Below are 56,522 nucleotides of genomic sequence, written 5' to 3'. Positions count from 1 at the left end.
ACAACCTCCGCGTCAGCTTCCCGACACCCCAGGGGCGGGTAGAGGTGGTCAAGGGGCTGAGCTTCACATTGGGCCGCGAACGCCTCGGTATCGTCGGCGAGAGCGGATCGGGCAAATCCATGACCGGCCGTGCGATCCTGCGGCTGATCCGCCGCCCGGGCCAGATGACGGCGGACCGGCTGGCGCTGGAGGGGCAGGAGCTGCAAACACTCAGCGAACGTCAGATGCGCAATATCCGCGGCGCGCGGATTTCGATGATCATGCAGGATCCGAAATTCTCGCTCAATCCGGTGATGACCATCGGCGCACAGATCGCCGAGGCGCTGGATGTCCACGAACGTCTCAGCCGCCGCGACACCCGCGCCCGCGTGCTGAAGATGCTGGAGGCGGTGCGCATCAACGACCCCGAACTGGTGGCGCAGATGTATCCTCATCAGGTCTCGGGCGGCATGGGGCAGCGGGTGATGATCGCGATGATGCTGATCCCGCGCCCGGATCTGCTGATTGCGGATGAGCCGACTTCGGCGCTGGATGTCTCGGTACAGGCGCAGGTGCTGGATCTGATTGATGATCTGGTGCGGGACAAGGGCATGGGGCTGATCCTGATCAGCCATGATCTCAATCTGGTGGCGCGCTACTGCGACCGGATCATGGTGATGAATGCCGGCCGCGTGGTCGAAAGCTGCGTCGCTGCCGATCTGCACAAGGCCAGCCACCCCTATACCCAAGGTCTGCTGGCAGCGGTGCCCCGGATGAAGGAAACCCGCGACACGCTGCCTGTGCTGGACCGGTCAAGCTGGAGTGGCACATGACAGCGATATCTCTGAAAAACCTCGATATTTCCTACGGCGACAACAGGGTGGTGCAGGGCGTCACCCTGGATGTGGCCGAGGGGGAGAGCTTTGCCCTGGTCGGCGAAAGCGGATCTGGCAAATCCACCGTGCTGAAGGCGATTGCCGGGCTTGCGCCTGACTGGACCGGCGAGATCTCGGTTCTGGGTCAGCCGCGCAGCCACGGGATTGATCGCGCCTTTTCGCGAAGCTGCCAGATGGTGTTTCAGGATCCCTACGGCTCATTGCACCCGCGCAAACCGGTCGACTGGGTGCTGCGGGAGCCCCTGCGGGTGCATGGCATCGGCGCGCGCGACGCCCGCGTGGCAGAGATACTGGCCGCTGTCGGCCTCGACCAGCGGTTCCGCTTTCGCTATCCGCATCAACTGTCCGGTGGGCAGCGCCAGCGGGTCGCGATTGCGCGGGCGCTGATGCTGGAGCCCAAGGTGATGCTCCTGGATGAGCCGACCTCGGCGCTGGATGTTTCGGTGCAGGCGGAGATCCTGAACCTGCTGAAGGCGCTGCGCCATGCGCAGGGGCTGACCTATCTGATGGTCACCCATAACCTGCCGGTTGTCAGCTTCATGTGTGACCGTATGGCGGTGATGAACAAGGGGCGCATTGTCGAGATCGCCCCGGCAGAGGCGCTGCATGACGGCGCCTTTCGCGATCCCTATACTCAGGCGCTCTATGCCGCCAGCGGTGGCGCGGAGCTGACCGTGTGACAGCTGCCGGACTGACCATCAATCACGACAGCAGACCCGACCCCATGCCAAAGGACAGACCCGATGCCCGACGATAACATGCGCAGCCGCCGAACAGACGATGCTCCCGCCGAGGCGCTGCGCCATTTCACCAACGCGCTGGCCGCCGCCACAACGGCCGAGGCGGCCTATGATGCACTCTGCGCGCTGACCAAGGCCACCGTTGGGGCAAAGCTGTTCACCGTGATGACGGTGGATATGGGCGCGATGCTGGCCTGTCGCACCTATACCGACGACAGTGTGAATTACCCGACCTCCGGCACCAAACCGATCGAGATGAACAGCTGGTTCGATATCGTCCACGGTCAGCACCGCAGTTTCGTTGCGAATACGCTGGAAGAGATCGACGCGGTGTTTCCCGACGCCGAGCTGATCGGCGCGCTGGGCTGTGGTGCGGTGATCAACCTGCCGGTTCTGCTGGAGGGGGAATTGGCCGCGACCATCAATATCCTGCACGAGCCGGGGTACTACACGCAGGCGCGGGTTGCGCAGGCGAAAGAGCTGTTGAAGCTGCCCGCCATGGCAACGCTGGCGGTTGCGCGACAGCTCTGATCGCCGCTGAAGGCCGAGGCGGTCCTGCCCGCCGACCCGCAGGCTCTCATGGATAGCCAACAGAGAAAGCCGCGCGGCGGCCGACTCTCTCTTGTAGGCGGTATGATGCGCGCGGCGCCGAGAGGTCCCCGCCCGGATCTGCCTCCCTGCACCGGGCTGGACGTCGGGCTGGACGTCGGGCTGCCCGGGACCGCTGCCGTCAGTCTTCGAGGCTGTCCTCGCGTTTTTCGTCAATCAGGCCGCGTTCCTCTTCCTTGCGCTTCTGGAAACGTGTGCCATAGCCTTCGATCTCCTCATCGGAGATGATCTCCTTGGCCCGGGTAAACACCTCGTTTTCCTCTTCCTCCATGTGGTGTTCGTAGTCGTGCTTCAGCTGCTGGAACTTGCTCATCCACAGGTCGGAGGACATTTTCATCACGTTGAGCTCTTCCATCAGATCGTCGAGCTGCTGGTGCTCATGCACGGAATGGCGGGCCGCATCCTGACCCCAGGTCTGGCTGATCAGCTTTGAGTAGAAGGTTTCTTCCTCGGCGGCGGCGTGGCTTTTCACATCCTCGTAGAAGCGTTTCCAGAGGGCGCCGCGCGCCTCAACCTTGCTGTCCTCGATCGAGGCGAGCAACTCGCGGTGGGCGTCATGGTCCTGTTTGATGGCGTCATAGATGGATGGCATAGCGGCTCTCCGGTTGATTGACCTATCTGGGCTGAGCCTCCCCGCCAGGGCTCTGGCCGCCGGGAGACAGGGAAAGAACGCCGCAGCCGGGCGGAGTGTTCCCGCAGACCGCAATATTATGCGCAGGATCCGGGTCGCGACCCATGGCCGGTGCAATTAGGTCAGGATGAGCATTGCCATGTGAGGCTGATATGACCCTTGAGACGACGCTTGCCCTGCTCGTGTTTCTGTTCCCGCTGGCCTATAGCCCGGGACCGGGCAATCTGTTCTTTGCCGCCAACGGCGCGCGGTTCGGGATGCGCGCCACGATCCCGGCCACGGCCGGCTATCATATCGCCACGGCGCTGGTGACCCTCTTGATCGGATCCAGCGCCCTGCTGGCTCAGGCGGTCTCGCAGGAGGCGTTTCTATGGCTGACGCTGGCCGGGGCGGCCTATGTCCTGTGGCTGGCCTGGGGCATGTGGTGCGCCGACGGGGCGGCCTCAGGGGCACAGGCGCGACCAGCGCGCTTTGGTGATGGTGTGGTGTTGCTGCTGCTGAACCCGAAGGCCTATGTGATCATTGCGGTGATGTTCAGCCAGTTTCTGGCGCCCGCTGATCCTGCGCGCACCGCCGATGATGCAGCGCCCCTTCTTTTTTCGGGACAGCTGGGGCTGGTCATGATCATCACGCTGATCTTCACGCTGAACAATCTGGTGGCGTTTTCGATCTGGACATGGATCGGCGAGGGGCTTGCACGATGGATCTTCCGCGATGATCGGGCGCGCAAGATGAACCGGGGGTTTGCCCTGCTGCTGGCGGCTGTCGGCCTCTGGATGCTGTTGATCTGACTGCTAATCCGACGGGGCCTGTCTTGTCCCGCGGCGGATTTCGACCGATCGCCCCATCAACAAAGCAGCGTAAAAAACGCGAGAGGATCGTGCCCGCGCCCGCAGGGGTGGAACATTTTTGCATCGGTGACGTTGGGTCTGTGAGCGAGCACGGAGCCCATTATGTTGGAAAGTGATCTGAGTACCGAGGCGGGTTTTGCCTCTCCCCTTGACGGCCGGTCGGCGGGACGCGCGGATGCGCAGGACGCTGTCAAATCGCTGCCGCAGATGTCTGGGGCCCGCACCGCCGCCGATGATCGCAAGGTCGGCGTCGAGATCGAGTTCGGTGGCCTCTCCGCCGCCGAGGCGCAGGACATTGTCCAGCGCGAACTTGGCGGCGACATCCATGCGCAGGATGACACCGACGGCCCCAAGCCTCATGTCAAGAACACCCGGCTGGGCGATGTCGAGGTCTATCTGGACAGCCGCTACCGGACCGAAGTCCACGGGCTGGGCAAGGCACTGTTCTCCCTCGCAGAGCCGCTAATCCCTGTTGAAATCGTGACCCCGCCGCTGGCGCAATCGCAGCTGCCGCAGCTGGATCGGCTGTGTTCCGAACTGGCAGAGGCGGGGGCCACGGGCACGCAGGACGGCGTGCTGAACGGCTTTGGCGTACATCTGAATGTCGAAGTAGCGGATATGACGGCGGATCACATCGTCCCGGTGCTTACCGCCTTTGCTCTGCTGGATCCCGTGCTGCGCCGCAGCCCGGGCATCGACGTGTCGCGCCGGGTGCAGCCCTTTATCGCGCCCTATCCGGCGGCGCTGATTGATGCCCTCTGTGAGCACCCGCCAAAGACGATGGAGGCGCTCTGCGACCTCTATCTCCACCATGCGGCGGATAGAAACCACGCGCTGGATCTGCTGCCACTGCTGGCCGATTACGCGCCCGATCGCGTGCGCGCCGCGCTGGGCGAGGATGACAAAACCGCCGCCCGTCCGGCCTATCACTACCGTCTGCCGGATTGCCGTCTGGGCCAGCCGGGGTGGTCCATCAGCCAGGAATGGAACCGCTGGGCAGAGCTGGAACAGATCGCCCGCGACGGTCGGCTCGACCCGCTGATCAAGGCCTGGCGGAGCCGCCCGCGCAGTGAACAGCTGCTGAACCGCGAATGGGCCAAACACGCGGCCGACGTCCTGAACACCGCAGCACGAGGAGATGCCGCATGAAACCGGTTATTGCAGTCACCGTCTCGCGCCGCAGCGGCTGGCGGATCTTTCCCCTGATGGCCCTGAACATCTGGCTGGCCGGTGGCCGCGCCGTGCGCTGGCAAAGCGGCCGCGCCGCCGATCTGGCGCAGGTGGATGGTGTGGTCATCGGTGGCGGAGACGACATCGCCCCAACGCTCTACAAGGGGCAGATCATGCCGGAGGTCCGTCTGGACCCCGAGCGCGACGCGCTTGAGGCTGATATCGTGCGGCAGGCAACCCAACAGGATGTTCCGCTTCTGGGGATCTGTCGCGGGGCGCAGATGCTGAATGTAGCCCGCGGGGGCGCGCTCTATCAGGATGCCTATGCCTTTTACGGGTTGGAAAACTACAAGACAGTGCTCCCCCGCAAGAAGGTCACGATCACCAACAACAGCACACTGCGGCGTATCCTCGGGGTGCCTGAGCTGAAGGTCAACGCGCTGCACAGCCAGTCGGTCAGCAGCCTCGGGCAGGGGCTGCGTGTCACCGGGCGCGATCAGTCCGGCATGGTGCAGGCGATCGAGGATCCGGGCCGTCGGTTTGCAGTCGGGGTGCAGTGGCATCCTGAGCATCTGTTCTACCAGCCCGCCCATCTGAACCTCTTTCGCGCGCTGGTCGAGGCGGCGAGATCCAAACGCGACGACCCGGTCGAAGCGCTGGACATGGCCGGCTGATCGGCCCTGACACTTTCCCCGAGGCTTTGCAGTCTGAACGAAAAAAACGCCCGGATCACTCCGGGCGTTTTCTATGGTCTAGGGGCAGCATGTCGCCCGAACACGCCGATGCGTGATCAGCCGATAATGCCGTTCAGCGTGGCGCTGGGGCGCATGACGGAGGCGGTTTTCACCGGATCGGTGTGGAAATAGCCGCCCAGATCAACCGCCTTGCCCTGAACCTCGGCCAGCTCCGACAGGATCTGCTCTTCCTTGGCCGCCAGCTCTGCGGCGATGGGCGCGAAATGCGCGGCCAGTTCGGCGTCATCCCCCTGCGCGGCCAGCGCTTCGGCCCAGTAGCGGGCAAACCAGTAGTGGCTGGCGCGGTTGTCCGGCTCACCCACCTTGCGCGAGGGCGAGCGGTTGTGATCCAGAATGCCCTGCGTCGCCGCCTCGGCAGCGGCACCCAGTACGCCAGCCTTGGCGTTGCCCTTGCTGTCGGCGAGGAAGTTCAGCGATTCACCCAGAGCACAGAATTCGCCCATCGAGTCCCAGCGCAGGTGGTTTTCTTCAACCAGCTGCTGCACGTGCTTGGGCGCAGAGCCGCCGGCCCCGGTTTCAAACAACCCGCCACCGTTCATCAGCTTCACGATCGACAGCATCTTGGCCGAGGTGCCCAGCTCCAGGATCGGGAACAGGTCGGTCAGATAGTCGCGCAGCACGTTGCCGGTGATGGCGATGCTGTCCTTGCCTGCGGTGATGGTTTCAAGGCTCTGGCGGGTGGCTTCGCGCGGCGCCATGATCTGGAACTTATCGGCCACGCCAGCTGCGTTCAGCACGGGCTGCACGTATTTGATCAGCTCGGCGTCATGGGCGCGGTTGGCGTCCAGCCAGAAAATCGCCTCGGAGCCGGTCAGCCGCTGACGGTCCATCGCCAGCTGGATCCAGTTTTCGATCGGGGCCTTTTTCACGGTGCAGGCGCGCCAGATATCACCGGCCTCGACCTCGTGCGAATGCAGCGTCTCGCCATTTGCCAGCACGATACGGATGGTGCCATCTGCGGCCGCTTCGAAGGTGGTCGGGTGCGAGCCGTATTCCTCTGCCTTCTGCGCCATCAGACCGACGTTGGCGACGGAGCCTGCGGTGGTCACGTCGAGCGCACCATTGGCTTTGAAGAAATTGATGCTCTCGTCATAGACGGTGGAATAGCAGCGGTCGGGGATCACGCAGTTGGTGTCGCCCTTGTTGCCCGCTTCGTCCCAGCCCTTGCCACCGGCACGGATCACCGCAGGCATGGAGGCATCGATGATCACATCGGAGGGCACATGCAGGTTGGTGATGCCCTTGTCGCTGTCCACCATATACATGGACGGACGGTCCAGCACGGCGATCTCTGCCTTGATCGCATCGCCATTGGGCAGGCCGTCGATGGTTGCCAGAACCGCACCAAGGCCCGAGTTCGCCGAGCCGCCAGCCGCTTCGATTTCAGCGCCGTATTTGTCCCAGACCGGGCCCAGCCATGCCTTCACCGCGTGGCCAAAGATGATCGGGTCGGAGACCTTCATCATGGTGGCTTTCATATGCAGCGAGAACATGGTGCCATCGGATTTGGTGTCTTCAATCGCGTCCGTCAGGAAGGAAGACAGCGCCTTGGCCGACATGAAGGTTGCATCGGCAACGGTGCCCTCTTCCAGCGGCCAGCTGTCCTTCAGCACGGTAACGGCGCCGTCCTTGCCGACAAACTCGATCTTCGCGGTCCCGGCCTGCGCGGCGGAGATGGTGGCGGAGACTTCGTTGGCGTAGAAATCATTGCCCGGCATCGAGGAGACTTTGGTCTTGCTGTCAGCGGACCATTTGCCCATCGAATGCGGGTTGTTCTGGGCAAAGTTCTTCACCGCGCGGGCAGCGCGACGGTCCGAGTTGCCTTCGCGCAGCACCGGGTTCACAGCCGAGCCCTTGATGGTGTCATAGCGCGCGCGGATCTCTTTTTGCGCATCGGTCACCGGGTCCGCCGGATAGTCGGGGATGTCGAACCCCTGCGCCTGCAACTCGGCAATCGCGGCGGTCAGCTGCGGCACCGAGGCCGAGATATTCGGCAGCTTGATGACATTGGCTTCGGGGGTCTTCACCAGCTCGCCCAGTTCGGCCAGATCGTTGCTCTGACGCTGGGTGTCGCTCAGCGCTTCGGGGAAGGTCGCAAGGATGCGGCCCGCCAGCGAAATGTCCTTGGTCCCGACGGAGACGCCCGCCGCATTCGCAAAGCTGCGGATGATCGGCAACAGAGAGGCGCTGGCCAGCTCGGGGGCTTCGTCTACGATGGTATACAAAATGTCGGGGGTCGAATTTTCTGCCATATTCCACAACCTTTTTTCAGCGATATCGGAAACTTGGGTGAGCGGTCGGCGCTGCACCTGATGGACGGGGTGCTGCTGCCCGGTGAGGATGCGGCGGGCGGTCATCTTGGGTCAGAACTGGTCTGACAGACCGGCAGCCCGCAAGGACAACAGCCATTCATATGGCCCCCGTGTAAATCAGGTCGCGCGCGGGTGCAATTGCCGGCATGGGCTTTGTGAGGCGCAGATTGCCGCGCTTTTGAGATTATTGGCGCGTTTTGGCGCCATTGGCCTCGATTCTATGCGATTGCGACAGGCAGGGGCGGGTCACATGCGCGACTCGGTCGCGCTCAGCTGCGCCAGCGCAGCAGGTGGCGTTCGATCAGCCCGATCAGGCTGCTGACCAGCACCCCCAGCACCGACAGGATCGCCACACCGGCAAACAGCCGCTCCAGATCATAGAGCGACCCGGCCTCCAGAATATACGCACCAATGCCATGCTCCGCCCCCAGCATTTCAGCGGCCACCAGCAGGATGATGGCAATCGCCAGGCTGATGCGCAGGCCGGACAGGATACCGGGCATCGCCCCCGGCAGCACGATCTTGCGGACAATCGACAGCCATGACAGGTTGAAACTCTGCCCCATGCGGATCAGCGAGCGGTCGACATTGTCCACCGCGCCATAGGTGGCCACGACGGTGGGCGTAAAGGTGCCAAAGGCGATCAGCGCATATTTGGACCCTTCATCAATGCCGAACCAGATCACAAACAGCGGCAAAAGCGCGATCTTCGGGATCGGAAATAGCGCCGCCACCAAGGGCACCAGCCCCGCGCGCACATAGGAAAACAGCCCGATCATCAGCCCGACGCCAATACCGACGCTGGCCCCCAAGGCCGCGCCCACGACCAATCGCGATAGCGAGACGCTGACGTGGGTCCACAGCAGGCCGGTGGCATAGAGTTCCTGCAACGTCGCCAGCACATCGCTGGGGCGCGGCAGTGTGAGGTTGGAAATCCAGCCCTGACGGGTGCCAAGTTCGGCCAGAAGCAACAGCAGCACAAAGACCAGCCCGCCCACCCAGCGCCCGCCGCGGGGGGCAAAGCCGCCGCCGCGAAACTGAACCGGGCGGATCGCCGGTGTTGCGGGGGTGCCCGCCGTCTTACCGGGCTGCGCCCCGGCCAATTGGGTGTCAGACATTCATCAGCTCCGCATCCGCCGCCCGCGCCTCGTCACGCATCAGCTGCCACAGGTATTTCTGTTTCTGTTCAAGCTCAGCATCGCCAAACTCGCGCTCGGCCAGCGGTGTGTCCAGTTCCACGATCTCGCGAATCTGGCCGGGACGGCGGGACAAGACCACGATGGCATGACCCAGCCGCACCGCCTCGGCCAGATTATGGGTCACATAGACGGCGGTGAAGGGCGTGCGCGTCCAAAGCGCGACCAGATCATCCATCAGCAGTTCGCGGGTCTGGCTGTCCAGCGCCGACAGCGGCTCATCCATCAGCATCACTGCCGGGTTCACGGCAAGCGCCCGTGCTATTGCCACCCGCTGTTTCATCCCGCCCGACAGCTGCTTGGGCAGCGCCTCGGCAAAATCACTCAGCTTGGTGCGCGCCAGAACATCGTCAATGATCCGTGCCGCTGCCGCGCCGCGAATGCCGTGATCCTCCAGCACCAGGCTGATATTGCCCCGGACCGTGCGCCATGGCAGCAGGGCAAAATCCTGAAACACATAAGTCAGCGGATTAAGACTGCCCTCGGGCGGCTGCCCCACCTGCAGGACCTCGCCTTGGCTAGGGCGTTCCAACCCGCCGATGAACCGCAGGAGGGTGGATTTGCCACAGCCGGAGGGGCCGACGATACAGACGATCTTGCCGCTGGGGATCTCCAGCGTGATGTCCCGTAGGACCGGGATGTCGTCATAGGCATGGCCCACCCCGGACAGGCGAATATCCATAGTCTTGCTCCGCGCATGAGAGGGCCGGGGCAGGCCGCCCCGGCGCTGGTGCCGGTCTGGGTCACCGGCATAGTCAGTTGTGCGTCACCGGTCCGGTGATCAGCCGATGGTGTCGACGTAGCTGGAGTCGATGATCGTCTCCAGCGTGATATCCGCATCCACCAGCTTTTCGGCCTGGAACCATGCCAGCTGATCCGCCAGCGATCTGGTGTTCATCGCCGCCCCTTCGTTCAGACGCATGGTGCCATTGATGATCGACTTGGCGGCTTTCTCGCGGGGGCGATCTGCGTAGACATATTTGTGGATCAGATCGACCATCTGGTCGACGCCTGCATCACCGCTGGCCCGGTCGATCATGGTGGCGTTGTAATCGGAGACACCGCGGCTGTAGGCGCTCAGGAAATCGCGGGTCATCTGCTGCTCACCGCTGGCATTGCTGGCCGAGGTGAACACCGTCGTCACCTGATAGTCAGGCAGATAGTCCGCCACATCACCGATGATATGCACAGCGCCCGATCCTGCCAGCGGCTTGGCGATATGAGGCACGATGGACCAGGCATCAATCTGCCCTGATTTCAGCGCGCCGATGATCGCACCGACCTTTTGCAGCGGCTTGAAGGACAGCGAGACACCTTCCTTCTGCGCCATCCGCGACCCCATGTAGTGGAACGAGGAACCGGCGGTGGTCATGCCAAAGCTCTTGCCGTCCAGCGCCGCCGGGCTGGTGACCCCGGCCTGATAGGCGGCGTCGGAGACCAGGATCTTCTGCCCGTCGATACCCGGCTCCTCCGACAAGGCGCCACCGATCACCTTGATTGCACCGCGATCGGCCAGCGAGATCAGCCCGCCCGACATCGCGGTGATCGCATAATCCACATCGCCCGAGGCAATCGCCACCGACATCGGCGAGGCCGCCTGGAAAAACCGCAGCTCCACGTCAAGGCCCGCATCAGCGAAATATCCGCGCTCCTGCGCGATGAAGCTGGCTGAATGGCTGGTAAAGCGCAGCGCCCCCAGCACGATCTTGCGATTGCTTGCCAGCGCCGGTGTCGCCAGCCCCGCAGCTGCGGCAGCACCGCCAAGTGCTGCAAGCGTGCGGCGGCGTGTCCAATTGGTCATCTCTCAAATCCTCCCTCTTATGTTGGTGTCCCATCGGGTCGGTCAGGCCCGCTGATATCTAGTCTCGGTTTCCGGCGCGCGTTGACCGCAGCCCGCGGTTAGCCGCCCATATCGCCGGTCACATAGATCTCCAGCGCCGCGATGGCGGCCTCGGTATTGCGGGCCAGCACAGCCTCGACCAGCGCCTGCTGCTGCCGAGCGCGGGTGGCGAAATCGAGCCGCCCCTCGCGCAGTTGCGCCAGTCGGAACCGGCGGGACTGATCGTAGAATTTCAGCTGCATATCCGACAGCCGGGGCGATTGCGCGGCCTCCACCAGCACCGCGGCAAAGTTTCGGCAGGCCATGTCCCAATCCAGCGCCAGCGCGTCATTGGCCTCCTCAACCAGCGCTTCCTCGGTGCGGCGCAGCGCGTGATGCGCCGCCAGAACCCGGCCCTCCCACTGGACGTTGCCGCGCTCCAGCCCCATCCTCAGGCCCAGCCGTTCCACCTCCAGTCGCATGAACAGAATGTCCCGCAGATCATCCTCGGTCGCCGAGGTGACGCGAAAACCGCGCTGGGCGGTGGCCTCCACCAGCCCCTCGGCACTGAGCATCCGCAGGGTCTCGCGCATCGAATGGTTGGAGCCGCCATAGCTCTGGCGCAGCGCTTCGATCTTCAGCTTCTGGTCCGGGCGCAGCACGCCAAAGGAAATATCCCGCCGCAGCGCTGCCGCCAGCACGGCGACAACCGTATCTTCCTCCGAGCGGGGGCGCCGACCAAACATGCTTTGATCCCTATTTTGGAAAATCTCCAATATTTTTGCCGGGTGATTGCGGGTCTGTCAATCCTTCTGCCCGCCGCGTGGCTGCCCGCCGCCAGCCTGCCGACCGCCAGACACCTGCCCTGAGCCCGCCGTGCAGACCCGCGTTGACGCCCCGGCGCAGCTCTGTCACTTCTGCACGTCACTCACCTGTGAAGCCCACCACCAGAGGACCCATTCCGCATGACCAGCCTGCGCCTGCTGCACACCTCCGATCTGCACCTGGGCAAACGCTTTGGCCAGTTCGATGAGGAAACCCGCGCCGCGCTGCAACAGGCCCGGCAGGGGATCCTGCCCCGGCTGGCGCAGACGGCGGCAGAGCAGGGCGCGGAACATGTGCTGATTGCGGGGGATCTCTTTGACACCGAAACCCCCTCGGCGCGGGTGATCCGGCAGGCGCTGGCCGCAATGGCCGCCGCCGAGCCGGTGCAGTGGTGGATCATCCCCGGCAATCACGACAGCGGCGCGGCCGAGCCGCTCTGGGCGGAGATGGCGCGCCATGCGCCGGACAATGTCCATCTGCTGATGCAGCCCGACCCGGTCGAGATGGCTCCCGGTGCCACGCTGTTGCCCGCCCCCTGTCAGCATCGTTTTGCCGGTCAGGATCGCACTATTTGGATGGAGAGCGCCGAGACGCCCGAGGGCTACCTGCGCATCGGGCTGGCCCATGGCGCAGTGCTCGATTTCGACCGCGACCAGAACGGTGCCGAGACCATCGCCACCACCCGCGCCAGCAGCGCGCGGCTGGATTATCTGGCGCTTGGCGACTGGCATGGCGATTTTACCCTCAATGCCCATAGCCGCTATCCCGGCACGCCGGAACGGGACCGCTTCAAACATCCGGGCCGCGGCAGCTGCCTGCTGGTGGATCTGCCGGGGCCGGGTCAGCCACCACAGCTGCGCCAGATCGAGATCGGCCAGTACCACTGGCAGGAGCTGGCGCTGGATCTGGCTCCGGGGCAGGATATCACCGCCCTGATCAGGGCCGCGCTGCCCGCCGATCCGCCGGACTGGCCCGACTGTCTGATCCGCCTGCGCGCGCGGGGCTGGGTCACCGCCGATCAGCATATGCAGCTGCGGCGTTTCGTGGCCGAGCAGGCCCCGGCCTTCTGCCATCTCAGCCTCGACGAGGAGGCGCTGCGGATCGAACACCGGGCCGAGGATCTGGACCAGATCGCCACCGCCGGCGCACTGCGGGTCGCCGCCGAAACCCTGATGGCGGAAAGCCGGAACAGCGCGCTGGCGCAGGACGACCGCGACGTGGCCGCAGCGGCGCTGAACCGGCTTTATGCGGCGGTGCAGGAGGGCGCGGAATGAAGCTGACGGCCGTTCGCCTGACCAATGTGCGCCGCTTTGTCGATCCGGTTGAAATCACCGGCATCGGCCCCGGTCTCAACCTGCTGAGCGCGCCTAATGAGCAGGGTAAATCCACCATCTTCGACGCGCTTCAGGCGCTGTTTTTCAAGGACGCGAAATCCTGGGACAAGGACGTGCGCGCGCTGGCCCCCTATGCCGGCGGCGACCCGGAGGTGGAGGTCGAGCTGACCCATCAGGGCAGCCACTACCGCATCGCCAAGACCTTTACCAAAGCCTCCGGCAAGGGCACCGCGCGGATCTGGCGGGAGGGCGCGCTGCTGCATCAGGCCGATGCCGCCGAGGCCTGGCTGCGCGACCTCATTGCACCGCCAAAGGACGGCCCGGTGGGGATGCTCTGGCTGCGACAGGGGCTGACCGATTTTGCCGATGCCAAGGACACGCTGGAGGCGCGGCGCGATCTGATGTCTTCGCTCAGCGGCGAGGTCGAGGCGGTGACCGGCGGTCAGCAGATGGAGAGCCTGCGCCGCCGCCTGCGCGCCGATCTGGACCGGCTGGTGACCAGTCGCGGTGCCCGCAAGGGCGGCCCGCTGGCCGAGGCCGAGGCCCGCGTGGCGGCGCTGGCTGAACAGCGCGACACTCTGGCAGGGCAGGTCGCCGATCTGCGCCAGCTGCTGGACCAGCGCCAGCTGCTGCGCCGTGAACAGGCCGATCTCTCCGCACCACAGGAAACCGCAGCCCGCCAGTCCCGGCTGAAAGCTGCCGAAGCCGCGCTGGTTGCCGCCAAGCGGCACCGAGAGCAATGCGAACAGGCTCGCCGCGCGCTTGATCTGGCGCTGTCGCGCCGCGACGGGCAGGCGGCGCGGATCGAAACCCAGACGGCGCGCCTCGCGGATCATGCCCGCGCCAGCAAGGCGCTTGCGCAGGCAACGGAGCGGCGGGAGGACGCCGCCCGCACCGCCGAACAGGCCGCCGCACAGTTGAAATCCGCCGAACTCGCCGCCGCCAAGGCGCGCGATGCCGTTGCCGCGATCCGCAAATCCATCGCCGCCGCCCTGCGCGCCGAGGCTGCGCAGCAGGCTCAATTGCGCCGTGCCGAGCTGACCGAGCGTCTGGCCCAGTTCGATGCGCTAGAGGCAGATCTGGTGGGTGATCGCCAGCTGGCCAAGGAGGCTGTCACAGCCGCGGCGATGGCCCGGCTGGAAGATCTGGCACAGTCGGTTGCTCTGGCCCGCCACGCCCGCGCCGCCTCCGCTGCCGCACTCAGCGTTGCCTATCTGCCCGGCGCCGAGGCGCGGCTGAGCCTTGACGGTGAACCGCTGCACGAGGGGGCAGAGGTGGCCCTGCCCGATGGCGGCAGGCTGGAGATCCCGGGCCTTGCCACCGTGACCCTGCATCCCGCGCGCGGCAGCGATAGCGGCGCATTGTCCGAGGCCGAAACCGCCCTGGCGCGGGCTCTGGCCGTTCAGGGTTTTGAAACGCTGGAACAGGCCCGCAGGGCGCATCATGCCCGCAATGCCGCAACGGCCCGCCTGAAAGAGGGCGAGGCCACCCAGCGGGCGCTCGCGCCGGAGGGGCGCGAAGCGTTGGTCGCGGCGATCGCAGCCTTGCCGGTTGGGTCGGATGGGCAGGCCGATGCGGAGGGCGAGGCCGAGCCGGACCGGGCCGACCTGGACGCGGCGCAGGCCGGGGCCGAGGCTGGCGAACTGGCCGCAGATGCCACACTTGCACAGCGCCGCACCGAGGAGGCCGCCGCTCAGAAAGAGGCCCATGGCGCGCTGGCCCATGCCGAGGCTGCCGAGGCCGAGCTGGCCCGCGCCACCGTGGCGCTGGGAGATGCCGAGGCGGCCACGGCAGAGCTGGCAACCCTCCGCTCCGGGCTGCCCGCGCTGGAGCAGGCCGTGGCCGAGGCCCGCGCCGAAGAGGCCCGCCTGACCGCCGAGGCCCCGGATCTGGAACAGGCTCAGGCGGCCTGCCAGCGTGCCCGTTCGGTGGTCGAGACGGCGCAGGCTCGCCTGCAGGCGCTGGCGCGCGATCTGGCGGTTCTGGACGCGCGTGTCAGCGCCCATGCCAGCCACGCGGTGGAGGAAGAACTGGCCGAGGTCACCGATCAGCTGGCGGTTGCCGAAACCACGCTGGCGGCGCTGCATTTCGAAGTGGCCACCCTGCGCCGTCTGGATCAGGCGCTGGAAGCCGCGCAGGCAGGCGCGCAGGCGCAATATCTGGGGCCGTTGATGGCCGAGCTGACGCCGCTGCTGCGTAGGCTCTGGCCGGAGGCACAGGTGCAGGTTGATGCCGACAGCGTGCTGCCCAGCCAGCTGGCGCGCGGCGCCGCAGAGGAGCAGCTGACCCAGCTCTCCGGTGGCACACAGGAACAATTGGCGCTGATGGTGCGGCTGGCCTTTGCCCGGCTCCTGGCGAAATCCGGGCGCGGCATCCCGGTCATTCTGGATGATGCGCTGGCCTATACCGACGATGCCCGCATCGAGGCGCTGTTTGACGCGCTGACACTACAGGCCAATGATCTGCAAATTCTGGTGTTTTCCTGCCGTCAGAAGAGCTTTCGCGAACTGGGCGGCACCAGCCTTGCGATCCGCCCCGCCGCCCGCCGCGACTGACGGGCTGATGGCTCAGTCGCGCAGCTCATCCGGGGCCACCCCCCAGAGCTTTTCCTTGGGCGCCCAGCCGCGATAGCCACCGGCAGAGATTGAACACCAGCTGATGTCGCATTTGCCCAGCCGCGCCACCACACCCAGCTCAAAGGCGGCGGTCACAGGGGCGTTGGGGTCCGGGCGGGCATGGACCGTCAGCATGTCCTCTTCGATCAGCACGGTGCGTGACCCTGACAGCAGCGCATAATGAACCCAGCCGCCGGCCCCGTCGCGATCACGCACGCGGCGCCAGTGCCCGTATTCGGCGGTGATCTCCAGCGGCATCCCGCGCCGCTTGAACACCCAGTCGATCTTATGCGTCAGCGACGGACCCCGGCGCACATTGCCCTCGGCAGCCTTCATCGACACGAACCGGGGCAGGGGCAGGTTGGTCACCGGCCCGCGTTCGTCACGGGCATGGCCGGGGGCAGGGGCCACCGCACCGGTCACGCCAATCAGGATCATGCCGACCACGGCCAGCCGGGACCGCAGATATGATGCCGAAATTTTCACTGCCTGCTCGCTTCTTATTGTCGCTGCCTGTTACCTGCCTGACCAATCCAAAAGCGCTGCGTTTTTTTGCCGACCTGCCCCTGATCTGATGTCCGGGTGCCGATCATCGGGAAAAAGAAAGCCGCGTCAGAGAGGCCGGAGGGCGGGATGGGTTCTTGTGCCTGCCCGCGTCCTGCGCCACGATGCCATGAGGCCAGAGAGATTGCAAAGCCGAGGGAGAGCAGCAGTGGCAAGAGAACGTCTGAGTGTTGTCGTTACGCGACGGTTGCCGGAGCCGGTCGAAACCCGGTTGAGCGAATTGTTCGATGTGCGTCTGCGCGAGGACGACACGCCGATGACCCGCGCCGAGCTGGCCACCGCGATGAAGGACGCCGATGTGCTGGTTCCAACCGTGACCGACACCATAGATGCCGCCTTGCTGGCGCAGGCCGGTGAGCGTCTGAAACTGATCGCTAACTATGGCGCGGGGGTCGATCACATTGATGTGGCCACTGCGCGCCAGCGGGGAGTACTGGTGTCCAACACGCCCGGCGTGCTGACCGATGATACCGCCGATATGGCAATGGCGCTGATCATGGCGGTGACCCGCCGAATCCCCGAAGGGCTTGCGATCATGCAGAAAGGCGACTGGCAGGGCTGGTCGCCCACCGCCCTGCTCGGCGGGCGGCTGGCCGGGCGGCGTCTGGGCATTCTGGGCATGGGCAGCATCGGGCAGGCGGTGGCCAAACGGGCCGCGGCCTTTGGTATGCAGGTCCATTACCACAACCGCCGACGCCTGCGCCCGGAGATCGAAGAGCGCTTTGAAGCCACCTATTGGGAGAGCCTCGATCAGATGGTGGCCCGCATGGACGTGCTGTCGATCAACTGCCCCTCGACGCCCTCGACCTTTCATCTGATGAACGCACGGCGGCTGAAACTGATGAAGCCCGATGCGGTGATCGTGAACACCTCGCGCGGGGAAGTGATCGACGAACACGCGCTGACCCGTATGTTGCGCTCCGGTGAAATCGCCGGCGCCGGTCTCGACGTCTATGAACATGGCACTGACATCAACCCGCGATTGCGCGAGTTGGAAAACGTCGTGCTGCTGCCGCATATGGGCTCCGCCACGCTTGAGGGACGTCTGGAGATGGGCGAGAAAGTTCTGCTGAATATCAAGACATTCGAGGACGGCCACCGACCACCAGATCAGGTTGTCCCCTCCATGCTGTAGGGGTCTTATGAAGGAAATATGCCCACCTTTAACGATCTGGGTGGATTAACTTCCTTAATGAGGTTCAATTATTAGAATAGTGTTCCGGTTTGTATTTTAGATTCGGAATATTATCCCTATGTCAATATGTCGCGGACGCACAGGCATCTGTGCGCCGATGGCGGTATCTCAGCATTGCCGGGTTGCTCTGTGAAATGCCAGCATGCGCAGAAGATCACCACAGACGAGAGGAGAGGGACGATGAAACGAACACTGATTGCAGGGGTTTGGATCACGACGTTGGGCGCTGCCCTGCCGCTTATGGCGCTGGAAGCGGCGGATGCCGTGGCGCCAGAGGGCGCGGCAGAAACCGCCGATGCCGGCTTTGCGGCCATCAGCGCCGATGTCGCCGCCGCCCTTGAGGCCAAATCCGCAGGCACCCCGGTCGAGTCCGAGAACTGGATGATTGCCGCTGCCAACCCCCATGCGGTGGCTGCCGGTGCCGAGGTGCTGCGCGCAGGCGGCACCGCTGCCGATGCCATGGTTGCGGTGCAGACCGTGCTGGGGCTGGTTGAGCCGCAATCCTCCGGTCTGGGCGGTGGCGCGTTCCTGGTCTGGTATGATGCGGCCAGCGGCGAGGTCACGACATTGGACGGGCGCGAAACCGCGCCACTGGCAGCGACGCCGACCCTGTTTCAGGACGACGCGGGCGAGCCGCTGAAATTCTACGATGCCGTGGTCGGGGGCCGGTCCGTGGGCACACCGGGCACGCCTGCCTTGCTGGAGGCGGCGCATCGTCGCTGGGGCCGTGCCGCCTGGCCGGGCCTGTTCACCGCCGCGATTGATCTGGCCGAAGAGGGCTTTGCCGTCTCCCCCCGGTTGGCCGGCCTGATCGAAAATGACGCCGACCGGCTGTCGCGCTGGTCGGATACCGCCGATTACTTCCTGCCCGGCGGCACGCCGCTGGCGGTGGGCAGCACGCTGAAGAACCCGGCCTATGCCGATACCCTGCGCCGCCTCGCGGATGAGGGCGCGCGCGGTTTCTACACCGGCCCGGTGGCCGAGGCGATCACCAATGCGGTGCGCAACGCCGAGGGCAACCCCGGCGTGCTGTCGGCGATGGATCTGGCACTCTATCAGGTAAAGGAGCGCCCCGCCGTCTGCGTCACCTACCGCGCGTTCGAAGCCTGCGGCATGGGGCCGCCGTCATCCGGGGCGCTGACCGTCGGGCAGATCCTCGGCATGTTGGGCAACTATGATCTGGCGGAACTGGGCGCCGATAACCCGCAGTCCTGGCGCCTGATCGGCGATGCCTCGCGCCTCGCCTTTGCCGACCGCGGCCGCTACATGGCCGACAGCGATTACGTGCCAGTGCCCACGCAGGGTCTGGTGGCGCCGGATTACCTCGCGACCCGCGCAACCCTGCTTGAGGGCGATGCCGCCCTGCCGGCGGTGAACGCAGGCGCGCCGGAGTTCGATCACGCGCTGCTGCTGGCCGATGATGAGTCGATTGAGCTGCCCTCGACCTCCCATATCTCCATCGTCGACCAGTATGGCAATGTTCTGTCGATGACCACGACCATTGAAAACGGCTTTGGCTCGCGGCTGATGGCGGCTGGGTTCCTGCTGAATAACGAGCTCACCGATTTCTCCTTCCGCACCCACAGCGACGGCGTGCCGATTGCCAACCGGCTGGAACCGGGCAAGCGCCCACGCTCCTCGATGGCGCCCACCATCGTGCTGAAGGACGGCAAGCCCGCTCTGGCCATCGGCTCCCCCGGCGGCAGCCGCATCATCGGCTATGTCGCCAAGACCATCGTCGCCTGGGCGGATTGGGGCATGGATGTGCAGCAGGCCGTGGCACTGCCCCATGCGGTGAACCGCTTTGGCACCTATGATGTCGAGGCCGGCACCAGCGCCGAGGAGATGGCCCAGCCGCTGATGGATATGGGGTTTGAGGTCAACGCCCGCGATCTGACCTCCGGCCTGCATGCCATCGAGATCGGTGACGGGCTGAAAGGCGGCGCAGATCCGCGCCGCGAAGGCATCGCGCTGGGGGGCTGATCGGCTCTCCGGGCCTCAGCTCAGGGCCGCACACTGCGCGCCCGCTCCGGACACCGGGGCGGGCGTTGTCTTTTGCGGATAATCCCGCACCTACCCTGTTCTGGGTATTGTCCGGGCCCGCGCGCCGACCTTAGGTTGACAGGTGACAGGTCCGGGCGTCAGCCCCGGCCGCTGAACGGGGGGAGACTGAACCATGGTGCAAGCGACAAGACTGCCGCGCAACGACGCCGGGATTGCCGCCGTCATTGACGCGTTGAAGGCGCGCTTTGGCACACAGCTACAGACCGGGCAGGCGATCCGCGAACAGCACGGCCACACCACCACCTGGATCAGCAATCAGGCGCCGGATGCGGTCGTCTTTCCCACCTCCACCGCCGAGGTGGCCGAGATCGTAAAGATCTGCGCGGACCACGGCGTGCCGGTCATCCCCTATGGCACCGGCACCTCGCTTGAGGGGCACGTAAACGCCCCCGCCGGGGGCATCTGCATCGACATGATGCGGATGGATCAGATCCTTGCCGTCCATGCCGAGGATCTGGATGTGGTGGTGCAGCCCGGCGTCACCCGCGAACAGCTCAACACCTATCTGCGCGATCAGGGCCTGTTCTTCCCCATTGATCCCGGCGCCAATGCCTCGCTCGGCGGTATGGCCGCAACGCGCGCCTCGGGCACCAACGCAGTGCGCTATGGCACCATGAAGGACAATGTGCTGGCGCTTGAGGCGGTGATGGCCGACGGCGGGGTGATCCGCACCGCTCAGCGCGCCAGGAAATCCTCGGCCGGCTATGACATGACACGGCTTCTGGTTGGCTCCGAAGGCACTTTGGGTCTGATCACCGAACTCACCCTGCGTCTGCAGGGCATCCCGGAGGTGATCCGCTCGGCCCGCTGCGCCTTTCGCAGCGTCGATGATGCCTGTCGTGCGGTGATGATGACCATCCAATACGGCATTCCCGTCGCCCGCATCGAACTGCTGGATGCGCTCAGCGTGCAGGCGGCCAATGCCTATTCCGGTCTCGACCTGCCGGAAATGCCGCTGCTGTTGCTGGAATTCCACGGCTCCGAGGCCGGTGTGGTTGAGCAGAGCGACATGTTTGCCACCATCGCCGAGGAGTACGGCGGCTTTGACATCGCGGCCACCTCAACGGCGGAGGACCGCAGCAAGCTCTGGCAGGCGCGCCACGATATGTACTGGGCCTGCCTGCAGCTGCGCCCCGGTGCCAAGGGGATCTCCACCGATGTCTGCGTGCCAATCTCGAAACTGGCGGAATGTGTCAGCGCCGCGCGCTCAAAGGCCGAGGAGATGGGGCTTCTGGCACCGATGGTGGGCCATGTCGGCGACGGCAATTTCCACGCGCTGTTGCTGATCGACATGGACAGCGCAGAAGAACGCGAAAAAGCCGATGCCTATGTGGGCTGGCTCAATGAGCTGGCGATCTCGATGGAGGGCACCTGCACCGGCGAACATGGCATCGGACAGGGCAAACGCCCCTATCTGACGCAGGAACTGGGCGAGACCACCCGCTATATGGCTGCGATCAAGGCGGCGCTGGACCCGGAAAATATCCTCAATCCCGGCAAGATACTGGAGATCTGAGGACCGCCCGCCGCCGCCACCGCGCCGGGCTGGCGGCGGAATTTGAGTATTTGGAGAAAGGTGACGGGATGGACCTCGCTCTGTCACCTTTGCTGAAATACTCACGGCGCTGCCCTCGCAGGGGCAGAAGTTGGCCCGTTGCGAAGCCGCCGCACGGTCGGCTTACCTTTGCTCAATGGCGCAATGGCAGGATCTGAGCTGATCGCGATCACCGCCGGGCCTGACACCCCCGGCACCATGGAACAGGGCCCATTGGCATGGGCACGCACAGACGATTTTTTGCGTGCGGGGCAGAGCGCTCCGTCCCGCCTCCGCTTCTGGCGGCGCCGCCACTTGTTATTGCTCTTTGTTCTGGCCGGATATCACCACCGACCAAACAGCCGCAGCAGAGAACAAGAAAAGGACACTCCGGCAGGGCAATGCCCCGACCGGACCATATCCATGCGCATCGCGGCCTGTGCAAACCCAAAGAGGCAAATCGCGGCCATGACCGCGAAAACCGACAGGGGGTGGGCAGAAACCTGCATTCAGGGCGATGCTAGGTCGGTTTTGTTATGTTTTGGGTCGGATGGATTTGGCGCGGAATTTGCAGGCGGGGCATAACTCCCTGCAAACGAGTCATCATTTTCCGGAGAGCGGGCCCATGAAAACCCAAGTCAAAGCATTGGTCGTCGGCGGTGGTGCCGTCGGGACATCCATTGCCTATCACCTCGCCAAGGCAGGCTGGGACGATGTCATGCTGATCGAGCGGGATGAGCTGACCTCCGGCTCGACCTGGCACGCAGCCGGCCTGCTGCCGCTGTTCAACATGTCCTATGCGACCACCCACATCCACAAGTACTCGGTCGATTTCTACAAGACCCTGGAAGAGGAAACCGGCCTGAACGCAGGTTTCGCCGTGGTGGGCAACCTGCGCATGGCGCAGACCCAGGAGCGCATGGACGAATACATGCTCTATGCCTCCACCGCAGAGACCTGTGACGTGGCCTATGAGTGGCTGACCCCGGATCAGATCAAGGAGCGCTGGCCGCTGATCGAGACCGGCGACCTGAAAGGCGCGATCTACCACACCGAAGACGGCTACATTAACCCGGCAGACGTGACCCAGGCGATGGCCAAGGGCGCCCGTCAGCGCGGCGTCGAGATCCACCGCAAGCTGCAGGCCGATGCCTTCCACTGGACCGGCACCCACTGGGAAGTCACCTGCACCAAGATGATCGAAAAAGGCGGCAACCTGGTGGAGAGCGACGAGCAGGTCGTGATCACCGCCGAGCATGTCGTGACTGCCTCCGGCAACCACGCACAGCGCACCGCCAAGATGCTGGGCATCAAGATGCCTGCGATCCCGGTCGAGCACACCTTCATCGTCATGGACAAGGACCCCGAGCTGGTCAAATGGCGCGAAGCCGGCAACCCCGAGCACCCGGTGATCCGCGACGCCGACAATGAATCCTACGCCCGCGAAGAGCGCGGCGGCTGGATCCTTGGCATCTATGAGCACGGCGCGCCCGCGCGCTTTGAGCATGGCGTGCCCGACAGCTTCCGCGCCGACCTGTTCCCGCTGGATCTAGACCGGATTGCCGACCAGTATATGGCGATGGCGGAACGCGTGCCCTCCTGCGCCGAAAGCGGCCTGAAGGATGATTTCAACGGCCCGATCTGCTACACCCCCGATGGCAACCCGCTGGTTGGCCCGGCACCGGGCCTGCGCAACATGTGGCTGGCTGAGGGCTTCTCCTTCGGCATCACCGCCGCCGGCGGCACCGGCTACTACCTGGCGCAGATGATGGTGGACGGCGAGGCCGAGATCGACATGGCGTCGCTTGACCCGAAACGCTACTCCTCCAACTGGATGACCACCGAGTTCGCCGCGCGCAAGAACGAAGAGTGCTATGAGCACGTCTACATCCTGCATCACCCGGATGAAGAGCGCCCGGCAGCCCGCCCGCTGCGCACCGCGCCCGCATATGAGCGCCAGAAAGCGCGCGGCGCACAGTTCGGCTGGGTCAACGGCTGGGAACGCCCGAACTACTTCGGCCCGCTGGATGCACCCGACAATTTTGACGAGGAAAGCCGCTCTTTCCGTCGTGGCAAATGGTGGCAGCACGCTGTGGACGAAGCCAAGGCCATCCGCGAAGGCGTTGGTCTGGTGGATGCAACCGCCTTTACCCAGCATGTCGTAAAGGGGCCCGGTGCGACCCAGTTCCTCGACTGGTTCACCTGCAACAAGCTGCCGAAGATCGGCCGCATCAACTTGACCTATGCGCTGACAGCTTTCGGCACCACCCGCACCGAATACACCATCGTGCGCAACGGCGAGAACAACTACTATCTGGTCTCCGCCGGTGCCTGGTCCGAATATGACGCCGACTTCCTGCGCAAGGCGGCCGAGGACAAGATGGAGGAGTTCGGCTACATCGAGATCCAGGACGTGACCACCCAGTGGGGCGTCTTCGCCATCGCAGGCCCGAAATCCCGCGATGTGCTGAAAGAGGTGATCGTCGACGCCGATCCGGAAACCGCACTGTCCAACAAGCGCTTCCCCTGGCTGTCGGCCCGTCAGATCGAACTGGGCATGTGCCCGGTCAATGCGATCCGCGTGGCCTACACCGGTGAGCTGGGCTGGGAGCTGCATCACCCGATCGAGATGCAGAACTACCTGTTCGACCTCTTGGAGAAGGCGGGCGAGAAGCATGGCATGAAGCTGGTCGGCGCGCGCGCCCAGAACTGGCTGCGGCAGGAGAAATCCTACCGCGCCTTCGGCAACGAACTGGGCCGCGACGCGACCCCGCTGGAAGCCGACCTGCCGCGCTTTGTCGATCTGGAGAAGGACTTCCACGGCAAGGACAAGCTGGTTGAGACCGGCGTCCGCGTGAAATGCTGCACCCTGCTGATCGACGGCCCCGCCGATGCCGATCCCTGGGGCCGCGAGGCGCTTTATGCCGAGGACGGCACCCGTGTAGGCCGCCTGACCTCCGGCGGCTATTCGGTGGCCTTCGAGAAATCCATCGGCATGGGCTACGTAAAGCCTGAGCACGCGGTGGAAGGCACCAAGCTGAAGGTGAAGATCCAGGACAAGCTGTGGGATGCGGTTGTCACCTGCGACAGCCCCTATGATCCAAAGAACGAAACCATCCGCATGAATGGCTAAGGTCTGACGGAAGAGATGAGAAAGCCCCGGCCATTGTGCCGGGGCTTTTTTTCATGTGTACCGGACCCAACAGCGCGATCCTGACAGGGCTGACAACCCCCGTCAGATACATCCCTCCATGATCGCCTTGACCACAGTTGGATCGGTGATCCCTTCGGAGCCGATGATCACAACACGTGACGCAGCATCCAGCTTCAGCTCATCACGCAGGTCGTGGTCCAGCGCTCCGCACATCAACCCGATAAGACCGGCAACCGCGCTTTCGCCGGCGTTGATGCCGGGATCGCCACATGCTCCACCTGCGAGCAATCGGACGGCTGGGGCGACCAGGCTTTCGGGAATGGTCATGAAACTATCGACGGACTCGCCCAGAACCTCCCAGGCAATCTGCGAAGGCTCGCCGCAGGACAATCCTGCCATCAGCGTTTCCGAGGTGATCGAAACAGCGGTCGCCGCATTGGCCTTGCCGCTGGCAAACAGACAGGGCGCCAGTTCCGGCTCGACAATGATGCTGCGTGGAGCGGCATTGCCCCATTCCTGATGGAAAACCGCAATCACCGATGCAGCCAGCCCGCCAACGCCGCCCTGAAGGAACACATGGGTTGGCGGTTCAGGCAGGTCTCTCACGATTTCCCGCGCCATCACACCGTAGCCGGCCATGACATCTAGCGGTGGCTGCCTATAACCGGGCCAGGAGGTGTCCGACACAATTTTCCAGCCGTGTTTCTCGGCATCAATACGGGTCTGCGCAACCGTTGCATCATAGTCGCCATCGACGCGAATAACCTCGGCTCCCAGCGCCTGCATCGCTTCGGCGCGAAAGCGGCTCACTTCGGCATGGATGTAAATTCGGCACGCCGCCCCAAACCGCTGCGCGCCCCAGGCCACCGACCGGCCGTGATTGCCATCGGTTGCCGAAATCACGGTGATCTCCGAAATCTGATCTGCGAAACTGCCGCTGTGCAGGTCTTCGACGGTGATGGCCCGGCCCGTGGTCTCTGACAGCTCGCGCTGAAGCACGCGCAGAACAGCATAGGCCCCACCCAAGGCTTTGAAGCTGCCCAGACCGAACCTCGGTCCTTCGTTTTTGTAGTGGATCGCCTGAATGCCCAGCCTGTCCGCAAGGCTGGTCAAATTTGGCATCGGGGTCGGCTGGTAGCCGTCCCAGGTGCTGATTTCGCGGGCAGCCTCGTCAAATCCGCGACGGGGCAGAGCGTCCTGAACCTTCGGCCCCAACCTTGGTTGGGTGGTAAAGACATCTGGTTTGGTGGTTCTGAATATGTCTAGCATCGTACGATCCTTTTTTGCGCCTGCGCAAAAATACGTCGCTTTACATGGGCTATGGCTTCGGAATCATGGACCGCCGTGCAAAAATTTCGCACAGATATGGCATGGGAAAAGAAAATTTATCACAGGGGCTGGATTCCTATGATCTGGCGATCCTGCGGATCCTGCAACAGGACTGCACCAAGCCACAGCGTCAGATCGGCGAGATGGTCAATCTGTCGACGGCATCGGTCCAGCGGCGTATCCGGCGCATGGAGGCGGATGGCGTGATTTCGACCCAAGCCGCCCAGATCGAGCCGAAGACGGTCGGCCTGCCGCTGACCATTCTTGTGGAGGTCGAACTGAGGGCCGAGACAGCGGGCCGGATCGACGATATCAAGCGCAGCTTCCAAGACACTCCGGAAATCCAGCAATGCTACTATGTCACCGGCGAAGTGGATTTCATCCTTGTGGTGATCGTTGGGGACATGTCGGAATATGAAGCGCTGACGCAACGGCTGTTTTTTCCGAATGACAATATTCGGAAGTTCCGCACCTTTGTCACTATGGACCGCACCAAGTCGACGATGCAGCTGAATATCTGACCGGTGCCTGACGTGGCGCAGGGCCGACGCGGTCACCTATGTGCCAGCTCTCACCTCGATTGACGTATCGCCACCAGCGCCAGATTGTTGGCGGGCATCTCGATCACCTGGCGCATCTCCAGCCCGCTGTCTTGCAGCCAGTCCATCACGTCGAAATCATCCTTGTAACCGACCTCCGGGTCATGGGCGGTCAGCTTGGCGTGAAAGCTGCGGTCGCCCTCGCTGGTCAGCTCACCGCCGCGCATGAACGGGCCGTAGATCAGGAAGTGCCCGCCCGCCGCCAGATGGCGCGCGGCCTCGCGGATCAGGGTCTGGGCCTCGGGCGTGCTGATCAGATGCAGCAGATTGCACAGCACGATCAGATCAAAGCGGCCCAGCCCGTCGGGCCAGGGGGCTTCGGTGGCATCGAGCTGGATCGCCGTCGCGATATTGCGACAGCCGCTGTCACCGGTATAGGCATTGATGCTGGTCAGGCGTGCCGGGTTCACATCGCTGGGCTGCCAGTCCAGATGCGCGCAGCGGCCGGCAAAGCCGACCACATGCTGCCCGGTGCCGCTGGCAATTTCCAGCGCGCGGGGGCGAGGGCCATCCGCACCGTCGGGTTGCGGGGCAATCCGGGCCAGAAGATCCGCGATCGGCTCCAGATTGCGCGCCGCCGACGGGGCAAAGAGTTTTGCCCCTGCATCCGGCAGCGTGACGGAGGCCTCTCCGGGCACCGTGCGCACAACCATCAGCGCAGCCTTTCCGGGCTGAGCGCGGCCACGTTCGTGGCGTCGATGTCCGGTGTCTGCCCGGTGACCAGATCGGCAATCAGCCGCCCGGCGGCGGGGGAGCTCTGCACGCCATAGCCGCCCTGACCTGCACACCAGACAAAACTGGCCACCGCCGGATCCGGCCCCAGCACCGGCACGCCATCGGCTACAAAACTGCGCAGGCCAGCCCAGTTGTGCTCAACTCGGGTGACCGGGGTTGTCACCATCTCCTCATAGCGGGCCAGCCCCTCGGCAAGCACCATGTCATCGGCATAGGCATCCTGCGGCGGCACCGGATCGGCGTCAGCGGGCGAGACCAGCAGCTTGCCGGCATCGGGTTTGGCATACCAGCTCTCACCGACGCCCATGATCATTGGCCAGGTGGTGACATCGTGGCCACCGGGCGCGGGCAGCCGCGCCATGGAGCGGCGCTTGGGTTGCAATCCGATGGGCGCGATCCCGGCCATCTGCGCCAGCTCATCCGCCCAGGCCCCGGCCGAATTGATAATCGTTGTGGCGGTGATCACATCGTCACCGCAGCTCACCTGCCAGCCCGCGGTGCTGCGGTCCAGACCGGTGACAGCGGCGCGGGTGCGGATGTCACCCCCATGGGCGCGCAGCTCTCTGGCAAAGCCCTGCAACAACAGGTCCGCATCCAGATCCTGCGCCGCATCATGGCTGGCCGCAAATTTGACCTGCTCGGGATCAAGCACCGGCACCATCTGGCAGGCCGCCGCAACCGAAATCGGCGTCAGATCCAGCTCGGCGCAATCGGTCTCGAAACGCGCGGCCTGATCGGCGCGCCCGACCAGCAGCAGCCCGCGCGGGCTGAGACAGCCATGGGTGCGGTGGTGGGCCTCACTGGCCCGGCTCAGCGCCTGTACCGGCGCGGGGCCGTAATTGGCCTCAAACATCGCCGCAGAGCGCCCGGAGGAGTGATAGCCAAGCGCCTCTTCCCGCTCCAGCACCAGAACACGCCCCCGTGGCGCAAGGGCGGCGGCGGCGCTCAGACCGGCAAGCCCGCCGCCGATGATCAGATAGTCGACCGCTGTCATTGCTGTTCCTCCAGCCGGTCTGTTGCGGGCGCCGGACGCGGTGACAGCGCCGACATGCGGGCGTAGAGGTCCGGCGTCATCTCGATCTCCAGCGCCGCCAGCGACGGGCGCAGCTGTGCGAGTGACCGGGCCGAGATTATGGGGGTCACATTGCGCCCATAGGCGGCGGCCCAGGCCACGGCGAGGCTGGCCGGATCAACCTCCAGTTCGGCGGCAAGATCGGCCAGGGCACGGGCGCTGTCCTGCATCCAGGGCTGACCATAGCGTTCGGCGTAACGCGGATCCTCGTCCAGCCGCCCCCGGCTGTGGCCCGCCTGCTGGGCACGGCTGTATTTGCCCGTCAGCATCCCGCCGCCCAGTGGCGAATAGGGGGCCACATGCAGGCCCTGATCAGCGCACATCGGCAGGATCTCCACCTCGACCTGACGCTTCAGCAGCGAATACATCGGTTGCAGGATGGCGGGCCTCAGGTCGAATTCCTGCCCGATCATGATCGCCTTCATCACCTGCCAGGCGGCAAAGTTCGACAGCCCCAGATAGCGGATCTGCCCGGCGTCGCGCAGCTCGGCGAGACAGGCAAGGGTCTCGCGCAGGTCCGTCTCTTCGTCGTAGCGGTGCAGGTAGAGGATATCGACCATGTCCTGCCCCAGACGCGCGCGCGACTGATCGAGCTGGCGCCGGATATTGTCAGGGCCTGCGCCGCCGGTATAGGCGACCTTGGTGGCGATCAGCAGGCTGTCACGGTCTTCCCGGATCAGCTGGCCCAGCAGCGCCTCGCTACGGCCCTCGGTATAGACCCAGGCGGTGTCGAAATGGGTCACCCCCGCAGCGCGGCAGGCCTGGTACATTTCGGCCGACTGGGCAGCATCGGCGCGGCCGCCAAATTGCATGGTGCCAAAGGCAAGGGGGCTTGCGGGGGTGCCGTCGAGGCTGATCAGTTCGGTGCTCATGCGGCGGAGGGTGGCACGCATCTGCGGCAATCAAAAGCGCAAAATATCGGCGCGGGGCATAAAGAGATCTGCGCGAGACACCGGCTCTGCCCTATCATAATCGTGAGTGGCAAAGCCCCGGTGCGCAGGGTAGGGGAGAGTATGTTCGATTCAAAAATTCGCCCGCTGATCGACCCGATGCTGAATGCCCAGGGGCAGGTCATCGCGCGCGCGGGCATCAGTGCCAATCAGGTGACGCTCCTTGGGCTGGCGCTGGGGCTGCTGGCGGCCGGGATGATCGCCTGTTCGCTCTTTGCGCTGGCGCTGCTGCCGCTGCTTCTGTCGCGGCTGGCCGATGGTCTGGACGGCGCGGTGGCACGCGCCAGCGAGCCAAGCGATTTTGGCGGCTATCTCGATATCACCTGCGATTTCCTGTTCTACGGTGCGGTCCCCCTTGCTTTTGTGCTGGCGGATCCTGTGCAGAATGGCGTGGCCGGGGCGTTCTTGCTGATGACCTTCTATGTGAATGGCACCAGTTTCCTCGGCTATGCGGTGCTGGCGGAGAAACACAAGATGACAAGCACGGCGCGCGGGGTCAAAACGCTTTATTTCACCGGCGGTCTGCTGGAGGGGGCGGAGACGATCGGATTTTTCGTGCTCTTGTGCCTGCTGCCTGCGTGGTTTGCACCGATGGCCTGGGTGTTTGGCGCGCTCTGTCTGGTGACCGCCACCTCCCGCGTGCTCCTGGCGCTGCGGGTGTTCCGCCGCGACTGATGGGCAGCACCGCTGCCGGCGCGGTTTGAGTATTTATGGAAAGATGACGGGCAGGGCCGCGCGCGCTTTGAGGTTCGGCCCATGAACGGACACGGGAGCGGACCCGAGATCTGCGGCCGGCATCTGCGCGGGGTTATCGGAGGGTGCGCAGCACCACGTTCGAGTTCGAACCGGCAATCCAGTCGCTGGCCCCGATCCTGTCATTGAGCGCCGTCAGCGCGGCGACATCCGGCACGGCACATCTGACGATGGCGTCGATCTCACCGGACAGAGACAGCACCTCCTGCACGCCCTCGAGCGAGGCCATCCAGGTCAGCGCATCGGTGCATGGGCGGACCGCAATTCTGACGAAGAGGACCGCCCGGATCAGGTCGTCCTGAGGCTCCGATAGCTGAACCCGATATCCGCTGATCACGCCACGTGTCTCAAGCTTCGACAGCCGGTCCTGAACCGCGGTCCGGGACAGGCCGATCTGGCGCCCGATTTCGGCAGCGCTGGTGCGGGCGTTCCGTTCCAGAACCGCCAATATCCGTTTGTCCGTCCGATCCACGTTGAATTCCCCGATTGGCAGGCTGATCACGTCGGAACGCAAGTATCCGATCCGTTGCCGCAGCCGTAACATCGCAGTTGAAATGAACCACATCAACCACAGCAGCCGGGGGTAGGGCATGAAGAAGATCACCGCAACGGCGTTTACGGGCGAAAAGGCCTGGGACGCGCTGGATATCGAACGCATAAGCGATGCAACCGTGCGGCTGCATTGGACCGACGCGCCGTATAAATGGCATGTCAACGATGGCCCTGAGGTCTTTGTCGTGCTGGACGGTGAGGTCGACATGCATGTTCGCATCGACGGGGCCGAGCGTATCCTGCGCCTGCTGCCGGGTGACATCTTTCATGCCGAGAGCGGCGATGAACATGTGGCGCATCCCGATGGGCCGGTGCGGGCGCTTGTCATTGAAACGGCGGGCAGCATCTAGACGGCGGCATTTGCCCTGCGGTCGCGCGAGAGGAACAGCGACGGCCGCTATGAAAAAGGCCCGCCGGACTGGCGGGCCTTTCTGCTGCGGGTCATCTGAAGGCGGTGGCCGCTTATTGCGGAATGTCGCCTTCCAGGCCTTCGACGTAGAAGTTCATGCCGGCCAGGGTGCCGTCATCGGCGGTCTCGCCTTCGGCCAGCCAGTCGGAGCCGTCCTGCTTTTTGATCGGGCCGGTGAAGGCGTGGTAGGAGCCATCGGCCAGCGCGGCTTTCAGCTCCAGTGCGGAGGCTTTCACATCAGCGGGAACCGCATCGGAGATTTCACCGATGCCAACCATGCCGGCGCCAATGCCGTCCCAGGTGTCGCTGCTTGTCCAGGTGCCGTCGATCACGGCCTTGGTGCGGGCGATGTAATAGGGCGCCCAATTGTCGATGATCGAGGAGACGCGCGGCTTGGGCCCGTATTCGGCCATATCAGACGCCTGACCAAAGGTGATCACATTGCCTGCGGCCTGTGCGGCGGCCTGCGGTGCGGTGGAATCGGTGTGCTGCAGGATCACGTCAGCCCCCTGTTCGATCAGCACCTTGGCGGCATCAGCCTCTTTTGCGGGATCAAACCAGGTGAAGGCCCAGACGATCTTGAACTGGACGTCGGGGTTCACCTTCTTGGCGTGCAGATAGGCCGAGTTGATGCCGCGGATCACTTCGGGGATCGGGTAGGAGCCGATGTAGCCGACGATATTGCTCTCGGTCATATGGCCGGCAATGTGGCCCTGAACCGCGCGGCCCTCGTAGAAGCGGGCGGAGTAGGTCGAGACGTTGTCGGCGCGCTTGTAGCCGGTGGCGTGCTCGAACTTCACGTTCGGGAATTTCTTGGCGACGTTGATGGTGGGATCCATGTAGCCAAAGGAGGTGGTGAAGATGAGATCCGCACCTTCCAGCGCCATCTGGGTCATCACGCGCTCGGCATCGGGGCCTTCTGCGACGTTCTCGACATAGACGGTTTCGACCTTGTCGCCGAATTCCGCAACCACGGCCTTGCGGCCCTGATCGTGTTCATAGGTCCAGCCACCGTCACCGACAGGGCCGACATAGACAAAGCCCACTTTGGTCTTGTCCTCGGCCAAGGCCGCACCGGTGGCCAGGCCAAGCGCCACGGCGGCGCTGGTCAGAAGGTTGGTCAGTTTCATCAGGTTCTCCCCAGTTGCATCTATTGGCCCCGACAGCGGGGCAGTGAAAAGCCCCCCGTCAGCGGGAGGCGTGGAAGTTGCGGCCAAGGGCGGCAGGTGCGCTGCTTTTGTCCGCCGAAAGAATGACAAGCACGATAATTGTGATCACGTAGGGCGACATTGCCAGATACTCCACCGGGATGGCAACGCCTGCCGCTTGCAGATTGAGCTGCACCACGGTGACGCCGCCAAAAAGATAGGCACCAAGGAGTGCGCGCCAGGGTTTCCAGCTGGCAAAGACCACCAGCGCCAGCGCAATCCAGCCCACGCCCGCGGTCATGCCTTCGGTCCATTGCGGCACCCGGATAAGGCTGATGTAGGCCCCGCCGATACCGGCACAGGCGCCACCGAACATGATCGCCATCAGGCGAATGCGGATCACCTTATACCCCAGCGCATGGGCAGCATCGTGGTTTTCACCCACCGCGCGCAGCACCAGTCCGGCGCGAGAGAATTTCAGCAGCGCCCAGACTGCGGCGGTCAGCGCGATGCCGAAATAGAGGATGATGTCATGGCCAAAGAGGATCGGGCCAATCACCGGCAGGTCGCTCAGGACGGGGATGTGGATGTCGCTCATCTGTGGCGGTTTCACACCGACGTAGGATTGCCCCATCAGCGCCGACAGGCCGAGGCCGAACAGCGTCAGCGCCAGACCGGAGGCCACCTGATTGGCCTGCGCCACAAGGGTCAGAAAGCCAAACAGAACCGACAGCGCTGCCCCGGCAACAGCGGCGGCAAGGAACCCGATCAGGGGCGAGCCGGTCTCCACCGCGGTGGCAAAGCCTGCGATGGCGCCGGTGATCATCATGCCTTCGACGCCAAGGTTCAGAACGCCTGATTTCTCCACCACCAATTCGCCAATGGCAGCGATCAGGATCGGTGTGGCCGCCACCATCAGCGAGGCGATGAGCAGGACCGGGTTGATTGCAGAAAGATCCATGTCACACCACCTCGGGTTTGCTGAGCGCAATGCGGAAATTGGTCAGGAGATCCAGCGCCAGCAGGAAGAACAAAAGCATCCCCTGAAACACCTGGATTGCCGCCGAAGGCAGGCCCATGTTGGACTGCGCGATATCGCCGCCGATATATGTCAGCGCCATCAGACCACCCGCCAGCAGGATGCCGACAGGATGCAACCGACCCAGGAAGGCAACGATAATGGCGGTAAACCCGTAGCCGACGTTGAAATCGATGGAGATCTGGCCAGAGGGGCCGGAGACCTCAAACAGACCCGCAAGACCCGCCAGCGCGCCGGAGGTGCCAAGGCAGAACAGCACCAGCCGGGTGGGGTTCACGCCCGCAAAACGCGCGGCACGTGGCGCCTCGCCAGTCAGGCGGATGTGATAGCCCAGCATGTGACGGTTGAGCAGCACATAGGCAAAGATCACCGCGATCAGCGCCGCCACAACACCCCAGTGCATGCCGGTGCCCGTGATCAGCTCGGCGTTATGGGCGCTGTCCCAGGATTGCAGGTTGCGCGAGCCGGGAAAGCCAAAGCCCTCGGGGTTTTTCAGCAATCCCAGCGAGACCGAGGCGAGAAACTGCTCGGCCACATAGACCAGCATCAGCGAGACCAGGATTTCATTGGTGCCAAAGCGGGTTTTCAGCACTGCGGGGATCATCGCCCAGGCCCAGCCCCCCAGCGCGCCTGCCACCACCATCAAGGGAAAGATCAGTGCCGAGTCTGTAGGGTAAAAGGCAAGGCCAGCCCCGGCGCCACAGATGGCGCCCATGATATACTGGCCCTCGGCGCCGATGTTCCAGATACCCGCGCGAAAGCCCAGCGACAGGCCGATGGCGATCAGTACCAGTGGTGCGCCCTTCACCAAGAGCTGCGGGCGGTAGTAAAAAGCAAATTCGCCAAACAGCGGATCCCAGAAAATGGTGCGGATCGCCTCAACCGGGTTCTTGCCAAGGGCCGCAAACAAAAGCCCGCCCGCGATCATGGTCGCCAGCACCGCCACCAGCGGCGTCGCCATCGACCAGACCCGCGAGGGCTGTGGTCTCTTTTCTAGCCGGATCATTGTTGTTGTCCCCCCCGGTCGCAGATCTGTGCCTGCGTGCCTGTCATCTTTCCAAAAATACTCACACTCCCGACCCGGCAGCCCGCGCTGCGGCCGGGATGGGCACGCCCGGCTGCGAGGCTAGACATGCGCGACCTCCATCCCATGTGCTCCCCCCATCATCAGGCCGATTTCATCGACGCTCAGCCCGGTTGTGGGGCGCGGCGCGCTCAGGCGGCCTTCGTTCAGGGCGGCAAAACTGTCGGCAATCTCCATCAGCTCATCCAGATCCTGGCTGATGCAGATTACCGCAGTGCCCCCGGCGGCCAGATCCAGCAGCGACTGGCGGATCGCGGCGGCGGCGGCGGCATCCACACCCCAGGTCGGCTGGTTCACCACCAGAACCTCCGGGTTTTGCAGCACCTCGCGGCCAATGACGAATTTCTGCAGATTGCCCCCCGACAGCGAACGCGCCGCGTTTTCAGGTCCGGGGGTGCGCACGTCGAAATTCTTGATGACCTTCTCGGCAAATTCCTTGGCCAGCCCCCATTTCAGAAAGCCGTTGCTGGACAGGCCTTCGCGGGTGGCGGCGGTCAGCATGGCATTTTCCGTCAGGCTCATATCCGGTGCGGCGGCATGGCCGAGACGCTCCTCCGGCGCGGCCAGAATACCCAGGCGACGACGCGCAACAGGGCCAAGGTGGCCGACCGGCGCGCCATGCATCTTGACCGCATCGGCAGCGGTGGTGGTTTCGCCGGACAGCACGCCCAGAAGCTCGTCCTGGCCATTGCCCGCCACCCCGCCAATGCCGAGGATTTCGCCCTTGCGGACGGTCATATGCACATTCTTCAGCGCCGTGCCAAAGGCCGAGGGCGCAGGCACCGACAGGCCGGTGATATCCAGCGCCACATCGCCCAGATCGCGGCCCGCACGCTCCGGTGTCTGAAGAGCGGTACCCACCATCAGCTCGGCCATATCGCGGGCCGAGGTTTCAGAGGGGACACATTCGCCGACATTCTTGCCCAGCCGCAGGATGGTGGCGTGATCACAGAGCGTGCGGATCTCTTCCAGCTTGTGCGAAATATACAGGATCGAGGTGCCCTCGGAGCGCAGCTTCTGCAAGGTCTGGAACAGGATATCCACCTCCTGCGGGGTGAGAACCGAGGTCGGCTCATCCATGATCAGCAGCTTGGGGTCCTGCAACAGGCAGCGGATGATCTCCACCCGCTGGCGTTCGCCGGCAGAGAGATCGCCCACCGTGCGATAGGGATCCAGCGGCAGGCCATAGGTTTCCGATACCTCGCGGATGCGGCTGGCCAGATCGCGCAGGGCGGGCGGCTGTTCCATGCCAAGGGCGATGTTCTCCGCCACGTTCAGCGCGTCAAACAGCGAAAAATGCTGAAACACCATCGCGATGCCATCCGCCCGTGCCTGTCGCGGCTCGGCCGGGGCATAGGGGGCGCCGCGCAACAGCATGGTGCCGCTGTCCGGTTTCACCAGCCCGTAGATCATCTTGACCAGCGTCGATTTCCCGGCGCCGTTTTCGCCGAGCAGGGCATGAACCTCTCCCGCGCCGATATCAAAGGAGACCGTATCGTTGGCAACAACACCAGGATAGGCCTTTGTCAAACCTTGCAGGCTCAGGAGAGGTTGGGTCACGCGCGTCTGTCCTTCTTCAACTCGTCTGTTGCGCCCATCCGCAAGAGCTCTGCCGCGACCCCGACCGCAATCATCTGCGGATGTTTGCCAAGGCCGGGATCCCCGATCGGGCAGGTGAGCCGGGCGATCTGCTCGGGCCGGTGGCCAAGATCCGCCAGCCGCGACCGGAACCGTGCCCATTTGGTGGCAGATCCGATCACCCCGGCAAAGGCAAAGCCGCGCAGCAATAAGGCGTGGCATAGCGCCAGATCCAGCGCATGGGAATAGGTAAGCACCAAATGCCGTGCATTTTCAGGGGCATGCGGCACCAGTGCCGCAGGTTCCGCCGCCGGAACCATGGTGACTGAGGGCGGGATCCGGGCGGGAAAACGGTCAGGGCCGGTATCGACCCAGGTGATGTCGAGATCCGGCAGCGGCGCCAGCACATCAACCAGAGCGCGGCCGACATGGCCCGCCCCCCAGATCCACAGCGGGGTTTCGGCACGATGGACCGGTTCCAGCAGCCAGCCGTCGGCCAGCTGCGCGTCGGGCCGCTGCCCCTGGCTGCGGGCCAGCGCCAGCTTGCGGCGCAGGCCCAGGGGTGGCTCGCCCGGCTCGCCCAGCTCGGTGGACAGGGCGCGCAGGATCACATCGCCATCCAGCCGGTCCAGATCGGCAGCGCGGTAGATCTCGCTCCACAGGGTGACGGAGCCGCCGCAGCATTGCCCCAGATCCGGGCCAAGCGCGCGGATGGTCTGCAAACGGGTCTTGCCATCCTGCAACTGGCGGCGGGCAGCCTCGGCGGCCTCATGCTCCAGCGCGCCCCCGCCGATGGTGCCGGACTGGCCGTCGTCCCAGACCAGCATGGCGGCGCCCACCTCACGCGGGGAAGAGCCGCGGATGGCGGCAATCACCACCCGCACCACCGTGCCATGGGCGCCGATCCTGCGGCGCAGATCCTGAAGATCGAACCCCATGGCTCAGGCCCCCGGCGCGATGCGACGCACCGCGCGCCAGATCTCCTCCGCCGTGGCGGGGGCATTGAGCGCAGGATAGGCGGGCGCGAAGTGCCCGACCGCATCACCAAGCGCCAGCCAGGCGGAAATCCCCAGCATAAAGGGCGGCTCTCCCACCGCTTTGGAGCGATAGATGCTGTCCTCGCGGTTCTGCCCATCCCAGAGGGCGACGTTGAACACATCGGGGCGATCCGAACAGGCGGGGATCTTGTAGGTGGAGGGCGCATGGGTGCGCAGATTGCCGGTCTGATCCCAGACCAGTTCCTCTGTGGTGAGCCAGCCTGCACCCTGCACATAGGCGCCTTCGACCTGGCCGATATCCAGCGCCGGGTTCAGCGAGGCGCCGGCATCATGCAGCACGTCGGCGCGCAGAATGCGGTTTTCGCCGGTCAGGCGGTCGACGACAACTTCGGTGATCGCAGCGCCATAGGCAAAGTAGAAAAACGGCCGCCCCTTGCCCTGAATGCGGTCCCATTCCAGTTTCGGCGTCTTGTAGAACCCGGTGGCCGACAGGCTGATACGCCCCTCATAGCAGATCTGTGCTGCACGGGCGAAGGGCAGGGCCTCGGCGCCGATCCGCACCTCATCATCGGCAAACACCACCTCCGCTGCGGTGACCTGATAGCGCTCGGCCAGATGATCGGCCATACGGTCGCGAATGCTGTCGCAGGCGGCCTTTACCGCCATCCCGTTCAGATCGGTGCCGGAGGAGGCGGCGGTGGCCGAGGTATTGGGTACTTTGGCCGTGTCGGTGGCGGTGATCTTCACCTTTTCCAGCCCGATGCCAAAACGGCTGGCGGCCACTTGTGCCACCTTCTGGAACAGGCCTTGCCCCATCTCGGTGCCACCATGGTTCAGATGGACCGAGCCGTCCTGATAGACATGCACCAGCGCACCCGCCTGATTGAGATGGGTGAGGGTGAAGGAAATGCCGAATTTGACCGGAGAAAATGCAATCCCGCGCTTGAGCCGCTCATTCCCGGCGTTCCATTTGGCGATCTCGGCCTTGCGCGCGGCATAATCCGCGCTCTCCAGCAGCTGCCGGGTCATCCCGTGCAGCTCGAAATCGGTGACCTCCATCCCGTAGGGCGTGGTATTGTCCGTCTTCTGGCCGGATATCTTCTGGCCGGAAATATCCCGGGGGGAGGCCGCAGGCCGGGGGGCAGCGCCCCCGTCGCCCGCCGTTTGGGGGGCATCGTAATAGTTCTTCATGCGCAGATCGACCGGATCCAGCCCCAGCTTATGGGCCGCGTGATCCATCACCCGCTCGATCCCGACCATCCCCTGCGGACCGCCAAAGCCGCGATAGGCGGTGGCGCTCTGCCGGTTGGTCTTCAGCCGGTGGCTTTCGATGCGGATCGCGGGGATCGCATAGGCGTTGTCGCTGTGCAGCATGGCGCGGTCGGCCACCGGCAGCGACAGATCCTGCGCCCAGCCGCAATCGACCAGATGGGTGAACTCAACCCCCAGAATGCGCCCCTCGGCGTCAAAGCCCGCGCGGTAGGAAATGCGAAACGCGTGACGCTTGCCGGTGATGGTCATGTCGTCGTCGCGGTCATAGCGCATCTTGCAGGTCCGACCGGTGGCGCGTGCGGCGATGGCGCAGGCGACGGCCAGCGCGTTGCCCTGACTTTCCTTGCCACCAAAGCCGCCACCCATGCGCCGGGTCTCAACCCGCACGCTGTGCATCGGCAGGCCGATGGCCTCGGCCACCTTGTGCTGGATCTCGGTCGGGTGCTGGGTCGAGGAGTTGACCAGCATGCCGCCATCTTCCTGCGGCTGGGCGAGGGCGGCCTGACCTTCGAGGTAGAAATGCTCCTGCCCGCCAATGTCGAACGTATCTTCGACCACATGGGCGGCGGCGGAGATGGCGCTGCCTGCGTCGCCTTTGCTGTAGATGCGTGGGCCGTCTTCAAACCGGCTGTCGGCGGCCAGCGCATCCTCCAGCGTCAGGAGGGCCGGGCGTTCGGCGTAGCTGACCTGACCTTTGCGCGCGGCCACCCGCGCAGCACGATGGGAGGTTGCCACCACCAGAAACACCGGCTGGCCGATATAGTGGACAGACCCCTTGGCCAGCAGCGGCTCGTCATGGGCAGACGGCGAGACGTCATTGTCAAACGGCAGATCTTTTGCCGTCAGCACGGCAACCACGCCATTGCTCTGGCGCACGGCGTCCAGCTCCAGTGCGGTGATGTCACCATGGGCCACGGTCGAAAGGCCAAAGGCCAGATGCAGGGTGTCGCGCGGGGTCGGGATGTCATCGACATAGCGCGCCTGACCGGTCACATGCAGCCGTGCCGCATCATGGGGGAGGGGTTTTGCAACAGCCATCACTTCACCTCCAGCACATGTGTGGGTGCGCTTGTCTGGCCCAGATCGTCAAAGTAGCGTGCGAGCATATTTGCCGCAGCCTCCAGCCGGTAGTCGGCAGAGGCGCGCATATCGTTCATCGGGGTGAAGTCGCGGGCAAATTCGCCCCGCGCGGTGGCGAGTGTTGCGGCCGACAGGTCTTGGCCAATCAGGGCGGCCTCCACGTGGCTGGCGCGTTTGGGCACGCCCGCCATGCCGCCAAAGGCGATGCGCGCGGCGGTGATCCGGCCGGCGTCGACCGTCAGGTTAAAGGCCCCCAGAACGGCGGAGATATCCTGATCGAACCGTTTGGAGAGCTTGTAGACGCGCAAGCCATCGGTCTGCCCCTTCGGGCATGCGGGCAGGGTGATCGCCTCGACAAATTCACCGGGCTGGCGGTCCTGCTTGCCATAGTCGATGAAGAAATCCTCAAGCGGCAGGCTGCGGCGGCTGTCGCCCTTGCGCAGCTCCAGCGTTGCACCAAGTGCGATCAGCGCAGGCGGATTGTCCCCGATGGGGGAGCCATTGGCGATATTGCCGCCGATGGTGGCGGCGGCGCGCACCTGCTGGCTGGCAAAGCGGCGCAGCATTTCGCCATAAGACGGATGCCGCGCGGTGAGGGCGCTGCGCAGCTGGTTCATATCCACCATCGCACCGATACGCAGGCTGCCGTCGGGCTGTTCGGAGATACCTTTCAGGTCATCGCAGCCATCGAGGAAAATCACATCCGACAGATCGCGCAGCTGTTTGGTCACCCAGAGACCGACATCCGTGGCGCCTGCAATCAGCGTCGCGTCCGGGCGGGCAGCATAGGCGGCGGCCAGCTGGTCGGCGGAGGTGGGGCGCAGAGACGTGGCATCGCCGCCTGTGTCAGGCAGGCTGATGGCATCTTCGCCGTGGATCCAGTCGGGGACGGGTTCGGCGCTGGCGGCTTCGGCGGCGCGGATGATCGGCGCATAGCCGGTGCAGCGGCAGAGATTGCCTGCCAGCTGGTCGTCGTGATCCGAGGCGCCATTTTTGTGGGCGGTCACCATCGACATGATGAACCCCGGCGTGCAGAAACCGCATTGGCTGCCGTGGTGGGTGATCATCGCCTCCTGCACCGGATGCAGCTGGCCATCGGGGCCGGCCGCGCCTTCGACGGTGCGGATGGATTTGCCGTGCAGCTGCGGCAGGAACAGGATGCAGGCATTGAGCGGTTTGGCGCCTTTGGCGTCGGTCACCATCACGGTGCAGGCGCCGCAGTCGCCCTCGTTGCAGCCTTCTTTGGTGCCGGTCAGCCCGCGTTCTTCGCGCAGCCAGTCCAGCAGCGTCGCCGTCGGAGAAACCTCCGTCAGCGCGACCTCTTCACCGTTCAGCCGAAAGGTGATTGTCATGTCAGAAACCCGTCGCGTTACTCTGGTTTTCCCTTGGTGCCATCCCTTCGATGCGACGTAGAAGACATGGCGGGCCTTGGTGGTTCCGTTGCCGATAGCCTAGAAAGCAGGCTGTTGTTCTGGCAAGGAAAAGTGACTCTGCCATGGAGTCGATACGGGGCGCAAGATCCTTGCTGAATACCGGCGTATGCTGTTCTTTTTGAACGACTTTAGGTCAGATTGTCGCGGCGTTGATGGTTGGGTTCGATAAGACTTTCAAAGAAAGCAGAATAATAATCGCTGAATATTACGGCATCGGGTGAAACCTGCGCGGCGGAACGGGGGACGGGCAGGGTCGCGGCTTCTCCGGTGCGGAACCGCTTTAACCTTGGCGGCGCTGACGCTAGCTTGGCGGGATGACAAGCTCTCCCCGATTCATTCACCTGCGCACCCATACCGAATATTCGCTTCTGGAAGGCGCATTGCGGCTGAAGAAGCTGCCGGACCTGTGCAAGAAGCACGAGATGCCCGCGATTGCGGTGACCGACAGCAACAACCTGTTCTCGGCGCTGGAGTTTTCGGTGTCGGCCAGTGGCGCGGGGGTGCAGCCGATCATCGGCTGCCAGGTCGATCTGCGGTCTGCCGAGCCTGCCCCGGGCGAGCGGCCCAAACCGCCAGCGCCGCTGGTGCTGCTGGCGCAGAGCGAGACCGGCTATGAGCATCTGATGAAGCTCAATTCCTGCCTCTATCTGCGGCAGGGCAGCGAGCTGCCGCATGTGACGCTGGAGGAGCTGGCGCAATATGCAGGCGATGTGATCTGTCTGAGCGGCGGGCCGGATGGGCCGGTGGGGCGGCTGTTGCAGCAGGGGCAGCGCCCGGCGGCAGAGGCCCTGATGCAGCGGCTGAAAGCGATCTTTCCAGATCGGCTTTATGTGGAGTTGCAGCGCCATCCGGGCGAACACGGCCAGCCTGAAGCTGAACAGCTGACCGAGCGGGGCCATATCGAGATGGCCTATGCGATGGACCTGCCGCTGGTTGCCACCAATGATGTCTATTTCCCCAACACGGAAATGTATGAGGCCCATGATGCGATGATCTGTATCGCGGAAGGCGCCTATGTCGATCAGGTGGAGCCGCGCCGCAGGCTGACCGCGCAGCATTACTTCAAGAGCCAGGAGGAAATGGTCGCGCTGTTTGCCGACCTGCCCGAGGCGCTGGAAAACACCGTGGAGATCGCCAAACGCTGCGCTTTCATGGCCTATCGGCGCGATCCGATCCTGCCGAAGTTTGCCGATGACGAGGTGGCCGAATTGCGCCGCATCGCCAATGAGGGGCTGCAAAAACGTCTCGCCGTGATCCCCCATGCCGTCAGCGTCGAGGAGTATCAGGAGCGGCTGGATTTTGAGCTGGGCATCATCGAGGGGATGGGGTTCCCCGGCTACTTCCTGATCGTTGCGGACTTTATCCAATGGGCCAAGGATCACGACATTCCGGTGGGGCCGGGGCGGGGTTCCGGTGCGGGCTCGCTCGTGGCCTATGCGCTGACGATTACCGACCTTGACCCGCTGCGCTACAGCTTGCTGTTCGAACGCTTTCTCAACCCCGAACGGGTGTCGATGCCCGACTTCGACATCGACTTCTGCATGGATCGCCGCGAAGAGGTGATCAAATACGTGCAGGAGAAATATGGCCGCGACAAGGTGGGGCAGATCATCACCTTTGGCGCGCTGCTGTCGAAGGCGGCGGTGCGCGATATGGGGCGGGTTCTGCAGATGCCCTATGGCCAGGTGGATCGGCTGTCGAAGCTGATCCCGGTCGAAGGCGTGAAACCGATGTCGATTGTGGACAGTCTGCGCGAAGAGCCGCGGCTGCGCGAGGAGGCGGAGAACGAAGAGGTTGTCGACCGGCTGTTGAAATACGGCATGCAGGTTGAGGGGCTGTTGCGATCAGCGGGCACCCACGCGGCGGGCGTGGTGATCGGTGACCGGCCACTGGATGCGCTGGTGCCGCTTTACCGCGATCCGCGCTCCGACATGCCCGCCACCCAGTTCAACATGAAATGGGTGGAACAGGCCGGTCTGGTGAAGTTCGACTTCCTCGGCCTGAAGACGCTCACCGTCATTCAGAACGCGATGGACCTGATTTTCCAGTCGGGCCGCGATCTGCATGTCGCCGCCGATGGCACCCAGCTTTATGATCCGCCGGAGGGGGCGGAGAACCAGATCAACGCCATCCCGCTGGACGATGCCGTTACCTATGACCTTTATTCGCGGGCCAAGACGGTGGCGGTGTTCCAGGTGGAATCCACCGGCATGATGGATGCGCTAAAGCGCATGAAACCCACCTGTATCGAGGATATCGTGGCGCTGGTGGCGCTCTATCGTCCGGGTCCGATGGAGAACATCCCGGTCTATTGCGAGGTCAAGAATGGTCTGCGCAAGATCCAGTCGGTGCATCCGCTGATCGACCATATCCTTGAGGAAACCCAAGGCATTATCGTCTATCAGGAACAGGTGATGCAGATCGCCCAGGTGATGGCGAATTATACCCTTGGCGGTGCGGACCTATTGCGCCGCGCCATGGGTAAGAAGATCAAAGAGGCGATGGATGCCGAACGCCCCAAATTTGAAAAGGGGGCGGCAGAAAACGGCGTGCCTGCCAAGAAGGCGTCGGAGGTGTTCGACCTTCTGGAGAAATTCGCCAACTACGGCTTCAACAAATCGCACGCGGCGGCCTATGCGGTGGTCAGCTACCAGACCGGCTGGCTGAAGGCGAACCACCCGGTGGAGTTCATGGCTGGCGTCATGAACTGTGATATCCATCTGACGGATAAGCTGGCGATCTATTTCGAAGAGGTCAAAAAAGGCCTGAGCCTGCCCTATGTGCCGCCCTGTGTGAACCGCTCCGAGGCGACATTCAATGTGGTCAAGGGCGAGCTGGTCTATGCGCTGGGCGCGCTGAAAAACGTCGGTGTCGAGGCGATGCGGCTGGTGACAACGGCGCGGCGCGAGAGCGGGCAGGACAAACCCTTTGCCACGCTGTTTGATTTTGCCCGCCGGGTGGATCTGAAAAAGGTCGGCAAGCGTCCGCTGGAAATGCTGGCGCGGGCGGGCGGCTTTGACCAGCTGGACAGCAACCGGCGCCGGGTGTTTGAGAGCCTCGGCGCGCTGGTGGATTATTCCGCCGCGGTGCATGATCAGCGCAATTCCAGCCAGGTCTCGCTGTTTGGCGAGGCGGGCGAGGACCTGCCCGAACCGCGCCTGCCCAACGTGCCCGACTGGCTGCCCGCCGAACGGCTGTCGGAGGAGTTCAAGGCGATTGGTTTCTACCTCTCGGGCCATCCGCTGGACGACTACATGCCTGCGCTCAAACGCAAGGATGTGATGACGCTGGACGAGGTCACGGCCAAGGCCGAGCGCGGTCCCTTCATGGCGAAGATGGCCGGGGTTGTGGCCGGGCGGCAGGAACGCAAATCGGCGCGCGGCAACCGCTTTGCCTTTGCCCAGCTGTCGGACACCAGCGGCGGCTATGAGGTCACGCTGTTTTCCGAAGTGCTGGAGAAATCACGCGAATACCTGGAAACCGGCGCCAAGGTGGTGATCACCGCCGAGGCCACGATGGAAAGCGATCAGCTGAAACTGCTGGTGCGATCTGTCGGGCCGGTGGATGCGGCGATTGCTGACGCCGGGCGCAGTTCGCTGCGGGTCTATATCTCGCAGGCAAGCGCAGTGGCGACGGTGGCGCAGGTGCTGGAAGACGCCAAATCCGCCGCCCGCAACGCCTCGCGCGGTGAGGTCTATATGTACCTGCAGGATCCCGGCCTGCCCGGCGACGTTGAGATGGATCTGGGCCAGCCCTTCCCCATCAACCCCCAGATCAAAGGCGCGCTGAAGTCGCTGGACGGGGTGATGGATGTGGAGGAGATATAGGATTCTATGAAACTTGAGAAAATACTCGCATTATTGAGTTTTCTTGTTCCGGGCCGGTTATTGTCCACGAGGTATCTATTCAAGCGGCTCGAAATTTTGGGACAGGATCTGGAAACTTGCGAGCACAAGTGGCTGGTTATTGCAGCAATTCGAAACTCGGTAGAGCTGCAAGTTCAATGTGTGCGATGCTTCGCTTACAGCGAGGTTTCCGATCCGTCCCAACAAGAATGGAACGACGCATTTGGAGCGATGGAAAATCCCTACCCGTGGGATGATGACAGCCGAGTCAACCCCGTGCGCAACGGCTAGATACTGAAGCGAAGCAAGTGAATGTGGACACATAGACTCCGTGGGGCGGTGGGCTTTGCGTCTAACTCCGGCTTTATTGACAGTACGAGTAGTATGTTCACCTAATTACATCGCCACACGTAAGTGACTGCCAGCTAAGGACCCATTCACATGACTGACCATCCAGACCTCACTCTGCGGGTTGCAGATGTGGCGGATGCCTCCAGCCTGGCGGCGCTGTCGATGGAGGTCTGGGTTGGCACTTATCTGCGTGAAGGGGTGAGCGGGTTCTTTGCCGATTATGCACTGGCAGAGCTGACGGCGGCGCGGTTTGAGGCGCATCTGGCCAACCCGCAGGAGCACTTTATCGTCTCGCAGAACCGGGTCGGCATTGATGGCTATATCCGCATCAGTCGGGGCAGTCCGGGGCCTGTGCCAGGCTGTTCGGACGTGGAGATCACAACGCTCTATGTGCAGCCGCGCCACCACGGGCGGGGCATTGGTGCAGCGCTGCTGCGGGCGGGGCTGGAATATTGCGCGGCGGCGGGCGTGCAATCCGTCTGGCTGGCCAGCAATGCCGAGAACGCGCCCGCCAAGGGGTTTTACCTGTCGCAAGGTTTTGACCGGATTGGCGAGACACGGTTTTTGATCGCGGATCAAGCCTATCTCAATGATGTCTTTGCGCGGGCCTGTTGCGGCTGATGGCGATCACAGGGCGGCGTTGAAGACCGAGTTGGTGTCGAGCAGATACTGCGAGATGATCGGGCCGCTGGCAGCGCCGATGGCGCGGGCGTTGGGGCCGATGGCACCGGGGTCGATGCGCGGCAGGATCAGGCCACGGGCATCCAGAGAGGTGAGGGCGGCGCGGGTACGCTCGACCAGGGCGCTGCGCACGCTGTCGGGCAGGGCGCCGTCGATCAGCACCGCCTCGAAGTCGATGACCGCGCAGGTGGCGAGGCTGGCGCGGGCGATGGCGTCGGCGGCCTGATCGAGCCAGGGGGTCAGCTCCGCCTCGAACCCGGACCAGTGCATCGGCAGCTGCCAGAGCTGGCCGGGATCCTTGCCCGCATCGCGCAGCCGCTGTTCGAGCAGATGGATGGAGGCGAGATCCAGCAGCTTGGTTTCCTGCCCGTCCGGACCCAGCATCGACAGGGACCCAAGCGCGCCGGCATTGCCCTGATTGCCCTCAAGCACCCGGTGGTTCAGCACCACGCCACCGCCGATAAAGGCGCCGACAAAGAAATAGGCATAATCGCGATAGGCCTTGCCCCGGCCATACATATGCTCGGCCCGGCAGGCGGCGGTGGCGTCATTCACGACATGTACGGGCAGGGTGCTGAAACGCGCTATTTCAGACGCGAAATCAACCGTTTGCCAAGCCGCAAGCGCCTCTGCCGGGGCATTGATCTGGGCGTGCCAGGTCCAAAGCTGAAAGGGGGCTGCCACGCCAATGCCGCAGATGCGGGGCAGCAGGTCTGCGGGCAGCGCGGCCTCCATCTGGGCGATGCTGTCGCGCAGGAAATCAAAGACCACGGCGGGGGTGGGATAGGGGTAGCGCAGGCGCAGCTGCTGGCGCACCGCACCGCAGACATCCATCAAGAGCACTTCGACACTGCGGCGGCCGATCTTCAGCCCGTAGGAAAACAGGCCATCGGGGTTGAGGCCCATCGGGACCGAAGGTTTGCCGACCCGGCCGCGCTGCGTTTCGCCACGCTGCAACAGCCCGTCGGTTTCCAGTTTGCGCAGGATGACAGAGACAGTCTGCGGCGACAGGCCGGTGCCACGGGCCAGCGCGCTGCCGGGCATCGGGCCGTGGCGTTGCAGCAGGGACAGGATCAGCCGTTCGTTGAAGACGCGCACGCCGGTCTGATTGACGCCGCCGCTCAGGGATCTGACTTGCTCATGTTCCATGGGGCGGACCCTAATCACGCTTTGAGACCTAAGAAAAGTGCGAAGATCGACTTAATAAGTCAAGTTGATTTATATATTGACAGGGAGGCCAGAATCACGGCCCACTATGGGCGACACGACGGTTTGCCCGTCCTGTTTTGTTGCGTTGTGATGCTGAGGGAGGACATCATGAAGAAGATCCTACTGGGAACAGCCGTTGGAATTGCTGCCATGACCGGCAGCGCCTTTGCCGCAGAGGGTGTGACGGCCTGCCTGATCACCAAGACCGATACCAATCCGTTTTTCGTCAAGATGAAAGAGGGCGCCGAGGCCAAGGCGGCGGAGCTGGGCATGACGCTCAAGAGCTTTGCCGGGAAGGTGGATGGCGACCATGAAACCCAGGTTGCCGCGATTGAGACCTGCATTGCCGATGGCGCCAAGGGCATCCTGCTGACCGCCTCCGATACCTCGTCGATTGTACCGGCGGTGCAGCAGGCGCGCGATGCGGGGCTGGTGGTGATTGCGCTGGACACGCCGCTGGAGCCAATCGACTCGGCCGATGCGACATTTGCCACCGACAATTTCCTGGCTGGTGAGCTGATTGGCAAATGGGCGGCGGCGAGCCTTGGCGATGAGGCGGCCAATGCCAAGATCGCGATGCTGGACCTTGCTGTCAGCCAGCCCACCGTGGGCGTGCTGCGCGATCAGGGCTTCCTGCAGGGGTTCGGCATTGATCTTGGCGATCCCAACAAATGGGGCGATGAGACCGATCCGCGCATTGTCGGCAATGACATCACCGCAGGCAATGAAGAGGGCGGTCGCCGCGCGATGGAGAACCTGCTGGCGAAGGACCCGATGATCAATGTGGTCTATACCATCAATGAACCCGCCGCTGCCGGTGCCTATGAGGCGCTGAAGGCAATCGGGCGTGAAAACGACGTGCTGATTGTCTCGGTCGATGGCGGCTGTCCCGGCGTGCAGAACATTAAGGACGGCGTCATCGGTGCGACCTCGCAGCAGTATCCGCTGCTGATGGCGTCCAAGGGGATCGAGGCGATCAGCGCCTGGGCCACCACGGGCGAGAAGCCTGCGCCGACACCGGGCAAGGCGTTCTTTGACACCGGCGTGGCGCTGGTGACCGATCAGCCTGCCGAGGGCGTCGAGAGCATCGACACCGAAGAGGGCATGAACCTCTGCTGGGGGTGATCAGGTGACACACCCCTTAGAGGCAGGCCAGACAAGGGGCTGTTAGCCAAGGCGAGCCATGGGGGCGGTGGAAACATCGCCCCTTCTGCACCGCTGCGATCCCTGTCGCAGCCGCATCCCCGGCTGTGGGTGTCAGGCCCATCGGACGCCGGATCTTACGGAGACAGATATGACCACGCCCCACAGCTATGAAGCGGCGGCCAGCGGCAGCCCCGAGGCCGTTGCGGATTTTGACCAGGGAGAGGCCTCCTTTATCAGCCGGTTGCAGCATCTGCTGCATGTGACGCCATCGCTGGTGCCGCTGATCGTGCTGGTGCTGTCGGTGATCGTCTTTGGGCTGCTGCTGGGCTCGAAGTTCTTTTCGCCCTTTGCGCTGACGCTGATCCTGCAACAGGTGGGCATTGTCGGCATCGTGGCCTGCGCGCAGTCGCTGGTGATCCTGACGGCAGGTATCGACCTGTCGGTGGGGGCGATCATGGTGCTGAGCTCGGTGGTGATGGGTCAGTTCACCTTTCGCTACGGGGTGCCGCCGGAAATCGCGGTGGTCTGCGGACTGATCTGCGGCACCCTCTGCGGCTTTATCAACGGCTGGCTGGTGGCGCGGATGAAGCTGCCGCCGTTTATCGTGACGCTGGGCATGTGGCAGATCGTGCTGGCGACGAATTTCCTCTATTCTGCAAATGAGACCATTCGCAGCCAGGTGATCGCCACCGACGCGCCGCTGTTGCAGCTGTTTGGCGAGAAGATCAAGATTGGTGGTGCGGTCTTCACCTATGGTGTGATTTTCCTGGTCATTCTGGTGGTTCTGCTGGCCTATGTGCTGCGGCATACGGCCTGGGGGCGGCATGTCTATGCGGTTGGCGATGACCCGGAGGCGGCGGAGCTGTCGGGGGTCAAGGTGAACCGTGTGTTGATCTCGGTCTATATGCTGTCGGGGCTGATCTGCGCTTTTGCAGGCTGGGCGATGATCGGGCGGATCGGGTCGGTCTCGCCGACCTCGGGACAGCTCGCCAATATCGAGAGCATCACGGCGGTGGTGATCGGGGGCATTTCGCTGTTTGGCGGTCGCGGCTCGATCCTGGGGGCATTCTTCGGCGCGCTGATCGTGGGCGTCTTTACCCTGGGGCTGCGCCTGCTGGGGGCGGATGCGCAGTGGACCTATCTGCTGATCGGCCTGCTTATCATTGCCGCGGTGGCGGTAGACCAGTGGATCAGAAAGGTATCGGTCTGATGGAACCCATTTTGAAAGCCCGAGGTCTGGTAAAGCGCTATGGGCGTGTCACGGCGCTGGACCATTGCGATTTCGATCTGATGCCGGGGGAGATTCTGGCGGTGATCGGTGACAATGGCGCCGGGAAATCCTCGCTGATCAAGGCGATTTCCGGCGCGGTGGTCCCCGACGCGGGCGAGGTCTGGCTGGAGGGGCGAAAGGTGGCGTTCCAGTCGCCGATTGATGCCCGCGAAGAGGGGATCGAGACGGTCTATCAGACGCTGGCGATGTCGCCTGCGCTGTCGATTGCCGACAATATGTTCATGGGGCGGGAGCTGCGCAAACCCGGCTGGCGGGGCAATCTGCTGCGGCAGCTGGATCGCGCGCGGATGGAGCAGATTGCCCGCGACAAGCTGAATGAGCTGGGGCTGATGACCATTCAGAACATCAATCAGGCAGTGGAGACGCTGTCGGGTGGTCAGCGTCAGGGCGTGGCCGTGGCGCGGGCGGCGGCCTTTGGGTCCAAGGTGATTATTCTGGACGAGCCGACGGCGGCGCTGGGCGTGAAGGAAAGCCGCCGGGTTCTGGAGCTGATCCAGGACGTGCGGTCGCGCGGCATCCCGATCATCCTGATCAGCCACAACATGCCGCATGTGTTCGAGGTTGCCGATCGCATTCACGTGCATCGGCTGGGCAAGCGGCTTTGCGTGATCGACCCCAAACAGCACAGCATGTCCGATGCGGTGGCCTATATGACTGGCGCGCAGGACCCATCCGGGGATCTGACAGCAGCATGACACGGGACATGACATATCTGGCGGATCTGGTGACCGCCGTGCAGGCGCTGCCCGTTGCCGATGGGCGCGCGCGCCGTCTGGTGGCGCTGGCGGGCGCGCCGGGCAGCGGCAAATCCACTCTGGCGGAGCTGTTGGTGCGGGCGCTCTGCGCCAATGGCACACCGGCGTCGGTGGTGCCGATGGATGGGTTTCATCTGGACAACGGGCTGCTGTCCGAAATGGATCTGCTGGCGCGGAAAGGCGCGCCCGAGAGCTTTGATGCGGCGGGGTTTCAGCGGCTGATGGCGGCGATGGCGACAGAGGAGGAGGTGGTCTATCCGCTGTTCGACCGGGCGCAGGATATCGCCATTGCAGGCGCAGCGCGGGTTGATGCCGGGGTCGAGGTTGCCGTGGTCGAGGGCAATTACCTGCTGTTCGACGCGCCCGTCTGGCGGGATCTGGCGGCAATCTGGGATCTGTCGGTCCGGGTCGATGTGCCGCGCGAGGTGCTGCGGGAGCGGCTTGTGGCGCGCTGGCAGGCCCATGGGCTGAGCGACGCCGAGGCCGAGGCACGGGCCGAGCGCAACGATATGGCCAACGCCGATCGTATCGCCGCTGCGGCCCTGCCTGCGGATGTGATCTGGAAAGGTGAGACAGAATGATCCTGTGTTGTGGCGAGGCGCTGATCGACATGATCCCGGCGCCGGTCGCGGGAGCCGTGCCAATGGTGGACGGCGCGGACGCGCAGACCGGTTTTGTGCCCCATTGCGGCGGCGCGGTGTTCAACACCGCAATCGCTCTGGGGCGGCTGGGGCAGGCAACCGGCCTGTTCACCGGCCTGTCGCGGGATCTCTTCGGGCAGCAGCTGATGTCGGCGCTCGACGCGTCGCATGTGGATCACGCGCTGGCGGAGGTCTCTGATCAGCCGACCACGCTGGCATTTGTGCATCTGAAGGATGGCCATGCGGCCTATCATTTCTTTGACGAGAATTCGGCCGGGGCCAGCCTGCGATCGGACCGGCTGCCCGAGTTGCCGGAACAGGTCAAGACGCTGTTCTTCGGGGGGATATCCTTGTGCAACGGCGCGGCGGCTGAGACCTACGCGCGTCTGGCCGCGCGGGAAACCGGACAGCGCATCATCATGATCGACCCCAATGTGCGGGCCGGGTTTGCCAGCGACGAGGCGGCCTATCGCAGGCGGCTCACGGCGATGGTGGCAGGGGCCGGGATCGTCAAGGTATCGGATGAGGATCTGCACTGGATCTATCCGGGCGACGCTCCGATTGAGGACAAGATCCGGCAGGTTCTGGCCGCAGAGGCAGGACAGGGCCCCGGCTTGGTGATCCTCACCTTGGGCAGCAAGGGCGCCAAGGGCTATCTGCGCTCCGGCCCGACGGTGGAGGTGCCCGCACAGGCGGCGGAGGTGGCCGATACGGTGGGCGCGGGCGACACGTTCAACGCAGGCTTTCTGGCGGCAGCGAGCGAGGCAGGCGTGCTGGCGGATGCCGCCAGCGGCGCGATGGATTTGGAGCAGCTGCGGGCCTGTCTGGGCTATGGCGCACGGGCCGCCGCCGTCACCGTTTCCCGCCCCGGTGCCAATCCGCCCTGGCGCGACGAGCTGGCGGGCTAGGGCCGCGATCCAACATTTGATCTGCTGAGGCGCCAGCCGGTCACAACTGCCGGTGTGGCGCTTTGCGTTGGGGATTGTCAGGGATCATATGTTCACGTAATGTTCTCACGAATTGTCTAGTGAAGGATTATCAGATGATTGAGGGGAGCTGTTGCTGTGGAACGGTCAAATTCCGACTGAAGGCGGAACCATCCATGATGGGGACCTGCCATTGTTCGCGTTGCCGAAAGGCAGGGGCGAGCACCATCGTTTTTGTCAAGCGGGAGGATCTGAGCTGGGTTGAGGGCAAAGATCAGGTGGCCCTGTACCAACCAGCCCCGCCTTACAAATACGGCAGATGTTTCTGCAGGGTCTGCGGCAGCTCGCTTGGGGAGATCCTGTCAGAGGAGGACAGTTTCCCGATTGCCGCAAATGCGCTGGACAGCGAGATTGCAACGAGAAACCGGTTTCATGAATTCGTGTCGGAGAAGCCTGGCTGGTACGAGATTTGCGACGATGCGCCAAAATCCAGCGGCCATCCGGCCTGATCGATCTGGTTCGAGACCCATAGGGGCGTGACTGCCCCGCAGCGCCGTATTGCACGGGGCTGCGGGGGAAGGAGGGCCATCAGATCTGCGCGGTCAGCGTGCCAGCTGGCTTGCGGCGCGGGCGAGGTCGCGGATGGCGTCCCAATCGCCTGCCTCAACCAGTTTGGTCGGGGCGACCCAGCTGCCGCCGGCGCAGACCACGTTGGACAGCGACAGGTAGCTGTCTGCATTGTCCGGGCTGACGCCGCCGGTTGGGCAGAAACTGATCTGCGGCAGGGGGGCGCCGATGGCCTTGAGCGCGGGAGCGCCGCCGGAGGCCTCAGCCGGGAAGAATTTCAGCATGTCATAGCCGCGGTCCAGAAGGCGCATCGCCTCGGAGGCGGTGGCGGCACCGGGCAGCATCGGCAGACCGGCGGCCTCGGCCGCGTCCAGCAGCGTGTCGGTGGCGCCGGGGGAGACGCCGAATTGCGCACCGGCCGCGACGGCGCGGGTCACATCCTCCGGCGTGATCAGCGTGCCGGCACCAACAACGCCGCCCTCGACCTTGGCCATTTCGGCAATCACATCCAGCGCGGCGGGGGTGCGCAGGGTGACCTCCAGTGCGGGCAGGCCACCGGCGACCAGGGCCTCGGCCAGCGGGCGGGCGTGGGCGACGTCATGGACAACCAGCACCGGCACGATCGGGGCCAGCTGGCAGATCTCGCGGGCGCGGGCGCTGGCATCTTTTGGGGTGATGGGCATGAGTCAGTCTCCGATCAGGGTCGAGAATACGGTGGCGCCGGTGTCGGCCGAGGTGACGGAATTGCGGAACAGTGCGAACATCTCGCGGCCGGTGCCGTGCTGATAGGCGGAGAGGTCGGCCACCACGGGGGCGCGGTCGTCAAAGCCCTCGGCCTTGACCTCCAGCGTCCCGGTGAGGGCATCAACCCGCACCATGTCACCGTCGCGCAGTTTGGAAATCGGACCACCATCCAGCGCCTCTGGCACCACATGGATGGCGGAGGGGATCTTGCCCGAGGCGCCGGACATGCGGCCATCGGTGACCAGCGCCACCTTCTGGCCGCGCCCCTGCATGATGCCGAGGAAGGGCGTCATCGAGTGGAGTTCCGGCATTCCGTTGGCCTTTGGCCCCTGGAAGCGGACAACAATCACCACATCGCCCTTGTCCAGTTCACCCGCCTTGAAGGCGGCCTTGGCCTCCTCCTGATCATGAAAGACGCGGGCGGGGGCCTCGACGATGCGGTGCTCTTCGGCCACCGCGGAGATCTTCATCACGCCGGTGCCGAGGTTGCCGGAGAGTCGGGAGAGCCCGCCGGTGGGCTGGAAGGGGTCGCTGGCGGGGCGAATGATCTTGTCGTTGAGGGTCTCGCCGGAGCCGGGTTTCCAGACCAGACCTTCGCCGGTGAGGAAGGGTTCGCTGGTGTAGCGGTCCAGCCCGGTGCCCGCCACGGTTTTGGTGTCGGGATGCAGATGGCCGGAGTTCAGCAGCTGGCCGATCACATAGCCAAGCCCGCCAGCCGCGTGGAAGTGGTTCACATCGGCCAGACCGTTGGGATAGACCCGCGCCAGCAGCGGCACCACGTCAGAGAGTTCGGAGAAATCCTGCCAGTCCAGAATGATGCCGCCGGCGCGGGCCATGGCGATCAGGTGGATCAGCAGATTGGTGGAGCCGCCGGTGGTCATCAGCCCGACGATGCCGTTCACATAGGCGCGTTCATCAAGGATGTCGCAGACCGGTGTGTAATCATTGCCAAGCGCGCTGAGCGCGAGGGCGCGGCGGGCGCCTTCCTCGGTCAGGGCGGCGCGCATGTCAGTGCCGGGATTGACGAAGGAGGAGCCGGGCAGGTGCAGGCCCATGAACTCCATCAGCATCTGGTTGGTATTTGCGGTGCCGTAGAAGGTGCAGGTGCCGGGGCCGTGATAGGCGGCCATCTCGGATTTCAGCAGCTCGTCGCGCCCGATTTCACCGGCGGCGAACTTCTGGCGGACCTTGGCCTTGTCATCGTTGGAGATGCCGGAGGTCATCGGGCCTGCGGGCAGGAACACGGCGGGCAGATGGCCAAAGACCTGCGCGCCAATGACCAGACCCGGCACGATCTTGTCACAGACGCCGAGATAGACAGTGGCATCGAACACGTTGTGGCTGAGGGCGATGCCGGTGGCCATGGCGATGGTATCGCGGGAGAACAGGCTCAGCTCCATTCCCGCCTCGCCCTGGGTGACGCCATCGCACATGGCAGGGACGCCACCGGCCACCTGCGCAGTGCCGCCGACGCGGCGCACGGCGTCGCGGATCCGCTGCGGATAGGTTTCAAACGGCTGATGCGCCGAGAGCATGTCGTTATAGGCGGTGACAATGCCGAGGTGTCCGGCGGTGCCTTCGGCGAGGGGCATCTGATCCTCGCCCGTGGCGGCATAGGCATGGGCCTGACCGCTGCACGACAGATGGGCGCGGGCGGGGCCTTTGCCCTTGGCAGCGCGCATCCGGTCGAGATAGGCGGCGCGAGGTTTGGCGCTGCGGGCGATAATTCGGTCTGTGACGTCGCGGAGTGTCTGGTTCAAACGCATCGGGTGCCTCTTTCAGTCGTCAGGTGCCGGTTGGTCGTGGGTCTCAGTGGCGGGGTGGGCGGGCAGGCTCAGGAGCCGATGCCGCGCCAGCGGCGATTGTCGCGGTGCATCAGCAGCAGCGCGTCCTCTGGCCCGGAGCTGCCGGGATCATAGGGCTGCGGCGTGTCATTGCTGTTGTCAGCCCAACCCGCGATGATGGGATCGGCCCAGGCCCATGCGGCTTCGACCTCATCGCCGCGCATGAACAGCGTCTGGTTGCCGCGGATCACATCCATGATCAGCCGTTCATAGGCGTCCTGCGGCCGGCCAGCCTCTGGCAGGCTGTCGGCAAAGGTCATGTCCAGATTGGCGCCGGTCAGACGCATGCCGCCGGGACCGGGATCCTTGATCGTGGTGCGCAGGGTGATGCCTTCGTCCGGTTGCAGGCGGATCACCAGCACATTGCCCTTGATACCGCCGGTGCCGGTGTCCTCGGCAAAGATGTTATGCGGCGGATCGCGAAAGAAGACGGCGATTTCCGACTCGCGGGCGCGCAGGCATTTGCCGGTGCGCAGATAAAACGGCGTGCCGGCCCATCGCCAGTTGGCGACCTCCACCTTCATCGCGATAAAGCTTTCGGTGGTGCTGGAAGGGTTGCCTGCGTGCTCGCGGTAGGATTCTCCCTCCGGGCCGCGGTATTGGCCACGGGCGATCTGATCCGGGGCGACGGGGTTCAGCGCCTCGATCACCTTCACCTTTTCGTCGCGCACGGCGTTGGGGGTGAAACGGGCGGGGGGCTCCATCGCGGTAAGGCACAGAAGCTGCATCAGGTGGTTCTGGACCATATCGCGCATGGCGCCGGATTTGTCGTAATATTCGCCGCGCCCTTTGACGCCGATGCTTTCGGCGACGGTGATCTGCACATGGTCGATGTGGGAGGAATTCCACAGGGGTTCAAACAGCGAATTGGCAAAGCGCAGGGCCATCAGGTTCTGGACGGTCTCTTTGCCCAGATAATGGTCGATCCGGTAGATCTGATGTTCTTCGAAATTGGCGCGCAAGGCGGCGTTCAGCGCCTGGGCCGAGGCCAGATCATGGCCGAAGGGTTTTTCCAACACGATGCGGCTGTCGGGGGTGGCGATCCCGGTGGAGCGCAGACGGCCGGCGATATCGGGGAACAGGCTGGGCCCGACCGAGAGGTAGAAGGCGCGGATGGCATCGTCGCGCAGCAGATCGCCAAGCGCCTGCCAGCCATTGTCGCCGCGCGCATCGACGGCGGTGTAATGCAGCAGAGTGACGAAGGCCGCGATTTCGTCGTCGCTGGTTTCGCCCGGCTGGCCAAAGGTGCGGATGGCATCGGCGACCATCTGCTGGAAGCCTTTGCGGTCCATGTCGCTGCGGGAGGTGCCGATAATGCGGCAATCGTCGGAGAACTGGCCGATCTGGAAGCGGTGGAACAGGCTGGGCAGGATCTTGCGGCGGGCAAGATCCCCGGTCGCGCCAAACAGCACGAGATCAAAGGACTGGACGGGAATGACGCGGGAAACCATGGCTCTCTCTCTGACAGCTCGAAGGGGAAATTGGCGGTCTTTTTGGTGGCTAGGGTTGCGGTTGGGTGAGTTTCGACAGCAGGCCACGGGTGGAGCCGTCTTTGGCCTCATAAGCCTCGGCCGGAGCGCTGCCATCAACCAGCGGCAATAGGCTGACGGCCAGTTCCTTGCCCAGTTCGACGCCCCATTGATCAAAGGAGTTGAGCCCCCAGACCACACCTTCGACAAACACACGGTGTTCATATAGCGCGATCAGCTGGCCCAGCACGAAGGGCGTCAGCTTCGGATAGGCCAGGGTCACCGAGGGGCGGTTGCCTGCAAAGGCGAGATGACCTGCCATCTGCTCCAGCGCGTCGCCGGTAAAGCCGCGTTTGGCAGCGATGGCGCGGGCCTCCTCGCGGGAGCGGCCCAGCATCAGGGCTTCGGACTGGGCGAGGCAGTTGGAGACCAGCAGCTGGTGGTGATCGGTCAGATCGCCCTCATGCGCCTCGGCGGCGATCAGGAATTCGGCAGGCACCACGCGGGTGCCCTGATGTAGCAGCTGGTAGAAGGCGTGCTGGCCATTGGTGCCGGGTTCGCCCCAGACGATGGGACCGGAGTTGCGTGGCAGCGGGCTGCCATCCAGTGCGACGCTCTTGCCGTTGCTCTCCATGTCCAGCTGCTGAAGATAGGCCGGGAAGCGGGACAGGCGCTGGTCGTAGGGCAGAATGGCGCGGCTGTTGTAACCGCAGATATTGTGGTGCCAGATCCCTGTGGCGGCCAGCATCACCGGCAGGTTTTCGCGAAACGGTGCTGTG

At 64.1% G+C, this 56,522-nt stretch carries 48 protein-coding genes (2 of these 48 only partly in view); 24 read left to right on the top strand and 24 right to left on the bottom strand.

What is annotated here, in order from left to right; all coding sequences use genetic code 11:
- The 3 genes from VWZ81_RS09055 to VWZ81_RS09045 all read left to right on the top strand — a co-directional run.
- Positions 1-812, top strand: partial view of an ABC transporter ATP-binding protein gene (locus tag VWZ81_RS09055; protein ID WP_416543011.1) — the 3' portion only. Its footprint begins 37 nt before the window's first position; only the last 812 of its 849 coding nucleotides appear in the window; the start codon falls outside the window, past its left edge; it ends in the stop codon at positions 810-812.
- A complete protein-coding gene (locus VWZ81_RS09050) occupies positions 809-1,555 on the top strand; it encodes an ABC transporter ATP-binding protein (RefSeq protein WP_416543010.1) in 747 nt (248 codons plus the stop codon). The genes VWZ81_RS09055 and VWZ81_RS09050 overlap by 4 nt, the downstream gene beginning before the upstream one ends.
- 63 nt (positions 1,556-1,618) lie before the next feature.
- On the top strand, positions 1,619-2,146 hold the full coding sequence (locus VWZ81_RS09045; protein WP_416543009.1) for a GAF domain-containing protein: 528 nt from the start codon (positions 1,619-1,621) through the stop codon (positions 2,144-2,146).
- Between the two features lie 199 nt (positions 2,147-2,345).
- On the opposite strand, the gene VWZ81_RS09040 is transcribed toward VWZ81_RS09045, so the two are convergent.
- Complete coding sequence (locus tag VWZ81_RS09040) at positions 2,346-2,816, bottom strand: hemerythrin domain-containing protein (protein WP_340547486.1); 471 nt, start codon at positions 2,814-2,816, stop codon at positions 2,346-2,348.
- A 191-nt stretch (positions 2,817-3,007) separates the two neighbouring features.
- Between VWZ81_RS09040 and VWZ81_RS09035 the strand changes: the two genes are divergently transcribed.
- The 3 genes from VWZ81_RS09035 to VWZ81_RS09025 all read left to right on the top strand — a co-directional run bounded on the left by VWZ81_RS09035 (position 3,008) and on the right by VWZ81_RS09025 (position 5,550).
- Positions 3,008-3,646 (top strand): LysE family translocator, encoded by a 639-nt coding sequence (locus VWZ81_RS09035; RefSeq protein WP_416543008.1) that lies wholly within the window; start codon positions 3,008-3,010, stop codon positions 3,644-3,646.
- Between the two features lie 162 nt (positions 3,647-3,808).
- Positions 3,809-4,855, top strand: a complete 1,047-nt coding sequence (locus VWZ81_RS09030) for an amidoligase family protein (RefSeq protein WP_416543007.1) — start codon at positions 3,809-3,811, stop codon at positions 4,853-4,855.
- Positions 4,852-5,550 carry a gamma-glutamyl-gamma-aminobutyrate hydrolase family protein gene (locus VWZ81_RS09025; RefSeq protein ID WP_416543006.1) on the top strand — a complete coding sequence of 233 codons (699 nt, stop codon included), beginning with the start codon at positions 4,852-4,854 and terminating at the stop codon, positions 5,548-5,550. The genes VWZ81_RS09030 and VWZ81_RS09025 overlap by 4 nt, the downstream gene beginning before the upstream one ends.
- A 116-nt stretch (positions 5,551-5,666) precedes the next feature.
- On the opposite strand, the gene VWZ81_RS09020 is transcribed toward VWZ81_RS09025, so the two are convergent.
- From VWZ81_RS09020 to VWZ81_RS09000, 5 genes are all read right to left on the bottom strand, one after another.
- Positions 5,667-7,883 (bottom strand): NADP-dependent isocitrate dehydrogenase, encoded by a 2,217-nt coding sequence (locus VWZ81_RS09020; RefSeq protein ID WP_416543005.1) that lies wholly within the window; start codon positions 7,881-7,883, stop codon positions 5,667-5,669.
- 329 nt (positions 7,884-8,212) lie between these two features.
- Positions 8,213-9,061: an ABC transporter permease gene (locus tag VWZ81_RS09015; RefSeq protein ID WP_416537557.1), complete on the bottom strand. Its 849-nt coding sequence runs from the start codon at positions 9,059-9,061 to the stop codon at positions 8,213-8,215.
- Positions 9,054-9,821 carry an ABC transporter ATP-binding protein gene (locus VWZ81_RS09010; RefSeq protein WP_416540917.1) on the bottom strand — a complete coding sequence of 256 codons (768 nt, stop codon included), beginning with the start codon at positions 9,819-9,821 and terminating at the stop codon, positions 9,054-9,056. The genes VWZ81_RS09015 and VWZ81_RS09010 overlap by 8 nt, the downstream gene beginning before the upstream one ends.
- 99 nt (positions 9,822-9,920) lie before the next feature.
- Positions 9,921-10,940: an ABC transporter substrate-binding protein gene (locus VWZ81_RS09005; protein WP_416540916.1), complete on the bottom strand. Its 1,020-nt coding sequence runs from the start codon at positions 10,938-10,940 to the stop codon at positions 9,921-9,923.
- A 98-nt stretch (positions 10,941-11,038) separates the two neighbouring features.
- Positions 11,039-11,704, bottom strand: coding sequence for a GntR family transcriptional regulator (locus VWZ81_RS09000; RefSeq protein ID WP_416540915.1), 666 nt, complete (start codon positions 11,702-11,704; stop codon positions 11,039-11,041).
- A 219-nt stretch (positions 11,705-11,923) separates the two neighbouring features.
- Between VWZ81_RS09000 and VWZ81_RS08995 the strand changes: the two genes are divergently transcribed.
- Entirely contained in the window at positions 11,924-13,057 is a 1,134-nt protein-coding gene (locus tag VWZ81_RS08995) for a metallophosphoesterase family protein (protein WP_416543004.1), read from the top strand.
- Entirely contained in the window at positions 13,054-15,672 is a 2,619-nt protein-coding gene (locus VWZ81_RS08990) for an AAA family ATPase (RefSeq protein WP_416543003.1), read from the top strand. Before VWZ81_RS08995 ends, VWZ81_RS08990 begins: the two co-directional genes overlap by 4 nt.
- Positions 15,673-15,684: 12 nt before the next feature.
- On the opposite strand, the gene VWZ81_RS08985 is transcribed toward VWZ81_RS08990, so the two are convergent.
- A complete protein-coding gene (locus VWZ81_RS08985; protein ID WP_340547537.1) occupies positions 15,685-16,170 on the bottom strand; it encodes an SH3 domain-containing protein in 486 nt (161 codons plus the stop codon).
- Between the two features lie 274 nt (positions 16,171-16,444).
- Between VWZ81_RS08985 and VWZ81_RS08980 the strand changes: the two genes are divergently transcribed.
- The 4 genes from VWZ81_RS08980 (at position 16,445) to VWZ81_RS08965 (ending at position 24,222) form a co-directional block, all read left to right on the top strand.
- Positions 16,445-17,431 (top strand): 2-hydroxyacid dehydrogenase, encoded by a 987-nt coding sequence (locus VWZ81_RS08980; RefSeq protein WP_340547475.1) that lies wholly within the window; start codon positions 16,445-16,447, stop codon positions 17,429-17,431.
- A 240-nt stretch (positions 17,432-17,671) separates the two neighbouring features.
- Positions 17,672-19,474, top strand: a complete 1,803-nt coding sequence (ggt, locus tag VWZ81_RS08975) for a gamma-glutamyltransferase (protein WP_416543002.1) — start codon at positions 17,672-17,674, stop codon at positions 19,472-19,474.
- Between the two features lie 193 nt (positions 19,475-19,667).
- The gene (locus tag VWZ81_RS08970; RefSeq protein WP_416543001.1) at positions 19,668-21,071 is read left to right on the top strand and encodes an FAD-binding oxidoreductase; all 1,404 of its coding nucleotides are present in this window, start codon (positions 19,668-19,670) and stop codon (positions 21,069-21,071) included.
- Between the two features lie 643 nt (positions 21,072-21,714).
- The gene (locus tag VWZ81_RS08965; RefSeq protein ID WP_416543000.1) at positions 21,715-24,222 is read left to right on the top strand and encodes a GcvT family protein; all 2,508 of its coding nucleotides are present in this window, start codon (positions 21,715-21,717) and stop codon (positions 24,220-24,222) included.
- Between the two features lie 102 nt (positions 24,223-24,324).
- On the opposite strand, the gene VWZ81_RS08960 is transcribed toward VWZ81_RS08965, so the two are convergent.
- On the bottom strand, positions 24,325-25,512 hold the full coding sequence (locus VWZ81_RS08960) for a diaminopropionate ammonia-lyase (RefSeq protein WP_416542999.1): 1,188 nt from the start codon (positions 25,510-25,512) through the stop codon (positions 24,325-24,327).
- A gap of 101 nt (positions 25,513-25,613) precedes the next feature.
- Between VWZ81_RS08960 and VWZ81_RS08955 the strand changes: the two genes are divergently transcribed.
- Positions 25,614-26,093, top strand: coding sequence for an Lrp/AsnC family transcriptional regulator (locus VWZ81_RS08955; protein ID WP_416542998.1), 480 nt, complete (start codon positions 25,614-25,616; stop codon positions 26,091-26,093).
- A 50-nt stretch (positions 26,094-26,143) separates the two neighbouring features.
- Here the strand turns inward: VWZ81_RS08955 and VWZ81_RS08950 are convergent, their stop codons facing one another.
- The 3 genes from VWZ81_RS08950 to VWZ81_RS08940 are packed head-to-tail and all read right to left on the bottom strand — an operon-like array spanning position 26,144 to position 28,850.
- A complete protein-coding gene (locus tag VWZ81_RS08950; RefSeq protein ID WP_416537548.1) occupies positions 26,144-26,824 on the bottom strand; it encodes a DUF938 domain-containing protein in 681 nt (226 codons plus the stop codon).
- Positions 26,824-27,900, bottom strand: a complete 1,077-nt coding sequence (locus VWZ81_RS08945; protein ID WP_416542997.1) for an NAD(P)/FAD-dependent oxidoreductase — start codon at positions 27,898-27,900, stop codon at positions 26,824-26,826. The genes VWZ81_RS08950 and VWZ81_RS08945 overlap by 1 nt, the downstream gene beginning before the upstream one ends.
- Positions 27,897-28,850: an aldo/keto reductase gene (locus VWZ81_RS08940; protein WP_416543034.1), complete on the bottom strand. Its 954-nt coding sequence runs from the start codon at positions 28,848-28,850 to the stop codon at positions 27,897-27,899. Before VWZ81_RS08940 ends, VWZ81_RS08945 begins: the two co-directional genes overlap by 4 nt.
- Positions 28,851-28,991: 141 nt before the next feature.
- Here VWZ81_RS08940 and VWZ81_RS08935 point away from each other — a divergent pair, with 141 nt between their 5' ends.
- Positions 28,992-29,603 (top strand): CDP-alcohol phosphatidyltransferase family protein, encoded by a 612-nt coding sequence (locus tag VWZ81_RS08935; RefSeq protein ID WP_340547467.1) that lies wholly within the window; start codon positions 28,992-28,994, stop codon positions 29,601-29,603.
- Between the two features lie 133 nt (positions 29,604-29,736).
- Here VWZ81_RS08935 and VWZ81_RS08930 read toward each other — a convergent pair whose 3' ends face one another.
- The gene (locus VWZ81_RS08930; RefSeq protein ID WP_231739530.1) at positions 29,737-30,273 is read right to left on the bottom strand and encodes an Lrp/AsnC family transcriptional regulator; all 537 of its coding nucleotides are present in this window, start codon (positions 30,271-30,273) and stop codon (positions 29,737-29,739) included.
- On the opposite strand from VWZ81_RS08930, the gene VWZ81_RS08925 reads away from it, so the two are divergent.
- Positions 30,272-30,583 (top strand): cupin domain-containing protein, encoded by a 312-nt coding sequence (locus VWZ81_RS08925; RefSeq protein ID WP_340547466.1) that lies wholly within the window; start codon positions 30,272-30,274, stop codon positions 30,581-30,583. The two genes, VWZ81_RS08930 and VWZ81_RS08925, sit on opposite strands and share 2 nt — an antisense overlap.
- A gap of 112 nt (positions 30,584-30,695) precedes the next feature.
- On the opposite strand, the gene VWZ81_RS08920 is transcribed toward VWZ81_RS08925, so the two are convergent.
- The 7 genes from VWZ81_RS08920 to xdhA all read right to left on the bottom strand — a co-directional run bounded on the left by VWZ81_RS08920 (position 30,696) and on the right by xdhA (position 40,193).
- A complete protein-coding gene (locus VWZ81_RS08920; protein WP_416542996.1) occupies positions 30,696-31,772 on the bottom strand; it encodes a BMP family ABC transporter substrate-binding protein in 1,077 nt (358 codons plus the stop codon).
- Positions 31,773-31,830: 58 nt separating this feature from the next.
- Positions 31,831-32,751, bottom strand: coding sequence for an ABC transporter permease (locus tag VWZ81_RS08915; RefSeq protein ID WP_340547464.1), 921 nt, complete (start codon positions 32,749-32,751; stop codon positions 31,831-31,833).
- 1 nt (position 32,752) lies between these two features.
- Entirely contained in the window at positions 32,753-33,835 is a 1,083-nt protein-coding gene (locus tag VWZ81_RS08910) for an ABC transporter permease (protein ID WP_416536578.1), read from the bottom strand.
- Positions 33,836-33,955: 120 nt separating this feature from the next.
- Positions 33,956-35,473 (bottom strand): ABC transporter ATP-binding protein, encoded by a 1,518-nt coding sequence (locus VWZ81_RS08905; RefSeq protein ID WP_340547462.1) that lies wholly within the window; start codon positions 35,471-35,473, stop codon positions 33,956-33,958.
- Entirely contained in the window at positions 35,470-36,429 is a 960-nt protein-coding gene (xdhC, locus tag VWZ81_RS08900) for a xanthine dehydrogenase accessory protein XdhC (protein WP_416540905.1), read from the bottom strand. The genes VWZ81_RS08905 and xdhC overlap by 4 nt, the downstream gene beginning before the upstream one ends.
- Positions 36,430-36,432: 3 nt before the next feature.
- A complete protein-coding gene (gene xdhB / locus VWZ81_RS08895) occupies positions 36,433-38,799 on the bottom strand; it encodes a xanthine dehydrogenase molybdopterin binding subunit (RefSeq protein WP_416542995.1) in 2,367 nt (788 codons plus the stop codon).
- Positions 38,799-40,193 (bottom strand): xanthine dehydrogenase small subunit, encoded by a 1,395-nt coding sequence (xdhA, locus tag VWZ81_RS08890; protein ID WP_416542994.1) that lies wholly within the window; start codon positions 40,191-40,193, stop codon positions 38,799-38,801. The genes xdhB and xdhA overlap by 1 nt, the downstream gene beginning before the upstream one ends.
- A 395-nt stretch (positions 40,194-40,588) precedes the next feature.
- On the opposite strand from xdhA, the gene dnaE reads away from it, so the two are divergent.
- The 3 genes from dnaE to VWZ81_RS08875 all read left to right on the top strand — a co-directional run bounded on the left by dnaE (position 40,589) and on the right by VWZ81_RS08875 (position 45,091).
- The gene (dnaE, locus tag VWZ81_RS08885; RefSeq protein ID WP_416542993.1) at positions 40,589-44,101 is read left to right on the top strand and encodes a DNA polymerase III subunit alpha; all 3,513 of its coding nucleotides are present in this window, start codon (positions 40,589-40,591) and stop codon (positions 44,099-44,101) included.
- Between the two features lie 6 nt (positions 44,102-44,107).
- Positions 44,108-44,410, top strand: a complete 303-nt coding sequence (locus VWZ81_RS08880; protein ID WP_416542992.1) for a hypothetical protein — start codon at positions 44,108-44,110, stop codon at positions 44,408-44,410.
- Between the two features lie 150 nt (positions 44,411-44,560).
- Positions 44,561-45,091: a GNAT family N-acetyltransferase gene (locus tag VWZ81_RS08875; RefSeq protein ID WP_416542991.1), complete on the top strand. Its 531-nt coding sequence runs from the start codon at positions 44,561-44,563 to the stop codon at positions 45,089-45,091.
- Between the two features lie 6 nt (positions 45,092-45,097).
- Here VWZ81_RS08875 and VWZ81_RS08870 read toward each other — a convergent pair whose 3' ends face one another.
- Complete coding sequence (locus tag VWZ81_RS08870; RefSeq protein ID WP_416542990.1) at positions 45,098-46,300, bottom strand: ROK family transcriptional regulator; 1,203 nt, start codon at positions 46,298-46,300, stop codon at positions 45,098-45,100.
- Between the two features lie 168 nt (positions 46,301-46,468).
- On the opposite strand from VWZ81_RS08870, the gene VWZ81_RS08865 reads away from it, so the two are divergent.
- From VWZ81_RS08865 to VWZ81_RS08840, 6 genes are all read left to right on the top strand, one after another.
- Complete coding sequence (locus VWZ81_RS08865; RefSeq protein ID WP_340547455.1) at positions 46,469-47,485, top strand: sugar ABC transporter substrate-binding protein; 1,017 nt, start codon at positions 46,469-46,471, stop codon at positions 47,483-47,485.
- A gap of 169 nt (positions 47,486-47,654) precedes the next feature.
- Positions 47,655-48,716, top strand: a complete 1,062-nt coding sequence (locus VWZ81_RS08860) for an ABC transporter permease (protein ID WP_340547454.1) — start codon at positions 47,655-47,657, stop codon at positions 48,714-48,716.
- Positions 48,716-49,492 carry an ATP-binding cassette domain-containing protein gene (locus VWZ81_RS08855; protein ID WP_416542989.1) on the top strand — a complete coding sequence of 259 codons (777 nt, stop codon included), beginning with the start codon at positions 48,716-48,718 and terminating at the stop codon, positions 49,490-49,492. Before VWZ81_RS08860 ends, VWZ81_RS08855 begins: the two co-directional genes overlap by 1 nt.
- A complete protein-coding gene (locus tag VWZ81_RS08850; RefSeq protein WP_416542988.1) occupies positions 49,489-50,133 on the top strand; it encodes a nucleoside/nucleotide kinase family protein in 645 nt (214 codons plus the stop codon). Before VWZ81_RS08855 ends, VWZ81_RS08850 begins: the two co-directional genes overlap by 4 nt.
- Positions 50,130-51,101 (top strand): carbohydrate kinase family protein, encoded by a 972-nt coding sequence (locus VWZ81_RS08845; protein ID WP_416542987.1) that lies wholly within the window; start codon positions 50,130-50,132, stop codon positions 51,099-51,101. The genes VWZ81_RS08850 and VWZ81_RS08845 overlap by 4 nt, the downstream gene beginning before the upstream one ends.
- A gap of 134 nt (positions 51,102-51,235) precedes the next feature.
- On the top strand, positions 51,236-51,628 hold the full coding sequence (locus tag VWZ81_RS08840) for a GFA family protein (RefSeq protein ID WP_076617012.1): 393 nt from the start codon (positions 51,236-51,238) through the stop codon (positions 51,626-51,628).
- Positions 51,629-51,721: 93 nt separating this feature from the next.
- On the opposite strand, the gene eda is transcribed toward VWZ81_RS08840, so the two are convergent.
- The 4 genes from eda to pgi form a co-directional block, all read right to left on the bottom strand.
- Positions 51,722-52,369: a bifunctional 4-hydroxy-2-oxoglutarate aldolase/2-dehydro-3-deoxy-phosphogluconate aldolase gene (gene eda, locus VWZ81_RS08835; RefSeq protein WP_416542986.1), complete on the bottom strand. Its 648-nt coding sequence runs from the start codon at positions 52,367-52,369 to the stop codon at positions 51,722-51,724.
- A 3-nt stretch (positions 52,370-52,372) separates the two neighbouring features.
- Positions 52,373-54,196 (bottom strand): phosphogluconate dehydratase, encoded by a 1,824-nt coding sequence (edd, locus tag VWZ81_RS08830; RefSeq protein ID WP_416542985.1) that lies wholly within the window; start codon positions 54,194-54,196, stop codon positions 52,373-52,375.
- A gap of 68 nt (positions 54,197-54,264) precedes the next feature.
- Positions 54,265-55,725, bottom strand: coding sequence for a glucose-6-phosphate dehydrogenase (gene zwf / locus VWZ81_RS08825; protein WP_340547448.1), 1,461 nt, complete (start codon positions 55,723-55,725; stop codon positions 54,265-54,267).
- Between the two features lie 49 nt (positions 55,726-55,774).
- A protein-coding gene (gene pgi, locus VWZ81_RS08820) for a glucose-6-phosphate isomerase (RefSeq protein ID WP_416542984.1) crosses the window boundary here: on the bottom strand, positions 55,775-56,522 show its 3' portion. 893 nt of this gene lie beyond the right edge of the window; 748 of the gene's 1,641 nt are visible here — the last part of the coding sequence; the start codon falls outside the window, past its right edge; the stop codon is at positions 55,775-55,777.

The organism is Phaeobacter sp. JH20_34 (genome assembly GCF_048056095.1).
In the GTDB taxonomy this organism is placed as follows: domain Bacteria; phylum Pseudomonadota; class Alphaproteobacteria; order Rhodobacterales; family Rhodobacteraceae; genus Phaeobacter; species Phaeobacter bryozoorum.
The sequence above is the reverse complement of the archived record's forward strand: the minus strand, read 5'-3'. Positions and strand labels throughout refer to the sequence as shown.

What these genes read in the sequence shown, in the direction of transcription:
- VWZ81_RS08880 (WP_416542992.1), top strand. Translation starts at nt 44,108, where the DNA reads ATGAAACTTGAGAAAATACTCGCATTATTGAGTTTTCTTGTTCCGGGC.
- VWZ81_RS08850 (WP_416542988.1), top strand. Translation starts at nt 49,489, where the DNA reads ATGACACGGGACATGACATATCTGGCGGATCTGGTGACCGCCGTGCAG.
- VWZ81_RS08955 (WP_416542998.1), top strand. Translation starts at nt 25,614, where the DNA reads ATGGGAAAAGAAAATTTATCACAGGGGCTGGATTCCTATGATCTGGCG.
- xdhC (WP_416540905.1), bottom strand. Translation starts at nt 36,429, where the DNA reads ATGGGGTTCGATCTTCAGGATCTGCGCCGCAGGATCGGCGCCCATGGC.
- VWZ81_RS08875 (WP_416542991.1), top strand. Translation starts at nt 44,561, where the DNA reads ATGACTGACCATCCAGACCTCACTCTGCGGGTTGCAGATGTGGCGGAT.
- zwf (WP_340547448.1), bottom strand. Translation starts at nt 55,725, where the DNA reads ATGGTTTCCCGCGTCATTCCCGTCCAGTCCTTTGATCTCGTGCTGTTT.
- VWZ81_RS08960 (WP_416542999.1), bottom strand. Translation starts at nt 25,512, where the DNA reads ATGCTAGACATATTCAGAACCACCAAACCAGATGTCTTTACCACCCAA.
- VWZ81_RS08935 (WP_340547467.1), top strand. Translation starts at nt 28,992, where the DNA reads ATGTTCGATTCAAAAATTCGCCCGCTGATCGACCCGATGCTGAATGCC.
- VWZ81_RS09045 (WP_416543009.1), top strand. Translation starts at nt 1,619, where the DNA reads ATGCCCGACGATAACATGCGCAGCCGCCGAACAGACGATGCTCCCGCC.
- ggt (WP_416543002.1), top strand. Translation starts at nt 17,672, where the DNA reads ATGAAACGAACACTGATTGCAGGGGTTTGGATCACGACGTTGGGCGCT.
- VWZ81_RS08910 (WP_416536578.1), bottom strand. Translation starts at nt 33,835, where the DNA reads ATGATCCGGCTAGAAAAGAGACCACAGCCCTCGCGGGTCTGGTCGATG.
- VWZ81_RS09035 (WP_416543008.1), top strand. Translation starts at nt 3,008, where the DNA reads ATGACCCTTGAGACGACGCTTGCCCTGCTCGTGTTTCTGTTCCCGCTG.
- VWZ81_RS09015 (WP_416537557.1), bottom strand. Translation starts at nt 9,061, where the DNA reads ATGTCTGACACCCAATTGGCCGGGGCGCAGCCCGGTAAGACGGCGGGC.
- VWZ81_RS09020 (WP_416543005.1), bottom strand. Translation starts at nt 7,883, where the DNA reads ATGGCAGAAAATTCGACCCCCGACATTTTGTATACCATCGTAGACGAA.
- VWZ81_RS09010 (WP_416540917.1), bottom strand. Translation starts at nt 9,821, where the DNA reads ATGGATATTCGCCTGTCCGGGGTGGGCCATGCCTATGACGACATCCCG.
- VWZ81_RS08860 (WP_340547454.1), top strand. Translation starts at nt 47,655, where the DNA reads ATGACCACGCCCCACAGCTATGAAGCGGCGGCCAGCGGCAGCCCCGAG.
- VWZ81_RS08870 (WP_416542990.1), bottom strand. Translation starts at nt 46,300, where the DNA reads ATGGAACATGAGCAAGTCAGATCCCTGAGCGGCGGCGTCAATCAGACC.
- VWZ81_RS08990 (WP_416543003.1), top strand. Translation starts at nt 13,054, where the DNA reads ATGAAGCTGACGGCCGTTCGCCTGACCAATGTGCGCCGCTTTGTCGAT.
- VWZ81_RS08965 (WP_416543000.1), top strand. Translation starts at nt 21,715, where the DNA reads ATGAAAACCCAAGTCAAAGCATTGGTCGTCGGCGGTGGTGCCGTCGGG.
- VWZ81_RS08970 (WP_416543001.1), top strand. Translation starts at nt 19,668, where the DNA reads ATGGTGCAAGCGACAAGACTGCCGCGCAACGACGCCGGGATTGCCGCC.
- xdhB (WP_416542995.1), bottom strand. Translation starts at nt 38,799, where the DNA reads ATGGCTGTTGCAAAACCCCTCCCCCATGATGCGGCACGGCTGCATGTG.
- VWZ81_RS08920 (WP_416542996.1), bottom strand. Translation starts at nt 31,772, where the DNA reads ATGAAACTGACCAACCTTCTGACCAGCGCCGCCGTGGCGCTTGGCCTG.
- VWZ81_RS08985 (WP_340547537.1), bottom strand. Translation starts at nt 16,170, where the DNA reads ATGATCCTGATTGGCGTGACCGGTGCGGTGGCCCCTGCCCCCGGCCAT.
- VWZ81_RS09050 (WP_416543010.1), top strand. Translation starts at nt 809, where the DNA reads ATGACAGCGATATCTCTGAAAAACCTCGATATTTCCTACGGCGACAAC.
- VWZ81_RS08915 (WP_340547464.1), bottom strand. Translation starts at nt 32,751, where the DNA reads ATGGATCTTTCTGCAATCAACCCGGTCCTGCTCATCGCCTCGCTGATG.
- eda (WP_416542986.1), bottom strand. Translation starts at nt 52,369, where the DNA reads ATGCCCATCACCCCAAAAGATGCCAGCGCCCGCGCCCGCGAGATCTGC.
- VWZ81_RS09000 (WP_416540915.1), bottom strand. Translation starts at nt 11,704, where the DNA reads ATGTTTGGTCGGCGCCCCCGCTCGGAGGAAGATACGGTTGTCGCCGTG.
- VWZ81_RS08995 (WP_416543004.1), top strand. Translation starts at nt 11,924, where the DNA reads ATGACCAGCCTGCGCCTGCTGCACACCTCCGATCTGCACCTGGGCAAA.
- edd (WP_416542985.1), bottom strand. Translation starts at nt 54,196, where the DNA reads ATGCGTTTGAACCAGACACTCCGCGACGTCACAGACCGAATTATCGCC.
- VWZ81_RS08865 (WP_340547455.1), top strand. Translation starts at nt 46,469, where the DNA reads ATGAAGAAGATCCTACTGGGAACAGCCGTTGGAATTGCTGCCATGACC.
- VWZ81_RS08925 (WP_340547466.1), top strand. Translation starts at nt 30,272, where the DNA reads ATGAAGAAGATCACCGCAACGGCGTTTACGGGCGAAAAGGCCTGGGAC.
- VWZ81_RS08930 (WP_231739530.1), bottom strand. Translation starts at nt 30,273, where the DNA reads ATGCCCTACCCCCGGCTGCTGTGGTTGATGTGGTTCATTTCAACTGCG.
- xdhA (WP_416542994.1), bottom strand. Translation starts at nt 40,193, where the DNA reads ATGACAATCACCTTTCGGCTGAACGGTGAAGAGGTCGCGCTGACGGAG.
- VWZ81_RS09030 (WP_416543007.1), top strand. Translation starts at nt 3,809, where the DNA reads ATGTTGGAAAGTGATCTGAGTACCGAGGCGGGTTTTGCCTCTCCCCTT.
- VWZ81_RS08845 (WP_416542987.1), top strand. Translation starts at nt 50,130, where the DNA reads ATGATCCTGTGTTGTGGCGAGGCGCTGATCGACATGATCCCGGCGCCG.
- VWZ81_RS08950 (WP_416537548.1), bottom strand. Translation starts at nt 26,824, where the DNA reads ATGGTTGTGCGCACGGTGCCCGGAGAGGCCTCCGTCACGCTGCCGGAT.
- dnaE (WP_416542993.1), top strand. Translation starts at nt 40,589, where the DNA reads ATGACAAGCTCTCCCCGATTCATTCACCTGCGCACCCATACCGAATAT.
- VWZ81_RS09025 (WP_416543006.1), top strand. Translation starts at nt 4,852, where the DNA reads ATGAAACCGGTTATTGCAGTCACCGTCTCGCGCCGCAGCGGCTGGCGG.
- VWZ81_RS08940 (WP_416543034.1), bottom strand. Translation starts at nt 28,850, where the DNA reads ATGAGCACCGAACTGATCAGCCTCGACGGCACCCCCGCAAGCCCCCTT.
- VWZ81_RS08840 (WP_076617012.1), top strand. Translation starts at nt 51,236, where the DNA reads ATGATTGAGGGGAGCTGTTGCTGTGGAACGGTCAAATTCCGACTGAAG.
- VWZ81_RS08855 (WP_416542989.1), top strand. Translation starts at nt 48,716, where the DNA reads ATGGAACCCATTTTGAAAGCCCGAGGTCTGGTAAAGCGCTATGGGCGT.
- VWZ81_RS09040 (WP_340547486.1), bottom strand. Translation starts at nt 2,816, where the DNA reads ATGCCATCCATCTATGACGCCATCAAACAGGACCATGACGCCCACCGC.
- VWZ81_RS08945 (WP_416542997.1), bottom strand. Translation starts at nt 27,900, where the DNA reads ATGACAGCGGTCGACTATCTGATCATCGGCGGCGGGCTTGCCGGTCTG.
- VWZ81_RS09005 (WP_416540916.1), bottom strand. Translation starts at nt 10,940, where the DNA reads ATGACCAATTGGACACGCCGCCGCACGCTTGCAGCACTTGGCGGTGCT.